The sequence below is a fragment of the Luteimonas wenzhouensis genome (assembly GCF_007859305.1).
GTDB classification, from domain to species: domain Bacteria; phylum Pseudomonadota; class Gammaproteobacteria; order Xanthomonadales; family Xanthomonadaceae; genus Luteimonas; species Luteimonas wenzhouensis.
In genome coordinates, this window is record NZ_VOHE01000002.1 from 57672 (window position 1) to 113546 (window position 55875).

52 protein-coding genes and 1 tRNA gene (2 of these 53 running past the window's edge) are annotated in these 55875 nt (G+C 72.3%); 23 read left to right on the top strand and 30 right to left on the bottom strand.

The window, feature by feature from the left end; genetic code table 11:
• The 6 genes from FQY79_RS03680 to trpB form a co-directional block, all read right to left on the bottom strand.
• Positions 1-393, bottom strand: the beginning of a protein-coding gene (locus FQY79_RS03680) for a glucuronyl esterase domain-containing protein (RefSeq protein ID WP_186759747.1). The gene continues 825 nt to the left of window position 1, outside the view; 393 of the gene's 1218 nt are visible here — the first part of the coding sequence; the start codon lies at positions 391-393; the stop codon falls past the left edge of the window.
• 72 nt (positions 394-465) lie between these two features.
• Entirely contained in the window at positions 466-1404 is a 939-nt protein-coding gene (locus tag FQY79_RS03685) for an isopenicillin N synthase family dioxygenase (protein WP_146310944.1), read from the bottom strand.
• 77 nt (positions 1405-1481) lie between these two features.
• Complete coding sequence (gene glmM / locus FQY79_RS03690) at positions 1482-2843, bottom strand: phosphoglucosamine mutase (RefSeq protein WP_146310946.1); 1362 nt, start codon at positions 2841-2843, stop codon at positions 1482-1484.
• The gene (gene accD / locus FQY79_RS03695) at positions 2840-3721 is read right to left on the bottom strand and encodes an acetyl-CoA carboxylase, carboxyltransferase subunit beta (protein WP_146310948.1); all 882 of its coding nucleotides are present in this window, start codon (positions 3719-3721) and stop codon (positions 2840-2842) included. The genes glmM and accD overlap by 4 nt, the downstream gene beginning before the upstream one ends.
• Positions 3722-3807: 86 nt before the next feature.
• Positions 3808-4578 carry a tryptophan synthase subunit alpha gene (trpA, locus tag FQY79_RS03700; RefSeq protein WP_246123023.1) on the bottom strand — a complete coding sequence of 257 codons (771 nt, stop codon included), beginning with the start codon at positions 4576-4578 and terminating at the stop codon, positions 3808-3810.
• 71 nt (positions 4579-4649) lie between these two features.
• Entirely contained in the window at positions 4650-5867 is a 1218-nt protein-coding gene (gene trpB / locus FQY79_RS03705) for a tryptophan synthase subunit beta (RefSeq protein ID WP_146310950.1), read from the bottom strand.
• A gap of 95 nt (positions 5868-5962) precedes the next feature.
• On the opposite strand from trpB, the gene FQY79_RS03710 reads away from it, so the two are divergent.
• Positions 5963-6856, top strand: coding sequence for a LysR family transcriptional regulator (locus FQY79_RS03710; RefSeq protein ID WP_146310952.1), 894 nt, complete (start codon positions 5963-5965; stop codon positions 6854-6856).
• A gap of 8 nt (positions 6857-6864) precedes the next feature.
• Here FQY79_RS03710 and FQY79_RS03715 read toward each other — a convergent pair whose 3' ends face one another.
• The 7 genes from FQY79_RS03715 to prmB form a co-directional block, all read right to left on the bottom strand.
• The gene (locus FQY79_RS03715) at positions 6865-7521 is read right to left on the bottom strand and encodes a phosphoribosylanthranilate isomerase (RefSeq protein ID WP_146310954.1); all 657 of its coding nucleotides are present in this window, start codon (positions 7519-7521) and stop codon (positions 6865-6867) included.
• 65 nt (positions 7522-7586) lie between these two features.
• Positions 7587-8399: a tRNA pseudouridine(38-40) synthase TruA gene (gene truA / locus FQY79_RS03720; protein ID WP_146310956.1), complete on the bottom strand. Its 813-nt coding sequence runs from the start codon at positions 8397-8399 to the stop codon at positions 7587-7589.
• A 5-nt stretch (positions 8400-8404) separates the two neighbouring features.
• Positions 8405-10273 carry a type IV pilus assembly protein FimV gene (locus FQY79_RS03725; protein WP_146310958.1) on the bottom strand — a complete coding sequence of 623 codons (1869 nt, stop codon included), beginning with the start codon at positions 10271-10273 and terminating at the stop codon, positions 8405-8407.
• A gap of 139 nt (positions 10274-10412) precedes the next feature.
• Complete coding sequence (locus tag FQY79_RS03730) at positions 10413-11441, bottom strand: aspartate-semialdehyde dehydrogenase (protein WP_146310960.1); 1029 nt, start codon at positions 11439-11441, stop codon at positions 10413-10415.
• A 126-nt stretch (positions 11442-11567) separates the two neighbouring features.
• A complete protein-coding gene (locus tag FQY79_RS03735; protein ID WP_146310962.1) occupies positions 11568-12572 on the bottom strand; it encodes a 2-hydroxyacid dehydrogenase in 1005 nt (334 codons plus the stop codon).
• The gene (gene aroC, locus FQY79_RS03740; RefSeq protein WP_146310964.1) at positions 12565-13659 is read right to left on the bottom strand and encodes a chorismate synthase; all 1095 of its coding nucleotides are present in this window, start codon (positions 13657-13659) and stop codon (positions 12565-12567) included. The genes FQY79_RS03735 and aroC overlap by 8 nt, the downstream gene beginning before the upstream one ends.
• A gap of 16 nt (positions 13660-13675) precedes the next feature.
• Positions 13676-14662: a 50S ribosomal protein L3 N(5)-glutamine methyltransferase gene (gene prmB / locus FQY79_RS03745; protein WP_425463176.1), complete on the bottom strand. Its 987-nt coding sequence runs from the start codon at positions 14660-14662 to the stop codon at positions 13676-13678.
• A 169-nt stretch (positions 14663-14831) separates the two neighbouring features.
• On the opposite strand from prmB, the gene FQY79_RS03750 reads away from it, so the two are divergent.
• The 3 genes from FQY79_RS03750 to FQY79_RS03760 all read left to right on the top strand — a co-directional run bounded on the left by FQY79_RS03750 (position 14832) and on the right by FQY79_RS03760 (position 16875).
• Positions 14832-15482: an SCO family protein gene (locus tag FQY79_RS03750; protein ID WP_146310968.1), complete on the top strand. Its 651-nt coding sequence runs from the start codon at positions 14832-14834 to the stop codon at positions 15480-15482.
• A complete protein-coding gene (gene asd, locus FQY79_RS03755; protein ID WP_146310970.1) occupies positions 15479-16324 on the top strand; it encodes an archaetidylserine decarboxylase in 846 nt (281 codons plus the stop codon). Before FQY79_RS03750 ends, asd begins: the two co-directional genes overlap by 4 nt.
• A 71-nt stretch (positions 16325-16395) precedes the next feature.
• Entirely contained in the window at positions 16396-16875 is a 480-nt protein-coding gene (locus tag FQY79_RS03760; protein WP_146310972.1) for a DUF6491 family protein, read from the top strand.
• Between the two features lie 24 nt (positions 16876-16899).
• Here the strand turns inward: FQY79_RS03760 and FQY79_RS03765 are convergent, their stop codons facing one another.
• Positions 16900-18432, bottom strand: a complete 1533-nt coding sequence (locus FQY79_RS03765; protein WP_146310974.1) for a lytic transglycosylase domain-containing protein — start codon at positions 18430-18432, stop codon at positions 16900-16902.
• Positions 18433-18565: 133 nt separating this feature from the next.
• Here FQY79_RS03765 and FQY79_RS03770 point away from each other — a divergent pair, with 133 nt between their 5' ends.
• On the top strand, positions 18566-20059 hold the full coding sequence (locus FQY79_RS03770; RefSeq protein ID WP_146310976.1) for a helicase HerA-like domain-containing protein: 1494 nt from the start codon (positions 18566-18568) through the stop codon (positions 20057-20059).
• Between the two features lie 65 nt (positions 20060-20124).
• Positions 20125-20628 carry a transcription elongation factor GreB gene (greB, locus tag FQY79_RS03775; RefSeq protein WP_146310978.1) on the top strand — a complete coding sequence of 168 codons (504 nt, stop codon included), beginning with the start codon at positions 20125-20127 and terminating at the stop codon, positions 20626-20628.
• 18 nt (positions 20629-20646) lie between these two features.
• Here greB and rimO read toward each other — a convergent pair whose 3' ends face one another.
• Positions 20647-22017 carry a 30S ribosomal protein S12 methylthiotransferase RimO gene (gene rimO, locus FQY79_RS03780; RefSeq protein WP_146310980.1) on the bottom strand — a complete coding sequence of 457 codons (1371 nt, stop codon included), beginning with the start codon at positions 22015-22017 and terminating at the stop codon, positions 20647-20649.
• 198 nt (positions 22018-22215) lie between these two features.
• Here rimO and FQY79_RS03785 point away from each other — a divergent pair, with 198 nt between their 5' ends.
• Genes FQY79_RS03785 through pcp form a run of 8 tightly spaced genes read left to right on the top strand, consistent with a single transcriptional unit; the run spans position 22216 to position 28058 of the window.
• Positions 22216-22890 carry a dienelactone hydrolase family protein gene (locus tag FQY79_RS03785; RefSeq protein WP_146310982.1) on the top strand — a complete coding sequence of 225 codons (675 nt, stop codon included), beginning with the start codon at positions 22216-22218 and terminating at the stop codon, positions 22888-22890.
• Between the two features lie 12 nt (positions 22891-22902).
• Entirely contained in the window at positions 22903-23340 is a 438-nt protein-coding gene (locus tag FQY79_RS03790) for an HIT domain-containing protein (protein ID WP_146310983.1), read from the top strand.
• Positions 23337-24047, top strand: coding sequence for a 5-oxoprolinase subunit PxpB (gene pxpB / locus FQY79_RS03795; RefSeq protein WP_222434241.1), 711 nt, complete (start codon positions 23337-23339; stop codon positions 24045-24047). The genes FQY79_RS03790 and pxpB overlap by 4 nt, the downstream gene beginning before the upstream one ends.
• Positions 24044-25015, top strand: a complete 972-nt coding sequence (locus FQY79_RS03800; RefSeq protein ID WP_146310985.1) for a 5-oxoprolinase subunit C family protein — start codon at positions 24044-24046, stop codon at positions 25013-25015. The genes pxpB and FQY79_RS03800 overlap by 4 nt, the downstream gene beginning before the upstream one ends.
• Complete coding sequence (locus tag FQY79_RS03805; RefSeq protein WP_246122993.1) at positions 25008-25763, top strand: 5-oxoprolinase subunit PxpA; 756 nt, start codon at positions 25008-25010, stop codon at positions 25761-25763. The genes FQY79_RS03800 and FQY79_RS03805 overlap by 8 nt, the downstream gene beginning before the upstream one ends.
• The gene (locus FQY79_RS15485; protein WP_146310989.1) at positions 25760-26467 is read left to right on the top strand and encodes a DUF969 domain-containing protein; all 708 of its coding nucleotides are present in this window, start codon (positions 25760-25762) and stop codon (positions 26465-26467) included. Before FQY79_RS03805 ends, FQY79_RS15485 begins: the two co-directional genes overlap by 4 nt.
• The gene (locus tag FQY79_RS03815) at positions 26464-27417 is read left to right on the top strand and encodes a DUF979 domain-containing protein (protein WP_027072368.1); all 954 of its coding nucleotides are present in this window, start codon (positions 26464-26466) and stop codon (positions 27415-27417) included. Before FQY79_RS15485 ends, FQY79_RS03815 begins: the two co-directional genes overlap by 4 nt.
• A complete protein-coding gene (gene pcp, locus FQY79_RS03820) occupies positions 27414-28058 on the top strand; it encodes a pyroglutamyl-peptidase I (protein ID WP_146310991.1) in 645 nt (214 codons plus the stop codon). Before FQY79_RS03815 ends, pcp begins: the two co-directional genes overlap by 4 nt.
• Positions 28059-28071: 13 nt before the next feature.
• Here the strand turns inward: pcp and dcd are convergent, their stop codons facing one another.
• Together dcd and apbC are read right to left on the bottom strand one after the other, a co-directional pair.
• A complete protein-coding gene (dcd, locus tag FQY79_RS03825) occupies positions 28072-28644 on the bottom strand; it encodes a dCTP deaminase (protein ID WP_027072366.1) in 573 nt (190 codons plus the stop codon).
• A gap of 97 nt (positions 28645-28741) precedes the next feature.
• Positions 28742-29590, bottom strand: coding sequence for an iron-sulfur cluster carrier protein ApbC (apbC, locus tag FQY79_RS03830; RefSeq protein ID WP_146310993.1), 849 nt, complete (start codon positions 29588-29590; stop codon positions 28742-28744).
• A 239-nt stretch (positions 29591-29829) separates the two neighbouring features.
• Here apbC and FQY79_RS03835 point away from each other — a divergent pair, with 239 nt between their 5' ends.
• The 6 genes from FQY79_RS03835 to rnfB all read left to right on the top strand — a co-directional run bounded on the left by FQY79_RS03835 (position 29830) and on the right by rnfB (position 39327).
• On the top strand, positions 29830-31851 hold the full coding sequence (locus tag FQY79_RS03835) for an alpha/beta hydrolase family protein (protein ID WP_146310995.1): 2022 nt from the start codon (positions 29830-29832) through the stop codon (positions 31849-31851).
• A gap of 369 nt (positions 31852-32220) precedes the next feature.
• The gene (locus FQY79_RS03840; protein WP_146310997.1) at positions 32221-35145 is read left to right on the top strand and encodes a TonB-dependent receptor plug domain-containing protein; all 2925 of its coding nucleotides are present in this window, start codon (positions 32221-32223) and stop codon (positions 35143-35145) included.
• Between the two features lie 153 nt (positions 35146-35298).
• The gene (locus tag FQY79_RS03845) at positions 35299-36066 is read left to right on the top strand and encodes an SEL1-like repeat protein (protein ID WP_146310999.1); all 768 of its coding nucleotides are present in this window, start codon (positions 35299-35301) and stop codon (positions 36064-36066) included.
• Positions 36067-36223: 157 nt separating this feature from the next.
• Positions 36224-36661 (top strand): DUF2147 domain-containing protein, encoded by a 438-nt coding sequence (locus FQY79_RS03850; RefSeq protein WP_051322900.1) that lies wholly within the window; start codon positions 36224-36226, stop codon positions 36659-36661.
• Between the two features lie 109 nt (positions 36662-36770).
• The gene (metG, locus tag FQY79_RS03855; protein ID WP_146311001.1) at positions 36771-38846 is read left to right on the top strand and encodes a methionine--tRNA ligase; all 2076 of its coding nucleotides are present in this window, start codon (positions 36771-36773) and stop codon (positions 38844-38846) included.
• Between the two features lie 40 nt (positions 38847-38886).
• Positions 38887-39327, top strand: a complete 441-nt coding sequence (gene rnfB / locus FQY79_RS03860; protein WP_146311003.1) for an Rnf electron transport complex subunit RnfB — start codon at positions 38887-38889, stop codon at positions 39325-39327.
• A gap of 46 nt (positions 39328-39373) precedes the next feature.
• Here the strand turns inward: rnfB and FQY79_RS03865 are convergent, their stop codons facing one another.
• From FQY79_RS03865 to FQY79_RS03890, 6 genes are all read right to left on the bottom strand, one after another.
• The gene (locus tag FQY79_RS03865) at positions 39374-40327 is read right to left on the bottom strand and encodes a TraB/GumN family protein (RefSeq protein WP_146311005.1); all 954 of its coding nucleotides are present in this window, start codon (positions 40325-40327) and stop codon (positions 39374-39376) included.
• Between the two features lie 89 nt (positions 40328-40416).
• Positions 40417-41364, bottom strand: a complete 948-nt coding sequence (locus tag FQY79_RS03870) for a DUF1684 domain-containing protein (RefSeq protein WP_186759751.1) — start codon at positions 41362-41364, stop codon at positions 40417-40419.
• Positions 41365-41366: 2 nt separating this feature from the next.
• Entirely contained in the window at positions 41367-43193 is a 1827-nt protein-coding gene (gene mutL / locus FQY79_RS03875) for a DNA mismatch repair endonuclease MutL (RefSeq protein ID WP_146311009.1), read from the bottom strand.
• Positions 43194-43440: 247 nt separating this feature from the next.
• Entirely contained in the window at positions 43441-45006 is a 1566-nt protein-coding gene (locus FQY79_RS03880) for an N-acetylmuramoyl-L-alanine amidase (protein ID WP_146311011.1), read from the bottom strand.
• 75 nt (positions 45007-45081) lie between these two features.
• Positions 45082-45570: a tRNA (adenosine(37)-N6)-threonylcarbamoyltransferase complex ATPase subunit type 1 TsaE gene (tsaE, locus tag FQY79_RS03885; protein WP_146311013.1), complete on the bottom strand. Its 489-nt coding sequence runs from the start codon at positions 45568-45570 to the stop codon at positions 45082-45084.
• Positions 45567-47063 carry an NAD(P)H-hydrate dehydratase gene (locus tag FQY79_RS03890; protein WP_186759753.1) on the bottom strand — a complete coding sequence of 499 codons (1497 nt, stop codon included), beginning with the start codon at positions 47061-47063 and terminating at the stop codon, positions 45567-45569. Before FQY79_RS03890 ends, tsaE begins: the two co-directional genes overlap by 4 nt.
• A gap of 30 nt (positions 47064-47093) precedes the next feature.
• Between FQY79_RS03890 and queG the strand changes: the two genes are divergently transcribed.
• Entirely contained in the window at positions 47094-48197 is a 1104-nt protein-coding gene (gene queG / locus FQY79_RS03895; RefSeq protein ID WP_146311826.1) for a tRNA epoxyqueuosine(34) reductase QueG, read from the top strand.
• A gap of 24 nt (positions 48198-48221) precedes the next feature.
• Here the strand turns inward: queG and pgi are convergent, their stop codons facing one another.
• From pgi to pcnB, 5 genes are all read right to left on the bottom strand, one after another.
• The gene (pgi, locus tag FQY79_RS03900; RefSeq protein ID WP_146311015.1) at positions 48222-49724 is read right to left on the bottom strand and encodes a glucose-6-phosphate isomerase; all 1503 of its coding nucleotides are present in this window, start codon (positions 49722-49724) and stop codon (positions 48222-48224) included.
• Positions 49725-49857: 133 nt separating this feature from the next.
• Positions 49858-50712 carry a pantoate--beta-alanine ligase gene (gene panC, locus FQY79_RS03905; protein ID WP_146311017.1) on the bottom strand — a complete coding sequence of 285 codons (855 nt, stop codon included), beginning with the start codon at positions 50710-50712 and terminating at the stop codon, positions 49858-49860.
• 12 nt (positions 50713-50724) lie between these two features.
• The gene (panB, locus tag FQY79_RS03910) at positions 50725-51546 is read right to left on the bottom strand and encodes a 3-methyl-2-oxobutanoate hydroxymethyltransferase (protein WP_146311019.1); all 822 of its coding nucleotides are present in this window, start codon (positions 51544-51546) and stop codon (positions 50725-50727) included.
• A gap of 4 nt (positions 51547-51550) precedes the next feature.
• On the bottom strand, positions 51551-52042 hold the full coding sequence (gene folK / locus FQY79_RS03915) for a 2-amino-4-hydroxy-6-hydroxymethyldihydropteridine diphosphokinase (RefSeq protein WP_146311021.1): 492 nt from the start codon (positions 52040-52042) through the stop codon (positions 51551-51553).
• Positions 52039-53364: a polynucleotide adenylyltransferase PcnB gene (gene pcnB, locus FQY79_RS03920; RefSeq protein ID WP_146311023.1), complete on the bottom strand. Its 1326-nt coding sequence runs from the start codon at positions 53362-53364 to the stop codon at positions 52039-52041. The genes folK and pcnB overlap by 4 nt, the downstream gene beginning before the upstream one ends.
• Before the next feature lie 143 nt (positions 53365-53507).
• On the opposite strand from pcnB, the gene FQY79_RS03925 reads away from it, so the two are divergent.
• Positions 53508-53583 (top strand) — tRNA-Glu (locus FQY79_RS03925).
• 134 nt (positions 53584-53717) lie between these two features.
• The gene (fdxA, locus tag FQY79_RS03930; protein ID WP_146311025.1) at positions 53718-54041 is read left to right on the top strand and encodes a ferredoxin FdxA; all 324 of its coding nucleotides are present in this window, start codon (positions 53718-53720) and stop codon (positions 54039-54041) included.
• Between the two features lie 488 nt (positions 54042-54529).
• On the opposite strand, the gene FQY79_RS03935 is transcribed toward fdxA, so the two are convergent.
• A complete protein-coding gene (locus FQY79_RS03935; protein WP_146311027.1) occupies positions 54530-55039 on the bottom strand; it encodes a hypothetical protein in 510 nt (169 codons plus the stop codon).
• 24 nt (positions 55040-55063) lie between these two features.
• Positions 55064-55875 carry the 3' portion of a 4-hydroxy-tetrahydrodipicolinate synthase gene (gene dapA / locus FQY79_RS03940; RefSeq protein WP_146311029.1) on the bottom strand. 94 nt of this gene lie beyond the right edge of the window, so the window shows 812 of its 906 coding nt (coding positions 95-906); the start codon falls outside the window, past its right edge; its stop codon occupies positions 55064-55066.

Below are 55875 nucleotides of genomic sequence, written 5' to 3' on the forward strand. Positions count from 1 at the left end.
CGGGCCCGGGCCCGGTGGCAGGCGCAGCCGGGCCCCGAACTCGGCTTCGCGCCCGCCCTGCACCACCCGGACCGTGATCCGGCCGCCCTCGATCCGGCCCTCGACCCGCTCCGGTCCGGGCCCGCGCGTGCCGTACACCTGGGCCTGCGCGGTGGCCTGGAGCGTGCGCCGCTGGCACGGCCACTGCGCGCGCGACGCCACCCGGCTGCCGTCGGGCCGCAGGAACGGGTCGGGGAGCCCGGCCTGGTCCACGGGCGCCAGCACCGCGCCGCAGCCGGGGTCATCCATGGCGTCGGCGCCCGTGGCCATGCCCGCTCCGGAGCCGCCCGCGACGGCCGGCGGCACCAGGGCCAGCAGGACCACCAGCGCCGGAAGGGTTCGGAACCTGGCCATCGCGTCGTCTCCCTCGGGCATGCAGGCCGGCATCATGCCAGCCCGCACGCCATGCGACGCAACGCTCCGTGCCTATTTCAGCTTGATCTCGCGCAGCCGCTGCTCGAGGAACGCGTGCGCGGTGATCGGCTCGGGATACCGGCTCGGGTTGTCCGGTGTGATGCACGAGGGCAGCACGTCGATCAGGAAGTCCGGGTTCGGGTGCAGGAAGAACGGCACCGAGTAGCGCGGCTTGCGCGCTTCCTCGCCCGGCGGATTCACCACCCGGTGGATCGTCGACGGATACACGTGGTTGGTCAGGCGCTCGAGCATGTCGCCGATGTTGACCACGATGGTGTCGCCCTCTGAGGTGAACGGCACCCACTCGCCCTTGTGCGACTGCACCTCCAGGCCCGCGGTGGAGGCGCCCACCAGCAGGGTGATGAAGTTGATGTCGCCGTGCGCGCCGGCGCGCACGTTGGGGATGTCGTCGGCGGTGATCGGCGGATAGTGGATCGGGCGCAGGATCGAGTTGCCGAAGTCGGTCTTGTCGGCGAAGTAGTCCGCCGGCAGGCCGATGTGCAGCGCCAGCGCCGACAGCACCCGCGAGCCGAGCGCGTCGAGCGCGTTGTACAGCGCCAGGCCGTGCTCGCGGAACTCCGGCACCTCGGCCGGCCACACGTTCGGCGGCATCACGTCGCGGTACTTCGAGTCGCGCGGCAGCTCGCGGCCGATGTGGTAGAACTCCTTGAGGTCGTAGTGCTTCGAGCCCTTCGCCGTCTCCACGCCGAACGGCGTGTAGCCGCGGGCGCCGCCCTGGCCGGGGATGTGGTAGCGGTGCTTGACCTCCTCGGGCAGCGCGAAGAAGCGCCGGAACGCCTCGTAGGCGTCGTCGATCAGCGACTGGGGGATGCCGTGGTGGCTGATGCCCGCGAAACCCCACTCGCGGTAGGCGGCGCCCAGCTCGGCCACGAAGGCGTCGCGGTCGCTGTCGTAGCGGCGGATGTCGAGGGTCGGGATCCTGGAACTCATGGTGGTGTCCTGCAACTGCCGGCGCGCATGCCAATTGGGCCACGGCGCCGCGCCGGACGCCGTGAAAACGTGCCCGCTCAGGCTTCGGCGGCGGCCCTCACCGCGGCGGCCAGCTGGTCGAGGGTCGACTGCATCAGCGCCTCGTCGTCGGCTTCCACCGTCACCCGCACCACCGGCTCGGTGCCCGACGGGCGCAGGAAGGCGCGCCCGTGCCCGTCCACCGCCGCCTCGGCCCGCGCCAGCGCTTCCAGCACGGCCGCCGACTCGGCCGGCCGCGCGCCGTTGGCATAGCGCACGTTCACCGTCCTCTGCGGCAGCTTGCGCACGCCGGCCAGCGCCTGCTGCAGCGTGGTGCGGCGCCGGCGCAGCACTTCGAGCACCTGCAGCGCGCTGATGATGCCGTCGCCGGTGGTGGCCCGGTCCAGGCACAGCAGGTGGCCGGACGCCTCGCCGCCGAGGATGCCGCCATGCTCGAGCAGGGCCTGGTGCACGTAGCGGTCGCCGACCCGGGTGCGCAGGAACCCGATCCCGGCCTGGCCGAGCGCCAGTTCCAGGCCGTAGTTGCTCATCAGCGTGCCCACCACCGGCCCGCGCAGGCGGCCGGTCTCCTTCCAGTCGGTGGCCAGCACGTAGAGCAGGTCGTCGCCATCGCGGACCACGCCGTCGCTGTCGACGAACAGCAGCCGGTCGCCGTCGCCGTCGAAGGCGATGCCGCAGTCGGCGCCGGTGGCGCGGACGTGTTCGCACAGGCCTTCCGGGTGCATCGAACCGACGCCGGCGTTGATGTTGGTGCCGTTGGGCTCCACCCCGATGGTGTCGACCTGGGCGTCGAGTTCGCGCAGCACCAGCGGGGCGATCTGGTAGGTGGCGCCATGGGCGCAGTCGACCACGATCCGCATGCCGGTGAGGTTGAAGCTGCGCGGCACCGAGTTCTTGCATGCCTCGACGTAGCGCCCGACCGCGTCGCGGGTGCGCACCGCCTTGCCCAGGCGTTCGGACGCCACGGTGGTGAACGGCCGGTCCAGCGCCGCCTCGATCGCGAGCTCGGTGGCGTCGTCGAGCTTCTCGCCCTCGGCGGAGAAGAACTTGATGCCGTTGTCGTAGTGCGGGTTGTGCGAGGCCGAGATCACGATGCCGCCGTCGGCGCGCATCGAGCGGGTCATGTGCGCCACCGCCGGGGTCGGCATCGGGCCCATCAGCTGCACGTGCACGCCGGCCGCGACCAGTCCCGCCTCGAGCGCGGCTTCGAACATGTAGTTGGAGATGCGCGTGTCCTTGCCGATCACCACCAGCGGCTTGCGGCGGTCGCCGCGCGCCTCGGCGGCCTCGCGTAGGGTGTGGCCGTAGGCATTGCCCAGGCGCAGCACGAAGTCGGCCGAGATCGGGCCCTCGCCCACCCGGCCGCGGATGCCGTCGGTTCCGAACCAGCGCCTGCTCATGCGGCCTCGTCCCTGGGCATCGGCTGGCGCAGCATCATCGCCATCAGGGTGGCGATGCGGTCGCGCAGCTGGCGGCGGTCGCAGATCTGGTCGATCGCCCCGTGCTCGAGCAGGAACTCCGAGCGCTGGAAGCCCTCGGGCAGGGTCTCGCGCACGGTCTGTTCGATCACGCGCGGGCCGGCGAAGCCGATCAGGGCATCAGGCTCGGCGATGTTGACGTCGCCCAGCATCGCGAACGAGGCCGAGACGCCGCCGGTGGTGGGATGGGTCATCACCGAGATGTAGGGCAGCCCGGCCGCGCGCAGCTTGCCCAGCGCGGCCGAAGTCTTGGCCATCTGCAGCAGCGAGAACAGGCTCTCCTGCATCCGCGCGCCGCCGCTGGCCGAGAAGCACACGTAGCCGGCACCCAGCTCCAGCGCGCGTTCGGCGCCGCGGGCGAAGCGCTCGCCGACCACCGAGCCCATCGACCCGCCCATGAAGGCGAAGTCGAACGCGGCCGCCACCATCGGCATCCGCTTCAGGCTGCCTTCCATCACCACCAGCGCGTCGCGTTCGCCGGTGGCCTTCTGCGCGGCGCGGATGCGGTCGGAGTACTTCTTCTGGTCGCGGAACCGGAGCACGTCGGTCGGGGCCAGCTCGCCGCCGATCTCGCGCAGCCCGTCCGGATCCAGGAAGGCCGCGAGCCTGGCCCGCGCCCGGATCGGGCGGTGGAACGCGCACTTCGGGCAGACCTCGAGGTTCTCTTCCAGTTCCGGTCCGTACAGGACCGCGCCGCAGCGCTCGCACTTCTCCCACAGCCCCTCGGGCACGCTGCGCTTGCGGGTCGCGGCGCTGTCGGTGCGGATGCGCGGTGGCACCAGTTTCTTCAGCCAGCTCATGCCAGGTCGGCTCCCATCGCGGCAAGGGCCGCCAAAGCGGCGCAGTTTAGCGCACGGGACGCCGGGCGCTGCGCGCGGCTGCGGGCTCAGTCCAGCGCGGCACGCAGCGGCGCCAGGAATGCCGCCGCACGGCGCGCCGCCTCGGCGGCATCGGGCGCCTGGGCCATCGCCGCCACCAGGGCGCTGCCGACCACCACGCCGTCGGCGTCGCGGGCCATGGCCGCGGCGCTGGCGGCGTCGCGGATGCCGAACCCGGCGACCACCGGAACCGGGCTGTCGGCCCGGATCCGGCGCATGTGCGTGGCGGCGGCGGCCGGGTCGAGCCGCTCCGACGCACCGGTCACCCCGGCGAAGCTGACGTAGTAGAGGTAGCCGCGGGCGTTGGCCAGGAGCAGCGCCAGGCGCGCGTCGGGGGTGGTCGGCGAGGCCAGCAGGACCAGGGCCACGCCGTGCGCGGCGAAGGCCTCGCGGAACTCCGGCGCCTCCTCCGGCGGCAGGTCGACCAGCAGCATGCCGTCCACCCCGGCGTCCGCCGCCTGGCGGGCGAAGCCCGCCGCGCCGCGGATCTCGACCGGGTTGAGATAGCCCATCAGCACCACCGGCGTGTCGCCGTCGCGGTCGCGGAACCTGCGCACCGCCTCCAGCACCCAGGCCATCCCGGCCCCGCGCGCCAGGGCGCGCTCGGAGCTGCGCTGGATGGTGGGGCCGTCGGCCATCGGGTCGGAGAACGGCACCCCCAGCTCGATGACGTCGGCGCCGGCCCCGACCAGCGCATGCATCACCGGCACCGTGGCCTCGAGCGACGGGTCGCCGGCGGTAATGAACGGGATCAGCGCCTTGCGCCCGGCGGACGCCAGCGCGGCGAAAGTGCGCTCGAGCCGGCCCGTCGCCGGGCCCGCGCTGGTGGCAGGGGGGATGGCGCCGGCGGTCACAGCACGATCCCCTCGCGCGCCGCGATGGTGTGCACGTCCTTGTCACCGCGCCCGGACAGGTTGCACAGCACCAGGGCGTCGCTGGGCAGTTCGCGCGCGAGCTTGATAGCCTGTGCCACCGCGTGGCTGGATTCGAGCGCGGGCAGGATGCCCTCCGTGCGGGTCAGGCGGTGGAATGCATCCAGCGCCTCGTGGTCGCTCACGCCCACGTATTCGGCGCGGCCGGTGTCCTTGAGGAAGGCGTGCTCCGGGCCCACGCCAGGGTAGTCGAGGCCCGCGGAAATCGAATGGGTCTCGATGATCTGGCCGTCGTCGTCGCAGATCACGTAGGTGCGGTTGCCGTGCAGCACCCCCACCCGCCCGGCCGACAGCGAGGCGGCATGGCGGCCGCTGTCGATGCCGTCGCCGGCGGCTTCCGCGCCGACGATGCGCACCGAGGCGTCGTTGAGGAAGGCATGGAACAGGCCGATGGCATTGCTGCCGCCGCCCACGCAGGCGGTGATCGCGTCCGGCAGCCGGCCATACTCGGCCAGCATCTGCGCCCGGGCCTCGCGCCCGACCACGGCGTTGAAGTCGCGCACCATGCGCGGGTACGGGTCGGGGCCGGCCACGGTGCCGATGATGTAGAAGGTGTCGTGGACGTTGGTCACCCAGTCGCGCATCGCCTCGTTGAGCGCGTCCTTGAGCGTGGCCGAACCGCTGGTGACCGGGACCACCTTCGCCCCGAGCAGGGTCATGCGGTAGACGTTGATCTTCTGCCGCTCGATGTCGGTGGCGCCCATGTAGACCACGCATTCCAGGCCCAGGCGCGTGGCCACCGTGGCGCTGGCCACGCCGTGCTGGCCGGCGCCGGTCTCGGCGATGATCCGCTTCTTGCCCATGCGCGCTGCCAGCAGCGCCTGGCCGATGGTGTTGTTGATCTTGTGCGCGCCGGTGTGGTTGAGGTCCTCGCGCTTGAGCAGGATCTGCGCGCCGCCCACTTCCCGGCTCAGCCGCTGCGCGTGGTAGATCGGGCTGGGCCGGCCGACGTAGCGCTTGAGGTCCTTCTCGAACGCGGCGATGAACTCCCGATCGGCGCGCGCGGCGTCGTAGGCGGCGGCCAGTTCCTCCAGCGGCCCCATCAGGGTCTCGGCCACGAAGCGGCCGCCGTGGCGGCCGAAATGGCCGGCGGCATCGGGCCAGGCGTGGAAGTCCTGCGGGGCGGGGGTGCTCATGGAACGTCCGGGGCTGCGGTTATTGCCAGCTTATCGCACATCGACCCCCCTTAAAATCGATATTATCTGACATCAATTGTGATCTGGAATCACATATGGCCGACCCCGGACTGCCGTCGCTCAACGCCCTGCGCGCCTTCGAGGCGGCGGCCCGCCGGGGCAACCTGTCGCGGGCGGCCGACGAGCTCCACGTCACCCATGGCGCGGTCAGCCGCCAGGTGCGGCTGCTGGAAGAAGAGCTGGGCGTGGCGCTGTTCCACCGCGACGGGCGGCGCCTGCGCCTGACCGCCGCCGGGCGGCGCCTGGCCGAGGCGGCCGGCAGTGCGTTCGCCGGGATCCAGGCCACGGTGCGCGCGCTGCGACGCGCCGGCGAGTCCGGTACCCGCGTCATCGGCTGCCCGGGAAGCCTGCTCGCGCGCTGGATGATCCCGCGGCTGGAGCGGCTGCGCGCCGAGCTGCCCGGCCTGCAGCTGCACCTGTCGCCGCACGAAGGGGACTTCGCCCCCGCCCTGCCCGGGCTCGACGCGGCGCTGCTGATCGGCGCGCCGCCGTGGCCGCCGCAGTGGCGGGTGCACGTGCTGGCCCCGGAACGCGTCGGCCCGGTCGTCGATCCCCGCCACCCCGCCGCCGCGCGCCTGGCCGGACGGCCGCCCTCCGCGCTGCTGCAGGAGGACCTGCTGCATACCGCCTCGCGGCCCCAGGCCTGGCCCGGGTGGGCCCGGCGCCAGGGCCTGGATCCGGTCGCGCTGCGCCTGGGCACCGGGTTCGAGCACCTGTACTACCTGCTCGAAGCCGCGCTCGCCGGACTGGGCGTGGCGATCGCGCCACAGCCGCTGGTGGCGGCCGAGGTGGCGGCGGGCCGGCTGCTGGCGCCCTGGGGCTTCGTCGACACCGGCGCGCAGTGGTGCCTGTGCACGCGCGCCGGCGACGACCCCGAACTCGAGCGCCTGGCCGACTGGCTGCGCGCGCAGCTGGCCGCGACGGACTGACCGCGCCCTCAGCCGCAGTCGGCGCGACGCACCTCTTCCACGAACCGGCGCATGCGCGTGCCGTCCTTGATCCCCGGGGAGCCGCCCTCGAGCTCCACCCCGCTGGCCACGTCCACACCCCACGGGCGCGTGGCCACGACCGCGTCGTGGACGTTCTCCGGCGTCAGTCCACCGGCCACCAGGATCGGTTTGGTCAGGCCGCGGGGGACCTTCGACCAGTCGAAGGCGCGGCCACCGCCGCCGGGCTCGCCCGGCGCGTGCGCATCCAGCAGGAAGCCCGCCGCGCTGGGGAAGCGCGCGTGCAGGGCCAGCGGATCGGGCGGCTCGTCCGCGCCCATCGGCACCGCCTTGAGGTAGGGCAGGCCGAAGCTGCGGCAGAAACCCTCGTCCTCGTCCCCGTGGAACTGGAGCAGCGACGGGCGCACGGCCGCGACCACCTGGCGCACCTCGTCGGCCGGGTTGTCCATGAACAGCGCCACGGCATCGACCATCGGCGCCAGCGCCTCGCGCATCGCGACCGCCTGCCCGGGCTCGACCCGCCGCCGGCTGCGCACCGCGAACACGAAGCCCACCGCATCCACCCCCAGCTCCCCCGCCAGGCGCACGTCGCCCGGCCGGGTCATGCCGCAGAACTTGATGCGGGTGCGGAACGGTTGGAATGCCATGGGAACGCCGGGACAGGGGTGGTGCTAGAGCCTAACGCGTCGCCGGCGTCCTTGCAGTGGACGGGCTACGCGCCGGGCCGGGCGTCCGCGTCGTCCACCAGCACCTCTTCGGGCAGCGGCCAGCGGCGCGGGTAGCACGGTCCCAGGAACACCAGACCGCCCGCCGGCGCGGTCGGCCCGGCCCGGGTCCGGTCGCGGCCGGCCAGGACCTCGGCGATCCAGCTGTCCGGGCGCGTGCCCCGCCCCACCTCAAGCAGCGAGCCGACGATGTTGCGCACCATGTGGTGCAGGAATGCGTTGGCCTGCACGTCGATGGTGACCAGGTCGCCCTCGCGCACCACCGAAATGCGCTGCAGCTCCCGCCTCGCATGCGTGGCCTCGCACTCGGCGGAGCGGAAGGCGCCGAAGTCGTGCTCGCCCACCAGCGCCTGGGCCGCGCGGTGCATGGCGGCGGCATCCAGCGGCGACCACACCCACGCCAGCCATTGCCGCTCCAGCGCCGGGCGCACCTGGCGATTGAGGATCCGGTAGCGGTAGCGCCGGGCCACTGCCGAGAAGCGCGCGCTGAAGTCCTGGTCCACCGGCCGGCACCAGAGCACGCTCACCGAAGGCGGCAGGCGGGTGGTCGTGCCCAGGGTCCAGGCGCGCGGGTCGCGCACCGCGTCGCTGTCGAAATGCACCACCTGGCACCGGGCGTGGACGCCGGCATCCGTGCGTCCCGCGCAGACCGTGGACACCGGCGCGTCGGCCACCGAGGACAGCGCCGCCTCGAGCGCGCCCTGCACCGTGTCCGAATCGGGCTGGCCGGGCCTGCTCAGCCGCTGCCAGCCGCGGAACCCGCTGCCGTCGTACTCGACGCCTATCGCGTAGCGTTGCACACCGCTCAGGCCAGTTCGCGCAGCAGCTGCAGCGCCTCGTCGCGCGGGCCCGGGTCGCCGAAGTCGGCCACTTCCTGCAACAGGCTGCGCGCGGTGTCGGTGTCGCCGAGGTCGAGATAGGCGCGCGCCAGCTCGATCCTGTCCCGCCCGGCCGGCCCGGCGTCGAGCGGCGGCAGCTCGGCCCCCGAACGCGGCTCCACCCGCACGTCCCCGCCCGCGTGCCAGGTGGGCGAGGCCCCGGTCGCGGCCGGCGGCGCCGCGGTCCAGGTGGCCGCGCTGCGCAGGGGCGCCGGCGCATCCGCCAGCCCGGGCTCCGCCGGCACGGGCTCCGCCGGGACGGGCGCGGCGTCGGGCACCGGCACCGGGGCAGGCGTGCGCTGTGCGGCGGGCGCGCCCGGACGGCCTCTCCCGGCCGCCGAGGCGAAGCCCGGCACGGACCCGCGGCCGCTGGGCCTGGACGGACGCCGCGCCAGCAGCCAGGCCGCCAGCAGGGCCGCGGCCACCAGCGCCAGGCCGATCCACAGCCACGGCAGCCCGCCGCCATCGGCGCCGGCGGCATTGTGCTCGGCCAGGCGCTGCTGCGCGGCGGCCAGCTCGCTGTCCTTCATCTCGATCAGCTGGGCCTGCTGCTGCTGCAACTGCTCCAGTTCGGCCAGCCGCGACTTGAGTTCCTCCAGTTCGGCCTCGCGCGCGGCCAGCGTTTCGCGGGTCTGGACCAGTTCCTGTTGCTGCAGCATGTCGCCCTCGCCGCCGGCGGCGGTGCCGGTCTGTGTGCCTGTGCCGCTGGCGCCGTCGGCCATCGCGGGCACGATCTCCAGCCTGGCGTCGGCCGCGCCCGGTGCCGCGGGTGAAGCACCGCCCGACCGCGTCGGCGCTGCGTCCGCGCCGGCGGTACCGGCCGGATCGCCTGCGACCGCCTCGGGCTGCGGCACCGGGCGGCGCATCTCGCGCCAGCGCGCCACGTGCTCGCGCACGATCGCGTTGGCCTCGGCCACACTGGTCTCCGACCAGGCCTCGCCCGGCGGGATGCGCAACACCGCGCCCTGCCGGAGCAGGTTGATGTTGCCGCCGATGAAGGCCTCGGGATTGGAACGCAGCAAGGCCAGCATCACCTGGTTGAGACTGTGGCCACTGCCGGCCGCCAGCGAGGCGGCGATCTCGCTCAGGGTCTGGCCGCGCTGGACCGGTCCGTATTCGCCGCCCGGGGCGGCAACCGGGCGGGCGGCGGGCGCCCGCGGCGCCGCAGGCGCGGGCTGGACCGGCGCGGGCTCCGGCGCCGCTACGGGTTCTTCCGCCGCGACCCCGGCGGCTTCCTGCGCCGCGTCGTCGGTCCCGGCCGCGTCGGCCGCCGGCGCGGGACCGGCCGCCACCGCAGGGCGTTCAATCAGGTTCGACGGTGCCGGTTGCGGCGCCTGGATCGGCGGCTGGGCCGGCGCGGCCACCGTGTCGGGGGCATCGACGAGCGCCGAATACTCGCGCACCAGCCGGCCCTGGCCCCACTCCACCTCGACCAGGAAGTTGAGCACCGGCTGCTGCACCGGCTGCTCGGTGGTGATGCGCACCACCGGGCGACCGCGCGCATCGAGCGCGATGGTGAAGCGCAGGTCCGACACCAGGCCCGAGGGCGGATCAAGGCCGATGCGGCGGAAGGTATCCGGCGAAGCCAGCCGCGCCTGCAGGTGCTCGAGCTCGGACGGGTCGCTGGAGATGATCGGGATCTCCGCCAGCAACGGCTCGCCGGCACGCGAACGCACCTCGACCTGGCCCAGGCCCAGGGCGAACGCCGGCCAGGCGAGCACGGACAGCAGCAAGCCGGCGAACAGCGCCGCCAGGTGGCGGCGCGGGGCATTGGACGTGTGCTGCGACGCAGGCATGGCCGCGACTCTAGCCGCCCCGGCGCCGCCTCCGCAATCTTTCGCGCGCCCGCGGCGGCGCGGACGTGGCCCGCGCGTTGCGTCGGGCCACGATACCCTTCGCATGCGCACCCGCCCGCGCATGCAGGCACGGCATGTCTCAGCCTTCGGCGGCGACGAGCTCGGCCAGCTGCACCGCATTGAGCGCGGCGCCCTTGCGGATGTTGTCCGAGACGATCCACAGGTTCAGGCCGCGCGGGTGCGAGATGTCCTCGCGGATGCGGCCCACGTACACCGCGTCCTTGCCCGAGGCATGGGTGACCGGGGTCGGATAGCCGCCGGGCTTGCGGTCGTCCACCACCTCCACGCCGGGCGAGGCCGCCAGCAGTTCGCGCGCCGCCTGCGCGGTGACCTTCTCGCGGGTCTCGATCGCCACCGCCTCGGAGTGGCCGTAGAAGACCGGCACGCGCACCGCGGTCGGGTTCACCTGGATCGAGTCGTCGCCGAGGATCTTGCGGGTCTCCCAGACCAGCTTCATCTCCTCCTTGGTAAAGCCGTTGTCCAGGAAACTGTCGATGTGCGGGATCAGGTTGAATGCGATCTGCACCGGGAACTTCTCCGGGTTGATCGCGTTGAAGCCCAGCAGCTGCGCGGTCTGCTTGCCCAGCTCCTCCATCGCGCTGCGGCCGGCCCCGGACACCGACTGGTAGGTGGCCACGTTCACCCGCTCGATGCCGTACCTGCGGTGCAGCGGCGCCAGCGCCACCAGCAGCTGCATGGTCGAGCAGTTGGGGTTGGCGACGATGCCTCGCGGACGGTTCCTGACCTGCTCGGGATTGACCTCGCTCACCACCAGCGGGACGTCGTCGTCGTAGCGGAAGGCCGAGGAGTTGTCGATCACCACCGCGCCGGCGGCGGCGAACTTCGGCGCGTACTGTTTCGAGGTCTCGCCACCGGCCGAGAACAGGGCGATGTCGATGCCGCTCGGATCGAAGCTGGCGAGGTCCTGGACCACGAGCTCCTGGTCGCGGAACTCGACGGTATTGCCCGCCGAACGCTCGGAGGCCAGGGGCACCAGCGTGCCCACGGGGAAGTTGCGCTCGGCCAGGATCGACAGCATCACCTCGCCGACGGCACCGGTGGCGCCGACGACAGCAACGTTGAAACGACGGGTCTGTGGGGTGTTCATGGAAGGTCCGCGTGAAAGGTCGAAGGATGGGGCATGGGCATGGGAGCGCGGCGCGCACCTCGGGCGCGCGCCATCGCGGCAGGGTTCGGGGGAGCCCGCGCGGACACGGCCGGGCCTGGGGCTCCCCTATCGTTTGGCGGTCGCTTTGGCGGCGATCGGGGTCGGCGGATCACCGGCACGCGGGCCGTGGCCGAGGGCGGCGACGAGGTTGTCCACGGCCAGCGCCGCCATCGCCCGGCGGGTGGCGTGGCTGGCGCTGCCCACGTGCGGGCTCAGCACGATGTTGCGCAGCGCCAGCAGCCGCGGGTTGACCCGGGGCTCGCCCTCGAACACGTCCAGCGCCGCCGCGGCCAGGCGGCCTCCGGCAAGCGCGTCGGCCAGCGCGTCCTCGTCGACCAGGCCGCCGCGCGCGACGTTGGTCAGCGTCGCGGTCGGCTTCATCTTCGCGAGGGCAGCGGCGTCGATCACGTGGCGGGTCTGCGGCGAATACGGCAGGACCAGCACGAGGTGGTCCGATTCGCGCAGCAGTGTATCGAAGTCGACGTAGGCCGCACGACAGTTGCTTTCGATACCAGCCGGCAGGCGGCTGCGGTTGTGGTAGAGCACGCGCATGCCGAAGCCATGCGCGCCGCGCCGGGCGATGGCCTGGCCGATCCTGCCCATGCCGAGGATGCCGAGCGTGGCGCCGTGCACGTCGTGGCCCAGCAGGGTGTCGAACGACCACTGCCGCCACCGGCCCTCGCGCAGCCAGCGCTCGCCCTCGGTGATCCGCCGTGCCGCCGCCAGCAGCAGGGCGAAGCCGAGGTCGGCCGTGGTCTCGGTCAGCACGTCGGGGGTGTTGGTGGCGACGATGCCGCGCGCGTGCAGCGCCTCCACGTCGAGGTTGTCGTAGCCCACGCCGACGTTGGCCACCGCGCGCAGTCCGTGCGCCTGCGCGATCTCGGCCGGGCCGATGCGCTCGTTGAGGGTCACCACCGCGCCCGCGACGCCGCGCAGCTTCTCCGCGACCTGCACCGGCGTCCACGCAGTGACCTCCGCGGTCGCATCCACGTCGAAGTACTCCCCCAGCCGCCCGACGATGTCGTCGAACAGCGGCTGCGATACCCAGACCCTGGGCCGCGGCTCAGCCATCCCTGGCCGCGGGGATGCGGGGCGCCACCTCGCCCACGTCGCCACACTGGGCGCGGTGGCGAAGCGCCTGGTCCATGAGCACCAGCGCCAGCATCGCCTCGCAGATCGGCGTGGCGCGGATGCCGACGCAGGGATCGTGGCGGCCGGTGGTGATGATGTCGACCACGTGGCCGTCCACGTCCACGCCCTCCACCGGCAGGCGCAGGCTGGAGGTCGGTTTGAACGCGACCGAGACCACCACCTGCTGCCCGGTCGAGATGCCGCCCAGCACGCCGCCGGCGTGGTTGGACGCGAATCCGTCCGGGGTCATCACGTCGCGGTGCTCGGTGCCCTTCTGGGCCACGCTGGCGAAGCCGTCGCCGATCTCCACGCCCTTGACCGCGTTGATCGACATCATCGCCGCGGCCAGTTCACCGTCGAGCTTGCCGTACACCGGTTCGCCCCAGCCCGGCGGCACGCCGTCGGCCACGGCCACCACCTTCGCGCCCACCGAGTCGCCGGACTTGCGCAGCGCGTCCATGTAGGCCTCGAGCTCGGGCACCTGTTCGGCGCAGGGCCAGAAGAACGGGTTGCCTTCGACCGCGTTCCAGTCGTGCGAACGCGGCACCACGTCGCCGATCTGGACCAGGCAACCGCGCACGGTCACGCCGCGCCGGGCCAACCACTTCTTCGCGACCACCGCCGCGGCCACCCGCATCGTGGTCTCGCGCGCCGAGCTGCGGCCGCCGCCGCGCGGGTCGCGGATGCCGTACTTCTGCCAGTAGGCGTAGTCGGCATGGCCCGGGCGGAACTGGCGGGCGATGGCGTTGTAGTCCTTGCTACGCTGGTCGGTGTTGCGCACCAGCAGCGCGATCGGGGTACCGGTGGTGACGCCCTCGTACACGCCGCTGAGGATCTCGACCTGGTCGGCCTCGCGCCGCGCCGAGGTGTGGCGGGTCTTGCCGGTGGCGCGCCGCGCCAGGTCGTGGACGAAGTCCTCGGGGGCGAGCGCGATCCCCGGCGGGCAGCCGTCGATCACGCAGCCGATCGCCGGCCCGTGCGACTCGCCGAAGGTGGTCACGCGGAACAGATGGCCAAAGGTGTTCAACTCGTCCCCTTCCGGTTCAGAACAGGCCGCCGGTCGCCGGCGGCGTCGCGGCGGCCGATGATGCCCCAGTCCCGCGCGCGTCCGCCAGTTCGCGGATCCGCGCGTGGTGCGCGACCAGGTCGTGGCGCTCGACCACGAACACGCCCATCTGCCCGACCTTGAACTCCACCCAGGCCAGCGGCAGTTCGGGCAGCAGCGCGGTCAGCGCGCGTTCGGCCTCGCCCACCTCGCACACCAGCAGGCCGTCATCGGTAAGGTGCAGCGGCGCGTCGCGCAGCATGCGCAGGACCAGGTCGAGCCCGTCGTCGCCGGCGCGCAGGCCGAGCTCGGGCTCGTACGAATACTCCTGCGGCAGCGCGTCGGTCTCGTCGTTGGTGACGTAGGGCGGGTTGCTGACGATCAGGTCGTAGTGCTCGCCCTGCAGGTCCGAGAACAGGTCGGAGCGGAGGAAGCGGGTGTTGCGCACCAGCAGCCGGGCCTCGTTCTCGCGCGCCAGCGACAGCGCCTCCTCACTGATGTCGGCGCCGTCCACGTGCCAGTCGGGGTTGTAGTGGGCCATCGCGATCGCGATGCAGCCCGAGCCGGTACACAGGTCCAGCGCGCGGCGCACGTCGCGCCCGCCCAGCCAGGGTTCGAAGCCGGACAGGATCAGCTCGGCGATCGGCGAACGCGGGACCAGGGCGCGGCGGTCGGCCTTGAAGCTCAGGCCGGCGAACCAGGCCTCGCCGGTCAGGTACGCGGCCGGCACGCGCTCTTCGATGCGACGCAGGAACAGCGCCAGCACGTCCTCCTTCTCGGCCAGCGTCACCCGCGCCTGGCCGTACACCGGCGACAGGTCGTGCGGCAGATGCAGCGCGTGCAGGGTGAGCTGGGTGGCCTCGTCCAGGGCGTTGTCGTAGCCATGGCCGAAGGTGAGGCCGGCGGCCTGGAAGCGGCTGGCGCCGTAGCGGATCAGGTCGATGATCGTGTGCAGCTCATCGGTCATGGCGCGGGTCCGGAACATGGGCGGCGGGGCGGTGGGTCGGCAATCCGCCCTCGTGCGCCCGCAGGCGGCGGCACGCTCGGACGGCGGCTGCCCGCCGGACGGTCGCATCGCCGTGCGCGGGCCCTGGCGGACCGGAAAGTATAGCGGCGCCGAGGGTATGATGGCCGGCCCCGACACGGATCCACGCATGTTCAACCGCCCCGTCGTCATCGTGCTGCTGGTGGCCCTGGCCGCGGGCCTCGGGCTGCTGGCCTCGCGCCAGTTCTTCGCGCCCGCGCCGGCGCAGCAACCGGCCCTGCGTGCGGTGAAACTGTTTCCCCAGCCGCGCGAGCTGCCGCCGTTCGAGCTGCGGCAGTCCGACGGCACCCAGCTGCTGCCGGGCGAGCTGCACGGCCACTGGACCCTGGTGTTCATCGGCTTCACCTTCTGCCCGGACGTGTGCCCGATGACCCTGGCCCGGCTGGCGCAGGCGCAGCGCCAGTGGGAGGCCCTGCCCGACTCGATCCGGCCGCGGGTGCTGTTCGTCTCGGTCGATCCCGAGCGCGACTCGCCCGACCGCATCGGCGAGTACGCCCACGCCTTCCATCGCGACACCCTGGCCGCCACCGCCGACATCCCTGCCCTGGAGGCGTTCACGCGTTCGCTGTCGATGGTGTTCGCCAAGGTGCCGCCGCCCGAGGGCGCGCCCGAGGACCAGTACTCGATCGACCACAGCGCCTCGATGGCGTTGCTCGATCCGCAGGGGCGGATGGCCGGGGTGGTCACCGGCAGCGCGGTGGACGATCCGGACGCCATCGCCGCCGACCTGCTCGCGCTGACCGGGGCAGGCGCCCGGTGAGCCCGGTCACCGCGCTGACCTGGGTGCTGCCGCACCGGCTGCTGTCGTCGCTGGCGCGTTCCCTGGCCTACTCGGACTCGCCGCGGATCCGGCGCTGGCTGATCGACACCGTGGTCCGGCGCTTCGACGTGGATCTCGACGAAGCCGCCGAATCCGACCCGGCGGCCTACCCCACCTTCAACGCCTTCTTCACCCGCGCGCTCAAGCCCGGCGCGCGCGTGCCCGACCCGGACCCGCGCGCGCTGCTGATGCCGGCTGACGGGCGCATCAGCCAGTGCGGCGCGATCGAACGCGGCCGCATCTTCCAGGCCAAGGGACGCTCGTTCACCGCCGCCGAACTGCTCGCCAGCCAGGCCGCCGCCACGCCCTATGCCGACGGCCTGTTCGCCACAGTCTACCTGTCGCCGCGCGACTACCACCGCGTGCACATGCCCTGGACCGGACGCTTGCTCGAGACCGTGCACGTGCCCGGGCGGCTGTTCTCGGTCGGGCCCGACGCGGTCGCGTCCGTGCCGCGGCTGTTCGCTCGCAACGAACGCCTGGTGTGCCACTTCGAGACCAGCTTCGGACCGATGGCGGTGGTGATGGTGGGCGCGCTGCTGGTCTCGGGCGTGGAAACAGTATGGAGCGGCGAGGAAATCCCCGCCTACGGCAACCGCGTCACCACCAGGACCTGGACCAGCGAGGACATCGTGCTGGAGCGGTTCGAGGAAATGGCCCGCTTCAACTACGGCTCCACCGTGATCGTGCTGCTGCCGCCGGGCGTGGCCACGCTGGAAGCGGGACTGCAGGCTGAACGGCCGGTCCGCCTTGGGCAGGCGCTGGCCCGCCTGCGGGGGTAGATTCATCGCAAGGCGCCGGCGGCGTCCAATCGTCCACCGGCGCGGTGCCTTCCCCCGCACAGGAGCCGGACATGAAACCCATGCTTGCTACCACGGCCGCCCTGGCCCTCGCCGTTTCCGGCTGCGCCAGCAGCCCGCGCATGGACGCGGCCGAGCGGCTGTCGCTGTACCGCGCCCATGCCGGCCACCCGGTCAATTCGATCCTGCACCCCGGCCGCTTCACCGGCTGGAGTCCCCTGGGCGCCGATGCGCTGGTGCTGCGCACCCGCCCCAACCAGGCCTACCTGCTCGAGCTCTCCGGGCCCTGCTCGGACCTGCCTTTCGCCCACGCGATCCGCATCTCCAGCCGGGGCGGCACGATCGCCTCGCGCTTCGACTCGGTCACCCCCGCAGGGCCGGGGATCTCCTCGATCCAGGTCCGCTGCCATATCCAGAGCATCCGGCCGCTGGACCTGGCCGCGCTGCGCCAGGCCGAACGCGACGCGGAACAAGCGCTGCGCGAAGCCACCGCGGTCGAGCGCGAGGACGACGGCGCACCGCCACGGGAATGAAGCGCCGCCGGCGCGGGCGCACCGCTAGCGGCAGACCGCCAGGTCCAGCGTCTGTCCCGCGCGCAGCAGGTACTTGGGCGGCTTGATGCCGTTGGCCGCGGCCAGCTGGCGGGTATCGCAGCCGTGGCGCCGTGCGATCGCCGCCAGGTTCTCGCCCCGGGCCACCCGATGGGTGCGCGGCGCGGGCGCGGGCGCGGGCGCGGGGGCCGCGGGACGCTGGCGCACCGTCCCGTCCGGCAGGGTCACCGTCTCCACGTCCCCCACCCGTACGATCGCCGAACTGGCGTCGCTCTCCACCAGGGTCCGCGCCAGCTCGGCGCGCGCCCCGCGCGTGCACCACCGCTCGTACAGCCCTGCCATGCGCACCGTGGCGTTGAGCCGGGTGCCGGCCGGAATCAGCGCGTCGGCCTCGTACTGCGGGTTGAGGTTGCGCAGCACGCGCATGTAGCCGTCGCGGGTGCCGCCATTGCCCAGACAGATGGTCAGTTCATAGATCGAGGCCGGGCGCTGGAGCTGGATGAAGGCCGGACGCGCGTCCACGCGCGGGAAGGTCAGCCCGTACTCCTTCGGGTGCAGGAACAGCCAGGCCGCCGCGATCACCATCGGCACGTAGTCCTTGGTTTCGGGCGGGAACTGGTTGTAGACGTCGGCGTCCCAGAAGCTGCGCCCCCCGTACTCGCGGTGCACGCGCCGGGCCCGGCCCTCGCCGCCGTTGTAGGCGGCCAGCCACAGTTCGATCTGGTTGCCGAGCTCGGCGTAGCGCTCGGCCAGGTACATCGCGGCGGCGTCGGCCGACGCCCGCGGGTCGTAGCGGGTGTCGAAGCCGCTGCCGTCGGGACCCAGGCCGAAGCGGCGGCCGGTGGCCGGCATGAACTGCAGCGGCCCCACCGCGCCGGCGCGCGAGCGGGCGTGCACCCGGCCGTTGGACTCCTTGGCCAGGATCCCGAACAGCAGCGCCTCCGGGAGGCCACGGCGCTTGAACGCCGGGGACATCAGGTGCTGCATGTACTGGTAGTTCTCGTGGCTGGTGATCAGCGACACGCGCATGTCGGTCAGCCAGCGGCGGATCGCGGCCTGCACCGCCGGATTCATCTTCACCAGTTCGAGGAAGCGGCGGTCCTCGGCGGCCAGCAGTGCGGCGGCGCTGGCGCTGTCGGGGACCCCGGCGCCGGCCACGCCGGGGTCGTCGATGAGGGTGGCGTCCTCGTCCTCGCCCTCCCCGGGCACGGCCGCGGCGGCGTCGGCCTGGGCCTTGAGCAGGCGCTTGAAGCTGGCCAGCAGGCCGGCGTTGTTGCAGCCCTTGATCCGGCCGCACTCGACCAGCACGTCCTCCATGTCCTCGAGCGCGGCGTTGCTCTCGTCCACGCCGGCCGGATCGTCGTTGCCGATCTTCACCAGCGCCTCCCGGTAGCGGGTTTCGGCCGCGAGCATGCGCTCGTTCAGGGCGTCGATCGCGGCCTGAGCGCGGCGCGACTGCGCGTGCGCCGGCAGCGAAAGCGCGGCGGACAGGAGGACGGCCGGCAGCAGCCAGCAGATGGAACGCACGAGGATGGACATCAACCACCGGGTGGGACCGAAGCGGCCCGCAGGGTATCCGCTGCACCTCGGGGGAACAAGGAAACCGGGGCGGCATCTGGGAGGCCCGGCCGCCTGCGCCTAGAATCTGCGACGTCCCACACGGATCGAACGCATGGAACCCATCCTGGTCGGCAAGGCGGTCACCACGCCCGACGGCGGTCCCGTCCACCTGCTGCCGAAGTACGGCAACCGCCACGGCCTGGTGGCCGGCGCCACCGGTACCGGCAAGACGGTCACCCTGATGACCCTGGCCGAGGGCTTCTCCCGGATCGGCGTGCCGGTGTTCCTGGCCGACGTGAAGGGGGACGTCGCCGGGCTCGCGGTGCCCGGCAGCAGCAACGAGAAACTGCAGGCGCGGATCGGGCAGATCGGGATCCCCGACTGGGCCCCGGCCGCCAGCCCGGTGGTGTTCTGGGACCTGTTCGGCAAGCTCGGCCACCCGGTGCGGACCACGGTCAGCGAGATGGGGCCGACCCTGCTCTCGCGCATCCTCGAGCTCAACGACACCCAGGCCGGCGTAGTCGACATCGCGTTCAAGCTCGCCGACGACCGCGGCCTGCTGCTGCTCGACCTGGACGACCTGCGCGCGCTGCTCAACCTGCTGGCCGAGGAGCGCAAGACGGTGTCGGCCGAGTACGGCCTGGTCAGCGCGCAGTCGATCGGCGCGATCCAGCGCGCCCTGCTGCGCCTGGAGCAGGAAGGCGGCAACCAGGTGTTCGGCGAGCCGGCGCTGGAACTGTCCGACCTGATGCGCACCACCCCCGACGGCCGTGGCGTGATCGGGATCCTCGCCGCCGACCAGCTGGTGCTGCGCCCGCGCCTGTACTCGAGCTTCCTGCTGTGGCTGCTCTCGGAACTGTTCGAGAGCCTGCCCGAGGTCGGCGACCTGGACAAGCCGCGCCTGGTGTTCGTGTTCGACGAGGCCCACCTGCTGTTCGACGACGCGCCACCGGCGCTGCAGCGGCGGATCGAACAGGTGGTGCGGATCATCCGCTCCAAGGGCGTGGGCGTGTACTTCTGCTCCCAGTTCCCCGACGACGTGCCGCCCGACATCCTCGGCCAGCTCGGCAACCGGGTGCAGCACGCGCTGCGCGCGTTCACCCCGCGCGACCAGAAGGCGGTGCGCACCGCGGCCGAGACCTTCGTCGCCAATCCCAACCTCGACGTGACGCGCGCGCTCGGTTCGCTCGGCGCCGGCGAGGCGCTGGTGTCGACCCTGCAGGAGAAGGGCATCCCGATGCCGGTGGAGCACACTCTGGTGGCGCCGCCGCGCTGCCGGATGGGCGCGATCACCGAGGCCGAGCGTGCGCAGGTGCGCGCCGCAAGCCCCGTGGGCGCCAAGTACGACAAGGCGGTGAACCGCGAGTCGGCGGCCGAGATCCTCGCCCGCCGCGCCGAGGCCGCGACGACCCACGCCGGCGCGCCGCCGGCCAAGGGCGGCAAGGACGCGGCGCCGGAGGAAGAAGGCGGCATGGGCCGCGCGGTCAACGAGTTCCTGTTCGGCACCAAGCGCCGCCAGGGCGTGGTGCAGGCGGCCGGCAAGCAGGCTGCGCGCACGATCACCAACCGGATCGTGCGCGGACTGCTGGGCAGCATCCTGAAGTAGCGGGCCGTCGCATGCAGTGCCGTTCCACCCTGCCCCATGCCTCCGCCAACGGACAACGCTGAGCCATGGGTCGCTGGCGTCCACCCCCCGAGAAGAGCACCGCGCTGATCACCCGCGAGGGCCACGCGCGGCTCAAGGCCGAGCTCGACGACCTGTGGCGCGTGCAGCGCCCCGAGGTGGTCAAGGCGCTGGCGGCCGCGGCGGCCGAGGGCGACCGTTCGGAGAACGCCGAGTACACCTATCGCAAGAAGCAGCTCGGCGGCATCGACCGCCGGGTGCGCTACCTGAGCAAGCGCCTGGAGGCGCTGCGCGTGGTGGACACGGTGCCGTCCGACCCGGAAGCGGTGTTCTTCGGCGCGTGGGTGGAGGTCGAGCACGCGACCACCGGCGAGACCGCGCGCTACCGCATCGTCGGTCCCGACGAGACCGACCCGGCGCGCGGCTGGATCAGCATCGATTCGCCGCTGGCGCGTGCGATGCTGAAGAAGCGCGTGGACGACGAGTTCGAGGCCCGGTTGCCGGCCGGGCCGGAACGCTTCTTCATCATCGACGTGCGCTACGACGGCTGAACCGCGTCGCGGGCGCAATCAGTCCAGCACCCTGAGCGCAGGCACGGCTTCGCCGTACAGGTCGTGCTCGTCGCTGCCCATGATCTCGACATCGACGAAATCGCCGGGCTGCAGGCCGGCCTCGAAGCCATTCTGGATCTGCACCACGCCGTCGATCTCGGGTGCGTCGGCCATCGAGCGCGCGATCGCCAGCTCACCGTCGACGAGGTCCACCAGGCAGCGCTGCACGGTGCCGACCTTGGCCTCGAGCTTCTGCGCCGAGATCTCCGCCTGCACCTCCATGAACCGGGCCAGGCGCTCCTGCTTCACCTCCTCGGGCACCGGGTCGGGAAGCGCGTTGGCGCTGGCGCCCTCGACCGGCGAATAGGCGAACGCGCCGACGCGGTCGAGCCGCACCTCGCGCAGGAAATCCAGCAGTTCCTCGAACTCGGCCTCGGTCTCGCCGGGGAAGCCGACGATGAAGGTGCTGCGGATCGTGAGTTCCGGGCAGATGTCGCGCCAGCGGGCGATCCGCTCACGCACCCTGTCGACCGCGCCGGGCCGCTTCATCAGCTTCAGGATCCGCGGGCTGGCGTGCTGGAACGGGATGTCCAGGTACGGCAGCAGCCGGCCTTGCGCCATCAGCGGGACCACCTCGTCCACGTGCGGGTAGGGATAGACGTAGTGCAGGCGCGTCCACACGCCCAGTTCCGCCAGCCCCTCGCACAGCGCCTTCATTCGCGTCTGGTACGCCTTGCCGCGCCATTCGCGTTCGGCGTAGCGCAGGTCGACGCCGTAGGCCGAGGTGTCCTGCGAGATCACCAGCAGTTCCTTCACCCCGCCTCGCACCACCAGGCGCTCGGCCTCGCGCAGCACCTCGTCGACCGGACGCGAGACCAGGTCGCCGCGCATCGACGGGATGATGCAGAAGCTGCAGCGGTGGTTGCAGCCTTCGGAGATCTTGAGGTAGGCGTAGTGCCTGGGCGTGAGCTTGATCCCCACCTCGCCCTCGGCCGCGCGCCGCGGCAGCAGGTCGGTGAACGGATCGTGCCTGGGCGGCAGCGCCTGGTGCACCGCGCCCATCACGCTGGCGTAGTCCTGCGGGCCGCTGATCGACAGCACGTCGGGGAACTGTTCGCGGATCAGTTCCGAGCGCTTGCCCAGGCAGCCGGTCACGATCACCTTGCCGTTCTCGGCCATGGCCTCGCCGATCGCGTCGAGCGACTCGGCCACGGCCGAATCGATAAAGCCGCAGGTGTTGACCACCACCACGTCGGCGTCCTCGTAGGTCGGCACCAGCTCGTAACCTTCCACCCGCAGCTGGGTGAGGATGCGCTCGCTGTCCACAAGCGCCTTGGGGCAGCCAAGTGACACCAGGCCCACTCGCGGCGCACGTTCGGCGGATTTCATCGGGTCTGCAGTCATGTCCGGGCGGGGGCGGCGGGCCGGTCCACGCGCCCAGCCGGGCTGGGGGCATGGAGCGGCCGGGAGATCGGCGGGGCGTCCGGGCGCGGACGCCCGGGGGAGGCAGGGGACGCCGCGCGGCGTCACGGGGCGCAAAGTATAGCGTCGGCTAGAATCGGGCTCCCCTGCGATGGAGCCGACGCGATGGGCCGCGACACCGTCATCCACGGGCCGGAAGGCGCCATCACCGCCTGGCGGGCCGACCCGCCCGACCGGGCCGCCGCGCTGGGCGCGGTGCTGGTGGTCCAGGAGATCTTCGGGGTCAACGAGCACATCCGCAGCGTCGCCGAGGGCTATGCCGCGGCCGGTTACGTGGCGCTGGCCCCGGCCCTGTTCGACCCGGTGGCCCGCAACATCGAGCTGGGCTACGACGAGGCCGGGTTCGCCCGCGGCCGCGAGCTCGTGGGCCGGCTGGGCACCGAGCGCGCGGTCGCGGTGCTGCGGGCCGCGGCCACGCAGCTCCAGGGCGAGGGCCTGAAGGTGGCGGCGGTCGGCTTCTGCTGGGGCGGGAGCATGGCGCTGCTGGCCAACACCCGGCTGGGGCTGCCGGCGGTCGCGTACTACGGCGCGCGCTCGCAGGACTTCCTCGGCGAGCCGCTGCGCGCGCCGATGCTGTTCCACTTCGGCGGCCGCGACGCCAGCACTCCGCCCGAGTACATCCAGGCCCACCGCGACGCCTGGCCCGAGGCCACCATCCACGTCTATCCCGAGGCCGACCACGCCTTCAACCGCGATGTCGATCCGCGCCATTTCCACCCCGCCAGCGCCGCGCTCGCGCGCAAGCGCACGCTGGCGTTCCTCGGATCGGCACTGCGCTGAGGAGGAGCCCGCATGACCCGGCACGCGCATGACCCGGGCCCCTGGTCGCTGCATCCGCAGCTGGCCACGGACAGCCATCCGCTGGCCACGCTGGAACTGAGCGAACTGCGGCTCATGGACGACGCCAACTATCCCTGGCTGGTGCTCGTGCCCCGCGTGGCCGGCGCGCGCGAGCTCATCGACCTGGAACCGGCGCAGCGGCGCCAGCTCACCGACGAGATCGACCTGGCCTGCCGCGCGCTGCGCGACGCGGTCCGTCCGTTCAAGCTCAACGTCGCCGCGCTCGGCAACCTGGTGCCGCAGCTGCACGTGCACGTGATCGCCCGCTTCGAGGACGACCCGGCCTGGCCGGCGCCGGTCTGGGGCCGGGTGACCGCCCGCCCCTACACGCCCGAGGCGCTCGTGGACCGCGTCCGGGCGCTGGACGCGGCACTGCGCGGGCAGGCGTGAGCCGGATCGGGATCGAGCCGCTCGGCGAGGACGCGCTGCTGCTGCGCCTGGGCCGTCGCATCGACCCGGCGGTGAACGCCCGCGTGCACGCGCTGGCGCGGCGCATCGAGCGCGAGGCCCCGCCGTGGCTGCGCGAGGTCGTGCCCGCCTACGCCAGCCTGGCCGTGTTCGTCGACGGGGCGCACGCCGGGAGCGACGACGGAATCGACGCGGTCGCGCAGTGGCTGCGCGCGCTCGCCGACACGGACGCCGACTCGGAAGACGACGCCGTCGGCGTCCTCCCTGCCGTCGAGATCCCCGTCTGCTACGACCGCGCGTTCGCGCCCGACCTCGACGAGGTCGCCGCGCAGGCCGGGCTCGCCCGCGACGAGGTCGTCGCCCTGCACGCCGGTGGCGACTACCGCGTGGCCATGATCGGATTCGCACCCGGCTTCCCCTACCTGCTGGGACTCGACCCGCGCCTGGCGGTACCGCGCCTGGCCCGGCCGCGCACGCGGGTGCCGGCGGGCAGCGTTGCCATCGGCGGCGGCCAGACCGGGATCTATCCGCGCGAAAGCCCCGGCGGCTGGCGCGTCATCGGGCGCACGCCCCTGCGCCTGTTCGACGCCGCGCGCACGCCACCGACGCTGCTGCAGGCCGGACAGCGCGTGCGTTTCGTCGCGATCGACGCGGCGCGCTTCCACGCCCTCGCGGGGGCAGGCGCATGAGCACGCGCGGCATCGAGGTGCTGGCCCCGGGTGTCTGCACCCTGCCCCAGGACACGGGCCGGCCGGGCCTTCGCCACCTCGGCATCGCGATGTCGGGGGCGCTCGATCCCTGGGCGCTGGCCCTGGCCAACCTGCTCGTCGGCAATCCGGGCGATGCGCCGGCGCTCGAGATCACCCTGTCCGGTCCGCGATTGCGCTTCCACGTTCCGGCGCGCATCGCCCTGTGCGGCGCGACCATCGAGGCCAGCGCGGATGGCCAGGCGATCCCGATGGCGCGGCCGGTGGATGTTCCTGCGGGCTGCGAACTCCGGCTCGGCCGCTGCCTGGACGGCGCGCGCAGCTATCTCGCGGTCCTGGGCGGCCTGCGCCTGCCGAGCGTACTCGGCAGCGCGAGCACCGACCTGCGCGCCGGCTTCGAGGGGCTTGCCGGCCGACCGCTGCGCGCCGGCGACCAGCTGCCCCTGGCGGGTCAGGTCGACGCGCCGTGCCTGCACGTGCCGACCTGGTGGATCGACACCGCGTTCGACGATCGCCCCCGGCCCTCGCCCGACCGCGTGGTGCGCGTGATTCCCGGGCCCGACGCCACCACCGGCGAACGTTCGCTGCACGGCCAGGCGTGGAAGATCGCGCCCGACAGCAACCGGCAGGGCCTGCGCCTGCAGGGCCCCGCGCTGGCGCTGGCCGATCCGGGCGAACGCGTCTCCGAGCCGGTCGCGCCCGGCTGCGTGCAGCTGCCGCCCGGCGGCCAGCCGATCGTGCTGCTGGCCGATGCGCAGACCCATGGCGGCTATCCGCGCATCGGCCAGGCCATCCGCGCCGACTGGCCGCTGCTGGCGCAGCTCAGGCCCGGCGATGGCGTGCGCTTCGCTCCCTGCACCGCCGCCGAGGCGCGCGCCGCGCTTGCCCGGCAGCGCCAGCGCCTGCATAGAATCGCGCTGGCCTTGGAGGCAAGACGCGCACGTGCCTGACCGCATCGACTTCAACTGCGACCTGGGCGAGGGCTGCGGCGACGACGCCGCCATCGTGCCCTGGATCTCCTCGGCCAGCATCGCCTGCGGCGGCCATGCCGGGGACGAGGCGAGCATGCGCGAGACCGTCGCGCTGTGCCTGCGCCACGGCGTCGCGATCGGTGCGCATCCCTCGTTCGAGGACCGGGCGCATTTCGGCCGCCGCGAGCTTGCGCTCGCCCCCGGCGAGGTCCACGCGCTGGTGCTGGCCCAGGTGCGACGGCTCGCGGCCGCCTGCGAAGCCGCGGGCGCCCGGCTGCGCCACGTCAAGCCGCATGGTGCGCTGTACAACTTGGCCGCGCGGGAGCTCGACACCGCGCGCGCCATCGCCGACGCGGTGCGCGAGGTCGATCGCGGACTTCGCCTGTACGCGCTCGCGGGCTCCGACCTCGCGTCGGCAGGACGCAGCGCCGGCCTGCAGGTCGCCGAGGAAGCGTTCGCCGAGCGCGGCTATGCCGCCGACGGCCGGCTGGCGCCCCGCGGCCAGCCCGGGGCGGTGATCGAGACGCTCGAGGGCGCGCTGGCCCAGGTGCGCGGCCTGGTGCGCGAGCACGCGGTGCACGCGCTCGACGGCAGCCGCATCGCGCTGCGCGCCGACACGCTCTGCCTGCACGGCGACCGCCACGACGCCGCCGCCTTCGCCCGCGCCCTGCGCGAGGCGCTGGAAGCCGAGGGCATCGTGGTCCGCGCCCCGGGGGACGCGCCGTGAACTACTGGCCGCTGCTCGGCATCCTGGTCGTCGTCGCCGGCTTCGCGCTGCGCCTCAATCCGGCGCTGGTGGTGGTGGTCGCCGGCATCGCCACCGGCCTGCTCGCGGGGCTCGCGCCTGGCGACGTGCTGGCGCTGATCGGCGAAGCCTTCACCCGCCAACGCTACCTGGCGCTGTTCCTGCTCACCCTGCCCGCGATCGGACTGCTGGAGCGGCACGGCCTGAAGGAACGCGCGCAGCAATGGATCGCGCGCCTGCGCGGCGCGACCGCGGGACGCGCGCTCGCCGCCTACCTCGCCGGGCGCCAGCTGCTCTCGGCCCTGGGCCTGGTCGACCTCGGCGGCCACGCCCAGACCGTGCGCCCGCTGATGGCGCCCATGGCCGTCGGCGCGGCCGAGCACCTGCACGGCCCACTGCCCGAGGAGATGCGCGAGCGGATCAAGGCGATGACCGCCGCCAGCGAGAACGTCGGCCGATTCTTCGGCGAGGACGTGTTCATCGCCTTCGGCGCGGTGCTGCTGATGCAGGGCTTCTTCGCCGGACACGGCATCGACCTCGAACCGCTGCACATCGCCCTGTGGGGCATCCCGACCGCGATCTGCGCGTTCCTGATCCACGCCGGCCGCCTGCTGCGCATGGATGCACGCCTGGCCCGCGAGGCCGCTGCGCTGCGCGCCCCGCGCGACGGCGGGGACGGTGCATGATCACGCTCGACCTCGTCTACTGGCTCGCCGGCGCCTACCTGCTCGCGGTCGCGGCGCTCGGCCTGCGCGACCGCCACAATCCGCGGCGGCACACCACCGCGCTGTTCTGGGGCCTGCTGGGCGCGATGTTCCTGGCCGCCGACCGCCTGCCGCCGGCGCTGGTCGGCGCGGTCGTGGTGCTGCTCGCCTGCCTGGCCGGCTTCGGCGGCCTGGCGCGCGGGCGCTACGAGGAAACCTCGACGGCCGACCGCGAGGCGGAGGCGCGACGGCTTGGCAACCGCCTGTTCTGGCCCGCCCTGCTCATCCCCGCGGTCTGCGTGCTGTTCGCGGTGGTGCTCAAGGACCTGCGCATCGGCGAACGCTTCCTGCTCGGGCGCGAGCACACCACCCTGGTCGCGCTCGGCATCGCCTGCGTGGTGGCGGCGATCGCCGCCTGCCGGCTCACGCGCCAGTCGCCGTGGAGCGCGGTCGAGCAGTCGCGCCGCCTGATCGATGCGGTCGGCTGGGCCGCCCTGCTCCCTTTGCTGCTGGCCACGCTGGGCAGCGTGTTCGCCGCGGCGGGCGTGGGCGACGCCGTCGCCGGACTCGTGCGCATGGCGATCCCGGTCGACAACCGCTTCGTGGTGGTCGCCGCCTACGCGATCGGCATGGCCCTGTTCACCATCATCATGGGCAACGCCTTCGCCGCCTTCCCGGTGCTGACCGCGGGCATCGGCCTGCCGCTGCTGGTCCAGCGGCATGGTGCCGACCCCGCCTCGCTGGCGGCGATCGGCATGCTCAGCGGCTACTGCGGGACCCTGCTCACGCCGATGGCCGCCAATTTCAACCTCGTGCCCGCCGCGCTGCTGGAGCTGAAGGATCCCAACGCGGTGATCCGCCAGCAGGTCGCCACCGCGCTGCCGCTGCTGGCTTGCAACATCGCGCTGATGTACTTCATCGTGTTCCGGTGAACGCGAAGCGCCATTCCAAGCGCAAGGTCCTGCTGACGGGTTTCGGCCCGTTCGGCGACGCCCCGCGCAATCCCAGCCTGGAGGCGGTGCGCGCGCTCGACGGCCGGGAGGTCGCCGGCCACGTCCTCGTCGCGCGCGAGCTGCCGGTGGAGTTCGGCGTGGCGCGCGATGCGCTCAGGCGCGCGATGCGCGAAGTGCGACCACGCCTGGTGCTCTGCACCGGGCTTGCGGCCACCCGGACGGCCGTGTCGCTGGAGCGCGTCGCGATCAACGTCGACGACGCGCGCATTCCCGACAACGCCGGCCGCCAGCCCGTCGACGTGCCGGTGGTCCGCGGCGGCCCGGCCGCGTACTTCTCGACCCTGCCGCTGAAGTCCATGCTGCGCGCGCTGCAGGCCGAGGGCATCCCGGCCGAGGTCTCGCAGACCGCGGGCACCTTCGTCTGCAACCACGTCTTCTACGGCCTGATGCACCAGCTCCGCAACCGCGGCGGCATCCGCGGCGGCTTCGTGCACGTGCCGCCGGTGGACGGCGATGGCCCGTTCACGCCGGCCCTGCTTGAACGGGCGCTCGGGCTGTGCATCAAGGTGGCGCTGCGCACGCCGGTGGACGTGCCGCTCGCGGCCGGCGCGGTCGACTGAAGCCGCCGCCGGCTCAGGTGCGCGGCAGCGTGACCCCGGTCTGGCCCTGGTACTTGCCCCCGCGGTCCTTGTACGAGACCTCGCACACGTCGTCCGGATCGGACTGGAAGAACAGCATCTGGGCCACGCCCTCGTTGGCGTAGATGCGCGCCGGCAGCGGCGTGGTGTTGCTGAACTCCAGGGTCACGTGGCCTTCCCACTCCGGCTCGAGCGGGGTCACGTTGACGATGATCCCGCAGCGCGCGTAGGTGCTCTTGCCCAGGCACACCACCAGGGTGTCGCGGGGGATGCGGAAATACTCGACCGTCCGCGCCAGCGCGAACGAGTTCGGCGGGATGATGCACACGTCCGCCTCGATATCGACGAAGCTCTTCGGGTCGAAGTGCTTCGGGTCGACGATCGTCGAGTTGATGTTGGTGAACACCTTGAACTCGCGCGAGCAGCGCACGTCGTAGCCGTAGCTGGAGGTGCCGTAGCTGACGATGCGGCCGCCCTCGGCCTCCTTCACCTGCCCGGGCTCGTACGGTTCGATCATGCCGTGCTGCTCGGCCATGCGCCGGATCCAGCGGTCGCTCTTGATGCTCATGCGGTGTTCCCTGCGGCCCACGCGGCCAGTCGCGGCATTGTAGGGGGCGCCACCGCCGGCCGGAACCGCAGGGCCGCGGTGGCGCCGGGCGCCAGGCTCAGACCAGCGAGGCGGAGATGCCGCGCGGCGCGCGCGGACGCTTTTCAAGTTCCTCGAGCAGCCTGCGCGCGGTGTCGCGGTAGGCCCGGGCCGCCGCGGACTGCGGCGCCGCGGCGACGATCGGCACCCCGGCATCGCCCTGCTCGCGGATCCCGATCTCCAGCGGCAGCGAGCCCAACAGGGGCACCCCGTACTGCGCCGCCATCCGTTCCCCGCCGCCCTGCCCGAACAGGTGCTCGACGTGCCCGCAGTTGGAACACACGTGCTGGGCCATGTTCTCCACCAGTCCCAGCACCGCCACGCCCACCTTCTCGAACATCCGCAGCGCCTTGCGCGCGTCCAGGGTGGCCACGTCCTGGGGCGTGGTCACCACCACGGCGCCCGCGACCGGGATCTTCTGCGCCAGGGTCAGCTGGATGTCGCCGGTGCCGGGCGGCAGGTCCACCACCAGGTAATCCAGGCCGTCCTCGCCGCCCCAGCGGGTGTCGCCCAGCAGCTGGGTCAGGGCCGAGGTCGCCATCGGCCCGCGCCAGATCATCGGCGTGTCCTGGTCCACCAGCAGCCCGATCGACATCGCCTCGATCCCGTGCGCGCGCATCGGCTCGATCGTCTTGCCGTCGGGACTGTCGGGGCGCCCGGACAGCCCGAGCATGGTCGGGATGCTCGGCCCGTACACGTCGGCGTCGAGCACGCCCACCCGCGCACCGTCCGCGGCAAGCGCCAGGGCGAGGTTCACGGCGGTGGTCGACTTGCCGACGCCGCCCTTGCCCGAGCCGACGGCGATGATGTTGCGGATGTCCGGCAGCGGCTTGAGTCCGCCTTGCACCGCGTGCGCGTGGATGGCCATGCGGGGATTGGAACCGGTTGCGGGGGCGCTCCAGTCTAGCGCGCCCGCTTCTCCGCGATCCTGCCCGCGCCTGTGGCGACGCGTCTTCACGCGCCCGGACCGGCGTCGATTGCCGCCTGGAGGGTCGCAAACGCTATGATCTGCACCGGCGCGTCCGCCAGCCAGCGGGGGCGTCGCCGTCGCCCGGCCACGGAGCCGGCGCGTTTCCTACGATCCTGATCCACGTTTCCGGGGGCATGATGAGACTTTCCAGATTCCTGCAGGCGGCAGCCCTGTCGCTTGGCCTGCTGTCGACGGCCGCGCCGGCCGTGGAACCGATCCCGATCGACGCGCTGGCGCGACTGCCGAACATCGACTACGCGTCGATGAGCTCGGACGGCAAGACCCTCGTCGCCATCGTCGCGATGCCCGGTTCCGACAACAAGGACACCGGCGTCGCGACCTGGGACCTGGACAACCTCGATCGCGGCCCGATCATCACCCCGTCCGGCGACCGCATGAAGTTCATCGCCGCCTCGGCGATGAAGGCCGACCGCATGCTGGTGATCGGACGCCAGGAGTGGACCGGGCAGCTCGCCGACTGCGGCGAAGGCCGCAGCACCGGCGCCACCAAGACCTTCGTGACCAAGGTCTACCTGGCCGATACGGGGCACCAGAAGTTCAGCGAAGCCTTTGCCGAGAATACCCGGCGGCTGGGCGTGTCCGAAGACATGCAGCGCTGCCTCGAGATCCAGGGCACCGCCGCACTGGTGAACACGCTGCCGCTGGACCCGGAGAACGTCATCATCCAGCAGCTCAACTCGGCCACCCTGGCGGCGAACTACTACCTGTACAACCTGCGGACCGGCAACACCTCGCTGCTCTACCGCGGCGGCGGCCGTTCCAGTCCGGGCCTGTTCAACCCGCGCGACGGCTCGCTCCTCACCCGCACCGAGATCGAACCGGTGGGAGCGGATTACGAGCAGCGCGTGCTGATCAAGAACCCCGCCAATGGCGAGTTCGAGGTGCACGGGAACCTCACCCGCAAGGTCAGCGAGCGCCACACGGTCAACATCGTCGGCCTCGACGAGGAGACCGGGAAATTCTACGTGCTGACGGACCTGTTCTCCGACCTGGTCCAGGCCTGGATGTACGACCCGGCCGCGCGCAAGTTCGACGACGAGCCGCTGCTGGCCCACCCGGAGTTCTCGATCGCCAGCCTGATCCTCGGTACCCAGCCCAGCAACTTCAACAAGGTGCTCGGCTTCGTGGTCGACGGCCCCGTGCGCGAGGCCACCTACATCGAGCCGACGATGGCGGCGATCCACGCCGCCCTGAAGCAGGCCTATCCCGGCCAGAACGTCGGCATCACCGGCTACAACGACGACCTCTCGCGGGTCCTGTTCACCGCCAGCGGCCCGCAGAACCCGCCGACCTACGGCGTGCTGCTCGACCGCAAGCAGGTGGTCGAGCTGGGCAACCAGCGTCCCTGGATCAAGCCCTCGTCGATCGGCGAGCAGCGTTGGGTGACCTACGAGGCACGCGATGGCCTGAAGATCCCCGCCATCCTCGACCTGCCCGCCGGCTGGAAGCCGGCTGACGGCCCGCTCCCGGCCATCATCCACCCCCACGGCGGCCCGTGGGCGCGCGACTACGGCGGCTGGGACGCGTCGGGCTGGGTGCCGTTCCTGACCTCGCGCGGCTACGCCGTGTTGCGTCCGCAGTACCGCGGTTCCGCCGGCCTGGGCCGCAAGCTGTGGCTCGCCGGCGACGCCGAGTGGGGCCAGAAGATGCAGGACGACAAGGATGACGGCGCCGCCTGGCTGGTCAAGGAAGGCATCGCCGATTCCGACCGCATCGCGATCTTCGGCTACTCGTATGGCGGCTTCGCCGCCGCCGCGGCTGCGGTCCGGCCCGACAGCCCGTACCAGTGCGCGATCTCGGGCGCTCCGGTCACCGACCTGACCAAGATCGGCCGGGCATGGAGCGACAACCGGGTGCAGCGCATCCTCCAGGGCCAGACGGTCAGGGGCATGGACCCGATCCGCAACACGGACAAGGCGAACATCCCGGTCCTCCTGTACGTCGGCGACCGTGACGTGCGCACGCCGTCGCAGCACGCGAGCAGCTTCTACGCTGCCATCAAGGACAAGGTGTCGGCCCGCTTCGAACTCATCCCGGACATGCCCCACAGCATGCCCTGGTACTATCGCCACCAGGAGACCACGCTGGGGCTGATCGAGCAGTTCCTGCGCAAGGACTGCGGCCCGGGCGGACTCTAGATCCCGCGCCTCCTGCGAAGACCGAAGGGCCCCGGGACGACCGGGGCCCTTTCTTGTTTGTGCCGCCGACGGCGATCCGACGACGCCTGACCGGACACGACGGGTGCGGCGGCGTGGACGCGAAGCGGGCACGCTGATCGCCCCGGCACGCCGTCCCGCTGCGCCCAGGCGCGCATGGACCACTGTCCGGGGCGGACCGCAATTGCCTGTCCACGGCCCTTCGGTCTGGCCCTTCGTGTGCTGGTTGTTTGCCTGAATGGTTCGCAAGGTAAGTAAATATTGCGTGAACCTGACGTCAAGCCATATACTCGGTTAACGGGGACGTAACGTTGCGTTCGTCCGTTGATCAACTCCATGGGGCTCCTCCACATGCGTGATACCAACAAGCGCAGTAATTTCAAGAAGTTGCCGCTGTTCGTGGCAGTCGCAGCCTGCCTTTACGGTCCGGCAGCCATCGCCCAGGAAGCGGACGAATCCGAGTCCGCCGAAGCCACCACCCAGACCCGCCCCGCGACCGAACTCGACCGCATCACGGTGACGGGCTCGCTGCTGCGCCGGGTCGAGTTCGACTCGGTGTCGCCGGTCCAGGTGATCACCGCGGACACGAGCGTGGCCGTCGGCCAGGTCGACACCGCGGAGTTCCTGCAGAAGTCGAGCGTCGCGGCCGGCTCCACCCAGATCAGCCACCAGTTCGGCGGCTTCGTCGTCGAAGGTGGCACCGGCGTGCAGACCGTCTCGCTGCGCGGCCTGGGCGAGAACCGCACCCTGGTCCTGCTCAACGGCAAGCGTCCCGGCCCGGCCGGCACGCGCGGCCAGGTCGGCGCGTTCGACCTCAACGTGATCCCGTCGACCGTCGTCCAGCGCGCCGAGATCCTGAAGGACGGCTCCTCCTCGATCTACGGCTCCGACGCCGTGGCCGGCGTGGTCAACCTGATCACCCGCAAGAACATCGACCGCCCGGAAATCTCCGTCAGCACCCGCACCCCGTTCGCGGGCGGCGGCGAGAGCTTCACCGTTTCCGGCGCCACCGGCTGGAACTTCGACAACGGCAACGTGGTGCTGGCGGGCGAATACTTCGTCCACAAGCCGCTCACGATCGGTGACCGCCGGTTCTTCCGCTGCCCGGACGACCTGGCGTGGGACCAGAACGGCAACCGCATCGACCGCCAGGACCGTTCCATCATCGGTGACACCAGGCTGGGCGGCTGCAGCGCAGGCAATCTGTACGCCAACACCATCATCGACGCGGCTTTCGGCACGCGCTACATCCCGTCGCCGGATGGCGTGACCATCGGTCCGTTCCCCGGCTACCGTCCCCGTACCAACGGCACCTATGCCAATGGTGGCCAGGCCTACTACGAGGACGTGCTGAACTTCGACTTCATCAACGACTCGCACGTCATCAACCGCCAGGAGCGCAAGAACATCTACGCGTCCGCGGACTTCTCGTTCGGCAACGTGAACTGGAACACCGAGTTCCTGTACAACCGGCGCGAAACCGACGTCCGCGGCGTTCGCCAGTTCTTCCCGCTGCTGGGCGGCGCCACCGCGGTCATCCCGGGCTACGAGTACGCGAACAGCCCCGACTTCGTGACGCCGACCGACTCGGGCCTGGCCCAGGTCGTCATGCCGTTCACGATGGACCAGAACGTCAACGTCGATTACTACTACCTGAGCACCGGCCTCGACGGCCTGTTTACCTCGACCGACACCTGGGCGTGGCAGGCGAACGCGTCGTACTCACGCTCCAGCGGCGACTACGGCATCCTGACCATCGTGGGTTCGCGCTCCGGCGACGTCAGCTGGGACGACGACGCCCCCACCCTGAACTACTTCGATCCATGCTTCTTGAGCGGCGAGTGCATGGACCAGCTGATCAACGAAATCGCCGAGTGGGACTGGGGCAACACCGTCTACGACCAGTTCGTGTTCAACGCGGTGGTCACCGGCGAGATGTTCAACCTTCCGGCCGGCCCCGTTGGCGCCGCGCTCGGCGTCGAGTATCGCAAGTTCAGCATCGACGACCAGCCCGGCGCACTGGAACTCGCCGACGACCGCTGGGGCCTGACCTCGGCCCAGCCCACCAAGGGCGACGACACGGTCAAGGAGATCTTCGGCGAGATCGAGGTGCCGATCCTGAAGGGCGTGCCCGGCTTTGAGGCGCTGGTCGCGAACGTGTCGGCCCGCGTCTTCGACTACGACTCCGTCGACGACCGCGACAGCGTCTGGAAGGCCGGCCTGAGCTGGCAGATCGTGCCCGCCCTGCGCGTGCGCGCGACCAAGGGCAGCTCGTACCGCGCCCCGGGCCTGTACGAGCTGTACCTGGGCAACCTGTCGAGCTTCACCTCGCAGCTGGGCCTCGACCCCTGCATCGACTGGGGCAACAGCACCAACGACAACATCCGCAGGAACTGCGGCGCGGCCGGCATCCCCGCCGACTTCACCGGCGGTCCGTCCTCGGCGCAGGTGTTCCGCGGTGGCGGCGCCGGCTTCCTGAAGCCGGAAACGTCCGATGCCTTCACCACCGGCATCGTGTGGACCCCGACGTTCGCGCCGCTGAGCATTGCCCTGGACTACTTCGAGATCCAGGTTAACGACCAGATTGCCACTCTCGGTGCGAACGCCATCCTCGGCAGCTGCTACGCAGCAGACGTCTATCCGAACGCGTTCTGTGACATGTTCGAGCGCAATGCGCCCGACGCGGGCGTGGCGCCCAACGCGATCACCGAGGTCTACGCGACCTACGTCAACATCAACAAGCAGAAGGTTCGCGGCTACGACCTGCTGGCGCGCTACGAGAACGACTTCGCGTTCGGCAGCCTGGAGGTCGAAGGCAACTTCACCTACACGCTGGAAGACGTCACCCAGCTGTTCGACGATCCGCGCGCGGGCGGCAGCTCGATCAGCGACTTCGTCGGCCACTTCGGCCGTCCGGAGCTGGTCGGCAACCTGCGTACGTCGCTCAAGCGCGGCGACTGGACGTACACCTGGTTCATGGATTACGTCTCGTCGACGAAGCACCTGACCGACTCTCCGACCTTCACCTACTTCGGGTGGGAGAATGCGGTCCGCGACATCGTGGCCGAGTCCCGCCTGTACCACACCGCCTCGCTGCGCTACGAGCAGCCGAAGTGGTCGCTGCTGGTCGGCGTGCGCAACGTGTTCAACGACGAGCCGCCGACCATCTCGGGTGGCCTGACCAACACCTCGCGCTACGGTAACGTCCCCGCGTTCGCCACCCAGTACGACTGGTACGGACGCACCCTGTTCGCCCGCCTGAACTACAAGTTCTGAGCGCAAGCAACTGCAGGCAACAACGGAAACGGCGCGCAAGCGCCGTTTCTGTTCTCTGCGCGTCCCTGCCGCGGGTCTCCCATGACCTCCGGCCCGTCACGGCGACGGTCCTTGTCGTCGAACATGGTCCCTTGGTCCTAGCCGACATCAACGATGCGAGACGCCAAGACGCTCCTCCTGTCCATCCTGCTGCTCGCGATCGCCGTAGGCCCGCCTGCCATCGCCCGCAACCGGACCGACCCGACGATCGACCCGTTCCTGGTCGCGGCCGGGTTCCTCGACGGCCATCCCGACCTGCTGCACCGCACCCGCGGCCTCGACGCGTACGGCGAGAAGGACCACCCGCGCGCGTTCGCGGAGTTCAAGCGTGCCGCCTGGTACGGCGACAAGCCATCGCAGGCGATCGTCGGCGAAATGCTCTGGATCGGCCTGGGCACGGAACTCGACCGGGCCGCGGCCTACGTGTGGATGGAGCTCGCCGCCGACCGCGGCTACACCAGCTTCGTCCGCAAGCGCGACATGTACTGGTCGCAGCTGCAGGAGCACGAGCGCGACCGCGCCCGCGCCCTGGGGCCGTCGATCCGCGCCGAGTACGGCGACGACGTCACCGGGCCGCGCCTGGCGCAGGTGTTCAAGCGCGAGCTCAGGAAGATGACCGGCAGCCGCCTCGGCTCCCAGACCAGCCAGGTCCAGGTCCACGTCCCCGGCGTGGGCACGATGGACGCATCGCAGTACTACCGGCCCGAATACTGGGACCCGGTGCAGTACCGCCAGTGGCAGGACCGGATCTGGACCAACGTGCGCATCGGCCAAGTGAGCGTGGGCGCCGTGGAGCAGGTACGCGAGGCGACCGACGCGGGACCGGCGGCCGAACCGGCGCCGACCGGGGAACCCGCGGATCGGCCCGGATCCCCGCCCTGACGCGATTCCCGCGGGACGCGCGATCATCCATGTCGCCGCCCTGAACGCGGCGACGCCCGCCCGGCCGGCGCGACCCGCGATGCGTTACAAGTGGTATGCCGGCCCGGCCGGCCACCCGTCTTCTTCGTTCGGTTCCTTTTCGGGAGTACAGATCCAGATGCACAAGATCCTCTGCCGCGTCGCCGCGGGCGCCCTGCTGGCCGTCGCGCTGCCGGCCCTGTCCGCCGATCCGGCCACCGGCCGCTGGAAGACCATCGACGACCAGACCGGCCAGGCCAAGTCGATCGTGGAGATCACCCAGGCCGCCGACGGCACCCTCACCGGCCGGATCGTCGAACTGCTCAACCCGAGCCGGCCGAATCCGACCTGCGACAAGTGCAAGGACGATCGCCGCAACCAGCCGATCACGGGCATGGAGATCATCCGCGGCATGAAGCCCGAAGGCGGCGGCGAGTACGCCGGCGGCACCATCCTCAAGCCCGACGAGGGCAAGGTGTACAAGTCCAAGATGGAGCTGATCGACGGCGGCAGCCGGCTCCAGGTGTCGGGCTGCGTGGCCTTCATCTGCAAGTCGCAGGTGTGGATCCGGCAGTAGCCGCGCGTCCCGTCGTTCCGGGGCCGCGAGGCCCGCGCACGGCCGGCGCCGCGCCGGTCGTGCCGCATGCGGCATGCGATAATCCGGGCTCCCCGCCGATCCCGTCGACATGCACCGCCCCGCCATCGTCACCAGCGCCCTGCCCTACGGCAACGGCCACCTGCACATCGGCCACCTGGTCGGCTACATCCACGCCGACATCTGGGTGCGCGCGCGCCGCCTGGCGGGCGGCACCGTCCACTTCGTCTGCGCCAACGATACCCACGGCACGCCGATCATGCTCGCCGCGGAGAAGGCCGGCGTGGCGCCCGAGGAATTCATCAAGGGTACCCAGGCCAGCCAGGAGCGCGACTTCGCCGACTTCCGCGTCGACTTCGACTGGTACCACTCCACCCACTCGCCCGAGAACCGGGAACTGACCGAGCGCTTCTACCGCGCGCTCGAGGCAGGCGGCCACATCGAACGCCGCTCGATCGAGCAGCTCTACGACCCGGTCAAGGCGATGTTCCTACCCGACCGCTACGTCAAGGGCACCTGCCCCCGTTGCGGCACGCCCGACCAGTACGGCGACAACTGCGAGGCGTGCGGCGCCACCTACTCGCCCACCGAACTCAAGGACCCGCGCTCGGTGGTGTCCGGCGCGACGCCCGAGCTGCGCGCATCGGAGCACTTCTTCTTCAAGGTCGGCGACTTCACGACGGTGCTGCGCGACTGGCTGGAGGGCGAGGTCGCCGTCCCGGGCGTGAAGGCCAAGCTGCGCGAGTGGATCGACGCCGAGGGCGGCCTGCGCGACTGGGACATTTCCCGCGACGCGCCCTACTTCGGGTTCGAGATCCCCGGCCACCCTGGCAAGTACTTCTACGTCTGGCTCGACGCGCCGATCGGCTACTTCTCCAGCCTGCTCGCGCTGGCCCGCAGCGGCCGCAAGGCCGGCTTCGACGAAGCCGCGTTCGAGGAGCTGCTGCGGCCCGGCGCGCACGCCGAACTGCACCACTTCATCGGCAAGGACATCGTCAACTTCCACGGCCTGTTCTGGCCGGCGGTGCTGCACGGCAACGGCCTGCGCCTGCCCGACCGGCTGCACGTCAACGGCTACCTGACGGTGGACGGGGCCAAGATGAGCAAGTCGCGCGGCACCTTCGTGATGGCGCGCACCTACCTCGACAGCGGCCTGGACCCGGAGGCGCTGCGCTACTACTTCGCCACCAAGTCCTCCGGGGGCGTCGACGACCTCGACCTGAACCTGTCGGACTTCGTCGCCCGCGTGAACAGCGACCTGGTCGGCAAGTTCGTCAACATCGCCAGCCGCTGCGCGAAGCTGCTCGAGACCGGATTCGGCAACGTGCTGCCGCCCGGCACGCCCGCCGGCACCAGCGTCGGCTGGGACGCGCAGGCGCGCGCGATGCGCGAAGGCGTGCGCAGCGCGTGCGCGTGCGCGCCCGGCGATTACGACCGCGGCAACTTCGCCGCGGTCGCCCGCAACGCCATGGCCGCCGCCGACAGCGTCAACGAATACATCGCCCAGACCGCGCCGTGGTCGCTGGCGAAGGATCCCGCGCGCCGCGCCGACCTGCACCTGGTGCTGGCCACCGCGCTGCAGGCCTTCGCCGACATCGCCGGCATGCTCAAGCCCATCCTGCCCGGCATCGCCGCGCGTGTGGAGCAGTACCTGGGCGGCGTGGAGCTTGCGCCGGGCCGCTTCGTCGAACTCGACGGCCGCACCCTCGCCGCCTACACCCCCCTGTTCACCCGCATCGACCCCAAGCGCATCGACGCCATGACCGAAGCCTCCCGCGACACCCTGTCCACGAAGCCCGAGGCCGCCGCGGCCGCCAAGCCCGCGGAGGCGCCGCAGTACGTCGGCATCGATGATTTCGCCAGGCTCGACCTGCGCGTGGGCAAGGTGCTCGAGTGCGGCTTCGTCGAAGGATCGGACAAGCTGCTGCGCTTCGTGCTCGACGCCGGGGAGCTCGGCCAGCGCCAGATCTTCTCGGGCATCCGCGCCAGCTACGGCGAGCCGGAGAAGCTCATCGGCCGCCACGTGGTGTTCATCGCCAACCTGGCCCCGCGCAAGATGCGCTTCGGCCTGAGCGAGGGGATGATCCTGTCCGCCGGCTTCGACGGCGGCGCGCTCGCCCTGCTGGACGTGGACGACGGCGCGCAGCCCGGGATGCCGGTGCGCTGAGCCGGCCGATGCCGCTGGCGCCGTTCGACGTCGGCCTGTCGTGAGCGCGCCGCGACCGGACCTGGTCGAACGCCTGGACCGGCTGCTGCCGCAGACCCAGTGCGGCCAGTGCGGCTTCGACGGCTGCCGCCCCTACGCCGAGGCCATGGCCCGCAGCGAAGCGGACATCGACCGCTGCCCGCCCGGGGGCGATGCCGGCGCGCGCGCCCTGGCACACGTGCTCGGCGTGGCACCACGGCCCTACGACCGCGGCCGCGGCGAGCACAAGCCACCTCTGGTCGCGCGCATCGTGGAGGCCGACTGCATCGGCTGCACCCGCTGCATCCAGGCCTGCCCGGTCGACGCCATCGTCGGCGGCAGCAAGCTCATGCACACCGTCCTCGCGCCGCTGTGCACCGGCTGCGAGCTGTGCCTGCCCGCCTGCCCGGTGGACTGCATCGAGATGCTCCCGGCCGAGGGCCAGGACGCGCCGGCGGGCTGAAGCGCATGCCGGCGGCGCGCCGCCGGCATGCGCCGGGCGCGTCCGGCTACCTGCGGCAGGCCGAGCAGATGCGCTCGACCTCGTAGCCCCTCGCGCGCAGCTTCTCTACCACGCCATCCTCGCCCAGCAGGTGCAGCGCGCCCACCACCACGAGGGTATCGTCGGTGCCGGGCCGCTGCAGCTTGCCTTCGAGCCGCTCCACCCAGGCGTCGTTGCGGGCCACGTTGATCCGGTAGTACAGCTTCGGGAACTGTTCGCGCATGGCCACCGCCATGGTCGCCCACAGGGTGTCGGCATCGCCGCGGCGCCAGGCCGCGTGCAGCTTCTCGATTTCCCCGGTGCCACGCTCGGCGCCGGCGAGTGCCTCCTGCAGGAACTGCACCTGCTCGTCGGCGTCCATGCCATCGAGGAACGCGATCTGCTCGGCGCCGCTCTCGAGGCCGCCGGTGGCCTTGCCCGCCTGGACCGCGCGCTGCGCCAGGTGCGCGTCGAGTCCGAGCGAGGGATCCAGCCCGGCCTTGCCCATCTCCACGATCGCGACCATCATCCCGGCGAACCACGGCTCGAACATCTGCATGGCCTGGGGCGTGAGCTGCAGCGCCCGCAGCCGGTCGGCGTTCGCCTCCATCCAGGTCGCCAGCGCCTGGCGGGTTTCCCCGGGAAGCTGGCTGTCGAGCACGGTGCCGTCGGATCGCAAGGCGGCCTGCGCCATCTGCAGGCCGAGCGCCGGCGACCCCAGCTCCTCGGGCGGGATCTCGAACACCACCTTGTCGGCATCGGCCAGGGCCATGTCGACGTCGCGCGCCAGGGGATAGTCGCCGGGCTTGAGCAGGTGGAACGAGCCCAGCAGGTACACCGCATTGTCGCTGTCGGAGACCTTCCACAGCAGCGGGACCGGCGCCTCGCGCGCGGCCTCGGCATGGACCACGCCGGCGAACGCGACCAGGACGGCCGCCAGCATCCAGCGGACCAGGCGCGATGGTGTGCGGATCGGATGCATCGATGCTCCTCGGGGATCGGGACGGTTCGCAACCCGGACGCACGCCGGGCACCGATGTGACGCGAGCGGCCGCTGGATGCGGACGCGACTCATGGCCGGGCGTACCGCTTCTCGCCCGCGGTCACCGCCAGGTCGAGGCGGTTCTCCGCCGGCGGCAACGGACAGGTGGCGAAGTCGCTGAACACGCATGGCGGGTTGTAGGCGCGGTTGAAGTCCACCACCACGCTGCCCTCGGCCGCCGGCGCCGCGGTCGACAGGTAGCGTCCGGCGGCGTAGCTCTCGTGCCCGCTGGTGCGGTCGGCGAAGACCAGGAACAGCCCGCCGTCCTCGCCCTCGAGCGCCTCGAGCCGGTAGGGCACGCCGTCGCGCTCGAACTCCACCACGCCGGGGTTGGGCTGGGCTTCCTGCTGGCCGAGGATGTCCACGATCTGGATCGTGCGCCCCGGCGGATGCGGCACGAACCGCGCCTGGATCCGCCAAGACGGATCGGCTGGCCAGTAATCCAGCTCCCCCATCCGGACCAGCGTCTCCGCCTCGGCATGCTTGACCCGCAGGGCCTTGCGCCCGCCCCGTTCGATCAGGGTCACCAGGCCCCTGCCGTCGTCGAAACCGATCACCGTCGGCGTCGGCGACGATTCCGGGAACAGTTCGAACCGGCCCTGTGCGGGCTCGCCGTCGACGGTCAGCCGCGCGTCCGCCTCCGGGGTGAAGAACACCTGCCCGCGCTGCTGCTGCAGCAGGCCCATGCGCTCGGGGCCCTTCGCCAGCCGGATGCCGGCGGTCGGCCCGCTGCCCACGTAATGCGCCGGCAGTTCGATCCAGTGCAGGCCGACGAGGCTGGCCCAGCCGTCGGGGCGGCGCAGGTCGGCCCGCCGCTCGGCGCGCCAGGCCTCCTGCGCGGCCACGAACGCGGGATCGGCCGCCACCGCGGCAGCGGCAACGTCGCCGCCGCCGGCCTCCCCTCCCGACGGCGCCGCGCCACAGCCGGCCAGGGCCAGTCCAACCAGTACCCACGCACACAGTCGCGCCATTTCCATGTTCAACGCCCCCTCATGAACCAACGGTCGATCTCCGCCAACGGGAAGTGGGCCCAGGTCGGGCGCCCGTGGTTGCACTGCCCCGAACGCTCGGTCTCCTCCATCTGTCGCAGCAGTGCGTTCATCTCCGGAATCGTGAGCCGGCGGTTGGCGCGCACCGCGCCGTGGCAGGCCATGGTCGAGAGCAGCGCGTCGCGCGCACCGCGCACGCGCAGGCTTTCGCCGTGTTCGCGCAGGTCGGCGAGCACGTCGCGCAACAGCGCTTCGGTATCGCCATGAGCGAGCAGCGCCGGCACGCTGCGCAGCAGCAGCGATCCCGGACCGCTGCGGTCGACCTCGAAGCCCAGCTCGGCCAGGGTCGCGGCCTCCTGCTCGGCCACGTCGGCCTCGCGCTCGGACACCGCCACCGTCTGCGGCACCAGCAGCGGCTGCGCGCGCAGCCCCTCGCTGTCATGCGCGGCCTTGAGCCGCTCGTAGCCGATGCGCTCGTGCGCGGCGTGCATGTCGACCACGACCAGGCCATCGGCGGTCTCGGCCAGGATGTAGATGCCGTGCAGCTGGGCGATGGCATAGCCCAGCGGCGGCACGCCGGCGGCCGCGTCGGCGGGCGGCAGCGGCACCGGCCCGGGGCGCGGCGGCGGCGGCGAGACGCCGCCGTACAGCCCGGCATAGGCCGCGCGCGCCTCGTCGACCTGCAGCGGCATGCTCGCCTGCGGCGCCATCGCGTTCCAGGCCGCCGTCGCCCCGGCCGACGGCGCGGGCCTCGCATGGGCGGGCGCGGCGGTGGCCTGCGCGGTCGCCGCCGCAGGCTCGGCCGAGCCCGCGCGGGTATGCGCGAGCGCGTCGTTGACGGTGCGGTAGACGAAGTCGTGCACCAGGCGCTGGTCGCGGAAGCGGACCTCGTGCTTGGCCGGATGCACGTTGACGTCGACCCGGGTCGGGTCGAGTTCCAGGAACAGCACCCACGCCGGCTGGCGCCCGTGGTAGAGGACGTCGGAATAGGCCTGCTTCATCGCGTGGGCCACGCTGCGGTCGCGCACGCAACGGCCATTGACGAACAGGTACTGCTGGTCGGCGCTGGCGCGCGAATACGCCGGCTGCGCGATCCAGCCGTGCAGCCGGAGGCCGGCGGCGGCATGTTCCACGCGCAGCGCGTGGCGGGCGAACTCCTCGCCCAGGGTCACGGCCAGGCGCTCGTCGGCGAACAGGCCCTCGCCGGCGCCGGCCAGCGCGCGATAGCGCCGCGACGGCTTGCCGTTGTGGGACACCCGCAGCTCCACGTCGGGCCGAGCCAGCGCCAGCGATCGCAGCCACTCCTCGACATGGCCGAGTTCGGTGCGCTCGGCGCGCAGGAACTTGCGCCGCGCCGGCACGTTGTAGAACAGGTCGCGCACCTCGACCACGGTGCCCAACGGCAGCTGCTTCGGCACCACCTGGCCGACCCGGCCGCCGTCGACCTCGAGCGCGACGCCGTGCGCATCCCCGGCGCGCCGGGTGCCGATCAGGAAGCGGCTGACCGAGGCGATCGAAGGCAACGCTTCGCCGCGGAAGCCGAGGGTGGAGACCGCCTCGAGGTCGTTGAGGCTGGCGATCTTGCTGGTGGCGTGGCGCGAGACCGCGAGCGGCAGGTCGTCCGCGGCCATGCCGCCGCCGTCGTCGCGCACCCGGACCAGCCGCACCCCGCCTTCCTCCAGGTCGATCTCGATCCTCCGCGCGCCCGCGTCCAGCGCATTTTCCACCAGCTCCTTGACCACCGAGGCGGGACGTTCCACCACCTCGCCGGCGGCGATCTGGTTGACGAGGGTGTCGGGCAACTGCTGGATCGGCATGCCTGCATGATACCGGGCAGGCGGCGCCGGACCCGGACTCCGTGGACGCCGGTCGGCCAGGCCGCGGTGTCCGGCGTGAACGCCACGGACGCTCCTGCGAACGCGGCCGGCGCGGGCATCCTGGCCCACCTGGAACCCGGGCGGCGCGCGGTCGAACGCAAACGCTGGCACGACGGGCCGATGCCGCCGCCAGGAGCCGGTCGCGACGGACGCCGCGCCCGGTCCCGGGAACGTCGGGACGTTGGACTCAGGGACTGCCGCCGGCCGTGGCCACGCGGTTGGCGGCGGCGCGGGCGGCATACAGCGTGCCGGGCGGCGGCTGGCTGGAGAAGTAGGTATCGACCCCGTCCAGGATCGCGCGCGCCACGGTGCGCTGGAACGCCGGGTCGACCAGGCGCTTCTCCTCTTCCGGATTGGACAGGAACGCGGTCTCCACCAGCATCGCCGGCATGTCGGACGTGCGCAGCACCGCGAAGTTGGCGCGCTCGATGTGGGGCTTGTGGTTGTTGCCGATGCGCTTGAGGCCCGCGAGCACGTGGTTGCCCGCGTCCTCGGAGGCCTTCATCTGCCCGCTCTGGGTCAGGTCGAGCAGCACGCTGGTGAGCACGCTGTCGTTGGACGGCGCGCGCACCCCGCCGATCAGGTCGGCCGCGTTCTCCTTCTCGGCCAGCCAGCGGGCGCGCTGCGAGGATGCGCCACGCAGCGAGAGCACGTACACCGACGAGCCCTTGGCGTTGCGGTTTTCGGCCGCGTCGGCGTGGATCGAGATGAACATGTCCGCGCCCGCCTGGCGCGCGATGCGGGCGCGGTTGTTGAGCGGGATGAACACGTCGCGGTCGCGCACCAGGTGCGCGCGCAGGCCGGGCGTGGCGTTGACCTGGCGGGCGAGTTCGCGCGCGATCGCCAGGGTGACGTCCTTCTCGCGAATGCCGGTGGGGCCGATCGCGCCCGGGTCCTGGCCACCGTGGCCGGCGTCGATCGCGATCACCAGCGGCCTGCCACCGCTGACGGCACGCGGCGCCTGCGCAGGCGGCGGCGCCTCGGCGCTGGCGGTCGCGGCCGGCCGGGCGGACTCGGGCGCCGGCGCGGCGGGGGTTGCCACCGCCTCCCCTTCCGGCCGCTGCATGGCCGCACCACCGGGCGCGGACTGTGCAGCCGCTGCCGCGGCCCGGAGCTGGCCGGACTCGCGAAGCTCCGCCAGCAGACGGGCGGTGGCGGCGGCCGAAGCCTCGGCCTGGTCGACGCCTGTCCCGGCGGTGGCGCTGGCGCCCCGGGCCTCGGCGGAGGCGGAGGCCGGGGCGGCCGGCGTGGGCGCGGCGGCCGATGCGGTCGCGGACTGCGCACCCGCCCCGGCGGTCGCCGGCGATGGCGAGCTACTGGCCGCGAGCTGGGCGATCGGATCCGGATGGCCGTCGCCCGGCCATTCGATCACCAGGCGCAGGCCGCCGGGACCGGTCTCGAAGCGGGGCTTGAGGGCCCGTACCGGGGCGGCCAGGTCGAACACGATGCGGGTGGTGCCCGCCACCGGCTGGCCGGTGCGGACCCCCTTCACCACGCCCACCGCCGGCGGCAGCGCGAGCGCGGCCGCGGTACGGCTCCCCGGCAGATCGACAACCAGGCGGGCAGGGTCCTGCAGGTGGATCAGGCGGTACTCGGCTTCGCCGTCCACCTGGACCTCGGCGCGGGTCCCGGTCGGACCGCTGCCGAGCTGGACGGCGAGGATTTCGGCGCCATGCGCGAGGTTCCAGGCCAGGGCCGCCAGCAGGGCCAGGCCGAGCAACAGCTGTTGAAGGTGGGCTCCCCGCGCGCGCATGGGCCGTAGTCAATCACTGATGGACCTCATTTGCAACGCACTTTCCCTTTCAAATCGGCAACCTGCCGACCTTTCCTATGGCTGCGGTTCAGCTGTCGGCCGCAAGTCGGGTCCATCTCCCAGCCGGTCCAGCCACCGGGCGCCATCTCCGGTGCCCGGCGCCAGCCTGGCGCGCCGGCCGGCCCCGTCCAGTTCGAGGTGCACGTGCAGGTCCGCGGCGGGAAGCGCGTCGCCCCCGCGTTCGGGCCATTCCACCAGCCACAGCGCGGCCCCGGACTCGTCCAGGCCGAGGTACTCCAGTTCCCCGGGGGCGCCGATGCGGTACAGGTCCAGGTGCAGCGCCTCGGCATCCTGTCCCAGCGGGTAGCGCTCCACCAGGGTGTAGGTCGGACTGCGGATCGTGCCGTCCACTCCGAGCGCGCGCAGCCAGGCACGGGCCAGGGTGGACTTCCCGGCCCCCAGTTCGCCATGCAGGTAGACCACCGCCCCGTGCGGCGCGGTCCGCGCCAGCCGCTGCCCGAGGGCGGCGGTTGCCGCCTCGTCCGCCAGCGCCAGCACGCTCATGCGCGCGGCCCGTCGTTCGCCAGCGTGCGCAGCCAGGGCAGCAGGTCGGTGGGCAACAGCCCGGCCTCGCCGTCGCGCGCGGCGTGGTCGCCGGCCACCGCGTGCAGCAGCGCCCCGAGGCAGGCGGATTCGAACGCCGGCATGCCGCGGGCGCGCAATGCGGCGATGCAGCCGGTCAGCAGGTCGCCCATCCCGCCCACGGCCATGCCCGGGTTGCCCGCGGCGACCACCCGCGGCGCCTGGCCCGGCGCCGCCACCACGGTGCCTGCGCCCTTGAGCACCACCACGCAGCCGAACCGTTCCACCAGCCGGGCCGCGGCGGCGTAGCGGTCGCCCTGGACCTGCGCCGTGTCCACCGCGAGCAGGCGCGCGGCTTCCCCCGGATGCGGGGTGAGGATGGCGTCGGCGGGCAGTTCGCGCGGATCGCCGGCGAGCAGGTTCAGGGCATCGGCATCGAGGACCAGCGGCCGCTCCGAGGCCAGCGCCTGGGCATACAGCGCGCGGCCCCAGGGCCCCTGGCCCAGCCCGGGTCCGACCGCAACCACGTCCGCCCGCGCCAGCAGCGGCGCCAGCGCCGCTGCGCCGTCGACGCCCCGGGTCATCGCTTCGGGCCGGCGCGCGAGCAGCGCCGGGACATGGGTCGAACGGGTCGCTACGCTGACCAGGCCGGCCCCGCAACGCAACGCCGCCTCGGCGGCCAGCAGCACCGCTCCACCCTGCCCCAGGTCGCCCCCCACGCACAGCACGTGGCCGCTGTCGCCCTTGTGCGCGATGCGGGAGCGGCGCGGGATCCAGCCGCGCAGGTCGCCGGCGGCCAGGCGCCAGGCCGCCACCGGCACCTGCGCCAGCGCGGCATCGGCGCCGAGCGTGGCGAGCGCCAGGGTTCCCGTGCACGCCAGTGCCTGCCCGGTATGGAGGCCAGGATGTGGACCGAGCAGCTGCAGGGTATGGCTGGCGCGCACCACCGCGCCCGGTGCGCTGCCGCGGTCGGCATCGAGCCCGCTGGGCACGTCGAGCGAGAACACCGGCAGGCCCGAAGCGTTGATCGCCTCGATCACCGCCGCCGACGCTTCGTCCGGCGCGCGCGACAGGCCGATGCCGAACAGCGCATCGACCACCACCTGCGCGCCGCCGAAGCCTCTGGCCAGGCCTGCGACCCGCCCCCCGGCCTCGCGGTACGCCTCGAAGGCCCGCCGGGCGAGTTCGCTGCGCGGGGCATGCGCATCGATCCGCAGCACGCGGGCGTCGCGCCCCGACTCATGCGCGTGCCGGCACAGCTCGTAGCCATCGCCGCCGTTGTTGCCGGGGCCGCACACCACCACGATGCGCTGCACGCCCTGCCAGCGCGCCAGCAGTTCGCGCCAGGCGGCCTGGCCGGCCCGCGCCATCAGCTCGAAACCGTCCCCCGTGCGCCCGGCCATCCGGGCTTCCAGCGCGCGCAGCGCTGCCACGTCGTACAGCGGCGTCCCGCGTTGGCCGGAAGGGGTGTCCATTGCGCTGGATTCTATACTTCGCGCGTGCCGATTCCCGCTGCCAGTGCCGACATCCGCGACCTGCGCGCCACCGCGCGCTGGGTCCGGGAACTCGCTCGGGACGCCGGCTTCCAGCGCTGCGGCATTTCCGGGGTCGACCTGGAGGGGGACGAACGCCACCTGCGCGACTGGCTGGCCCAGGGCCTGCACGGCGGCATGGGCTGGATGGCCCGGCATGGCGACCTTCGTGCGCGCCCCGCCGAGCTGGTGCCCGGCACGGTGCGGGTGATCTCGGTCGGGCTGGACTACGGCCAGGACCCGGACCAGGCCTGGGCCACCCTGGCCGACGGGGAGCGCGCCTACGTCGCCCGCTACGCGCTCGGCCGCGACTACCACAAGCTCATGCGCCGACGGCTGCAGCGCCTGGCCGACCGGATCGCCGAACGCATCGGCCCGTTCGGCCACCGGGTGTTCGTGGATTCGGCGCCGGTGCTCGAACGCGCGCTGGCGCGCGACGCCGGCCTGGGCTGGATCGGCAAGCACACCTGCCTGATCGACCGCGATGGCGGCTCGTGGTTCTTCCTCGGCGAGATCTACGTCGACCTGCCGCTGCCGGTGGACGAGCCGGCCAGCGCCCACTGCGGCACCTGCGTGCGCTGCATCGAGGTCTGCCCGACGCGCGCCATCGTCGCCCCGCACCGGCTCGATGCGCGGCGCTGCATCTCCTACCTCACCATCGAGCACGAAGGTCCGATCGACGAGGAACTGCGCCCGCTGATCGGCAACCGCATCTTCGGCTGCGACGACTGCCAGTTGGCATGCCCCTGGAACAAGTTCGCGCGTCGCACCGACGAACCGGATTTCCGTGCCCGCAACCGCCTCGACGAGGCCACGCTCGACGAGCTTTTCGCCTGGAGCGAGGAGGAATTCCTGTGCCGCACCGAAGGCTCGGCAATCCGCCGCAGCGGCTACCGGCGCTGGCTGCGCAACATCGCCGTGGCGCTGGGCAACGCGCCGACCACGCCGCGGGTGGTGGCGGCGCTGCAATCACGTCGCGACCACGAGGATGCGGTCGTGCGCGAGCACGTGGACTGGGCGCTGCGCAGGCACGAGGCGCGCGGGGTCGCGCCCGGAACGGTGCCAGCGACCCGCTGAGCCGCCGGGCCAGGCACGGAGGCGTCAGCCGCGCGCGCGGATTTCATCCAGCAGCGCGCGGGTGACCGGGTCCTGCGCGCCCTCGCCGCCTTCGAGCGCGGGCAGCAGGCGGTTGGCGACCTGCTTGCCGAGCTCCACGCCGAACTGGTCGAAGGCGTTGATGCCCCAGGCCACCGACTGCAGGTACACGCTGTGCTCGTACAGCGCGATCAGCATGCCCAGCGAATGCGGGGTGAGCGCGTCGAGCAGCAGCAGCGTGCTCGGACGGTTGCCGGGGTAGGCGCGGTGCGGATCGTCGCTGGCCTGTCCGTTGGCCAGCGCTTCGGTCTGCGCCAGCAGGTTGGCCAGCAGCGCGCGGTGGTTGTCGTCGTAGCCGTCCTCGCTGCGCACCACGCCGATGAAGTCGGCCGGCACCACCTGCGTGCCCTGGTGCAGCGCCTGGAAGAAACTGTGCTGGGTGTCGGTGCCCGGACCGCCCCACCACACCGGCACCGTCTCCTCGCCTACCGGCGCGCCGTCCAGCCGCACCGACTTGCCGAGGCTCTCCATCACCAGCTGCTGCAGGTAGTTGGGCAGCAGCTTCAGCCGCTCGTCGTAGGGCAGCACCGCCTGGGTGGCCAGGCCGAGTGCGTTGCGGTTCCACAGCGCGGTGAGCGCGTGCATGACCGCGAGGTTCTCCCGCGGCGCGGCGCTGCCGGCATGCGCGTCGAGTTCGGCGGCGCCGGCCAGCAGCTCGCCAAAGCGCTCCATGCCGATCGCCAGCGCGATCGGGAAGCCCACCGCCGACCACAGCGAATAACGCCCGCCGACCCAGTCCCACATCGGCAGGATCCGCTCCGGCGCGATGCCGAACGCGGCCGCGCGCTCGACGTTGGCGCTCACGCCGTACACCCGGCCGTCGTCGCCCAGCCACTCGCGCACGATGCGGCCGTTGAGCAGGGTCTCCTGGGTGCCGAAGGTCTTGGAGATGAGGATCGCCGCGGTCTTCGCCGGATCCAGCCCGGCCAGCACGCGGCGCGCGGCGTTGCCGTCGACGTTGGACAGGAAATGCACCCGCGGCGTCGCGCCCGGTTCGGCCAGCGCATCGACCACCAGGCGCGGGCCGAGGTCGGAACCGCCGATGCCGACGCTGACCACATCGGTCACGCCGCTGTCGACGACCTGCCGCACCAGCTCGCCCATCCGCTCGCGCGCCTGGCGCGCCTGGGCGCTGCACTCGCGCGCATACGGCGCCTGCGAACCGTCGCCGCGCAACGCGCTGTGCAGCGCCGCGCGCCCTTCGGTGGGGTTGACCTGCTCGCCGTCGAGCAGGCGGCGCATGGCGCCCGCGAAATCACGCGCCTGGGCCAGCGCATGCAGCGCGTCGAGCGCGGGCGCGTCGTAGCGCTGGCGGGCGAAGCTGGCGTACAGCGGACCCACCCGCAGCGCCAGCAATCGCGCACGATCCGGATCCTCCTCCAGCAGGCGCGCGATCGGGGTGGATTCGAGTCGCCGGGCGTGGGAACGGAGGGTCGCGAAGTCCGACATGGTCGTGTGCCTGCAGTCTGGGTGGGGGAAGTCGCGGCACGGCGAAACCGTTGCCGCCGAAACGGGCGCCAACGACCGCGCCCGCGAACAGCGGGCAAGTATAGGAGCGAACGCGGCCGCCCGCAGCGGCCGCTCAGCCCAGCTCGAACTCGAGGTTGTCGATCAGCCGCGTCCGGCCCAGCCGCGCCGCGACCAGGGCCACGTAGGTGCCGGGTCCGACCGTGGCGCCGACCTCGGTGAGGTCGGGCCGGCGCACCACCGCGTAGTCGACGTCGAATCCATCCTCGCCCAACGCGGCCCGCGCCCGCGCTTCGACGTCGGCCGGCGCCGTGCCCGCGCGCATCGCCTCGCGCATCGACTTCAGGACCTGGTGCAGGCGTGGCGCAAGCGCGCGTTCGCCTTCGTCGAGGTACTGGTTGCGCGAGCTCATCGCCAGGCCGTCGGCCTCGCGCACCGTCTCGCCCGCCAGCAGTTCGACCGGGAACGCGAGGTCGCGCACCAGGTAGCGGATCACCGCCAGCTGCTGGTAGTCCTTGCGCCCGAACGCGGCCACGTCCGGCTGCACCTGGTTGAACAGGCGTGCGACCACGGTGGCGACGCCGTCGAAGTGCCCCGGGCGGTGCGCGCCTTCGAGCACGTCGGTGACGCCGGGCACCCGGATGCGCACTTCCTGGCCGGCGCCATAGGGGTACATGGTCTCGACCGACGGCATCCACAGCAGGTCGCATCCGGCGGCATCGAGCCCTTCGGCATCGCGCTCCGGGGTGCGCGGATAGCGCTCGAGGTCTTCGTTCGGGCCGAACTGGGTCGGGTTGACGAACACGCTGGCGACGACGCGGTCGGCATGCGCGCGCGCCAGCCGGACCAGAGAGAAATGCCCCGCGTGCAGGTTGCCCATGGTGGGCACGAAGCCCACGCGCAGCCCCTCGCGCTTCCATTCCCGGACGCGCGCGCGCAGGCGGTCGATCTCGCCGGTGGTTTCGATCATGCGAAGGCGCCGTCAGTCGTAGGCGTGTTCGGGACCAGGAAAGCTGCCATCGCGCACGGCCGCCACGTAGGCGCGCGCCGCGCCCGCAACCGAGCCGCCCCCGGCGAGGAAGTCCTTCACGAACTTCGGCCGCCGGTGGCCGCTGTCGAGGCCGAGCATGTCGTGCAGCACCAGCACCTGGCCGTCGCAGTGCGGGCCGGCGCCGATGCCGATGGTCGGGATGGGCGAGGCGCGGGTGATCTCCGCGGCCAGCGCCGAGGGCACGCATTCGAGCACCAGCATCGCCGCGCCGGCCTCCGCCACCGCGAGCGCGTCGGCACGCAGCTGCTCCGCCGCCGCCGCCTCGCGCCCCTGCACCTTGTAGCCGCCGAAGCGCAGCACCGACTGCGGGGTCAGGCCCAGGTGCGCGCAGACCGGGATCTCGCGCGCGCACAGGAACCGGATCGCGGCCAGCTTGTGCGCACCGGCGCCTTCGAGCTTGACCATGCCCGCGCCGGCCTGCAGCAGGCGCGTGGACGCGTCCAGCGCGCGCTCCGGGGTCGCATCGGCCTGGAACGGCAGGTCGGCCAGCAGCAGCGCGCGGCGCAGGCCCCGCGACACCGCGGCGACGTGGTAGGCCATGTCGTCCACGCTCACCGGCAGGGTCGAGTCGTGGCCCTGCACCACCATGCCCAGCGAATCGCCCACCAGCACGATGTCGACGCCGGCGGCGTCGAACACGCGCGCGAAGCCGGCGTCATACGCGGTCAGCATCGCCAGCTTGCGGCCGGCCTCCTTGGCCTCGGCCAGTTGCGGGACGGTGACGGGCTTCTCTGGGGGGGCGGGCTGTGTCATGGCGCTAGGGTATCGCTTCGATGCCGGTGGCATCCAACTTCGACAGGGCGGCGGCCACGGTGCCGTGGCCGGGGATGCGCGCCCCGGGCGCGACCTCCGCCAGCGGCACCAGGGCGAAGGCGCGTTCGTGCAGGTGGGGGTGCGGCACCTGCAGCCCGGGGGCGTCGATCACCGACTCCCCGTACAGCAACAGGTCCAGGTCCAGGGTGCGCGGGCCCCAGCGCGGGCCGTCGCCGCGCGCGCGGCCGAAACGCCGCTCGATCGCAAGCAGCGCATCGAGCAGGGCGCGCGCCGGCAGCGAGGTCTCGACCACGGCCGCGGCATTGAGGAAGTCCGGCTGCGCGGCGTGGCCCCAGGCGGGCGTGCGGTACAGCCGCGAGGCGCGCAGCAGCCGGGTGTCGGCCAGCCCGTCCAGCGCCTCGAGGGCAGCGGCCAGCGTGCGCGCCACCTCGCCGAGGTTGCCGCCAAGGCCGACGCAGGCCTGCGTCCGGTTCATTCCCCGGCGGCGTGGCTGCGGCGGCGGCGGCGACGGCGCTTGCGCGGCGCGCCCCCCTCCTCCACCGAACCGTCGTCCGGCCGCGTGGCGATCGCCGCGTCCGGATCGCGCTGCGCCTCCTGCCAGAACGCGATGTCCTCCTCGTGCGCGGGCGAGGCGGCCCGGCGCAGGACCAGGAAGTCGAAGGCCGCGCGGAAGCGCGGATGCGCGAGCGTGCGCAACACCCGCTTGCGCTGGCGCTGGGAGAAGCGCGCCTGCATCAGCCAGATCTCCTGCATCGGCAGCGAGAACCGCCGCGGCAGCGCCACCCGTTCAAGCTGGTGCAGGGTGACCCGGTCGGCGGCGCGGCGCTCGGCCTCGGCCGCGTGCAGGCCCTGCGCCTGCAGGGCCATCAGGGTGCGGCAATAGGCCGGCCACAGGAGCACCGCGAACAGGAACGCCGGCGACACCGGCTCCTCGCGCGCCACCCGCTGGTCGGTGCTGCGCAGGCCCTCGAGCAGCATCCGCCGCAGCGCCCCGCTGCGGTTGGCCGCCAACGCCGCGGCGGTCTCGGGGAACAGGACCGGCAGCAGGCCATGGCGGTCGAGCCCCTCGAAGCTCTGCTCCGCGTGGCCGGCGAGGAACATCTTCAGGCACTCCTCGAACAGCCGCGCCGGCGCCGCCTCGGCCAACAGCGGGGCCAGCCGCGGCAGCGGCTGCGCGGTGCCCGGGTCGATCCTGAAACCGAGCTTGGCCGACAGCCGGACCGCGCGCAGCATCCGCACCGGATCCTCGCGATAGCGCGCCTCGGGGTCGCCGATCAACCGCAGCACGCGATTGTTGACGTCTTCGAAGCCGCCGACGTAGTCGCGTACCGAGAAGTCGGCGATGTCGTAATACAGCGCGTTGGCGGTGAAGTCGCGGCGGACCGCGTCGTCCTCGATGGTGCCGTAGACGTTGTCGCGCAGCAGGCGGCCGCCGTCGACCACCTGGCGGTCGCCGCTGCCGTCGTCGACATTGGCGCGGAAGGTCGCGACCTCGATGATCTCGCGGCCGAACACCACGTGCGCCAGGCGGAAGCGGCGGCCGATCAGGCGGCAGTTGCGGAACAGCTGCTTGACCTGCTCGGGAGTGGCGTCGGTGGCCACGTCGAAGTCCTTGGGCGACAGTCCAACCAGCAGGTCGCGCACCGCGCCGCCGACCAGGCAGGCACGATGACCCGCCTCGTGCAGCCGGTAGAGGACGCGCAGGGCGTTGGGACTGATCGCCCGGCGCGAAATCGGGTGCTGGTCGCGCGGGATGATCCGCAGCGCGCTCGTGTCGGGCGGGTTGTGGGTCGGCATCAGGCCAGGGAAATTCCGTTCGGCACCGCTATCCGGCGGCCGCAAGGCTGCTATACTAGCAAGCCGCGCAGGGCCACCGGCCATCCGCCGGGCGCCCGGCACCGGTCGCCCATGCGGTCCGCCCGCCCGCGCGCGGCCACCACGCTCCCTTCGTCTAGCGGTCTAGGACGTAGCCCTCTCAAGGCTAAAACACGGGTTCGAGTCCCGTAGGGAGCGCCATCTTCCAGCAGGCCCGCGCAAGCGGGCCTTCCTTTTGGCCGCGCGGCGCGCGCGGATGCGAATGCTTCGCAGCGCCCGGCGCGCGGCTGTTCTAGAATCCCGAGGCTCCCCCGGCTCCACGGAACCTTCGCGAAATGCCCTTCGTCGTCACCGAAAACTGCATCAAGTGCAAGTACACCGACTGCGTCGAGGTGTGCCCGGTCGACTGTTTCCACGAGGGCCCGAACTTCCTGGTGATCGATCCGGACGAGTGCATCGATTGCACCCTGTGCGAACCCGAGTGCCCGATCAACGCGATCTACCCCGAGGACGACGTGCCCGCCGGGCAGGAGCACTTCGTGGCGCTCAACGCCGAGCTGTCGAAGGAATGGCCGGTGATCACCGCGCGCAAGGACCCACCGCCCGACGCCAAGGAGTGGGAAGGCAAGCCGGACAAGCTCAAGCTGCTCGAGCGCTGACCCCGAAGGGTCCGCCCAGCGTCGCCGGCCCAGCATCCGGGCCAGGGTGGCGTCGCGATCGACGAGGGGGGCTTGGACGTCCCCGGCCAGGCGCAGCGGCAGCACCGCCACCAGCCCGTGGCCGATCCATTCGTCGGCGGTCTCACCCAGCGCTGCGAGGGTCGCGTCCCGGCGCGGTCCAAGCGCGATGACGAGAACGGCCGCCGGACGGGACGACCGTCGGGAACCGGTGGCGGCGGCCGGGGGACGCCAGGCGTCGATGCGGCGCGGCGCGCACCCGCCTTCGGGTTGCGCGCGGCAGCGCTTGCTGATCGGCACGGCGTGCCCGCCGCGCAGCACCACCGTGCCGTTGCCGGCCGCGGCCGGATGAACCCCAGCCAGACGCGCCACTCACGCCGCGGCCGGGCCGCGGACCAGGCCAGGCCCAGACGCGGGGCGCCCTGGCGACGGGAGGATCCCGCGGCGCGGGGCCTGGTCCGGCCCCCGGATCAGGGCGCCAGCGCGGCGCGCAGGGCCTCGATCAGCCGCTGCGGCGGCTCGCCGGCCGCCGGCAGTCCGCGCGGATCGACCGCCGCCACGTAGGCGCCGTTGTCGGTACGGGTGACCCGCACCAGGAACTTGGCGTCCTGGTAGTCGACGTCGTAGGTGCCCAGCAGCTGGGCGCGGTTGACGATCGTCAGGCCCGGCGTGGCCGCCAGCACCTCGCCCACGCGGGTGAACACCGAGTCCAGGTCGCCGGCCACGGCGAAGCCGTTGGGTTGCGGGGTGGCCGGGGCGGCCATCGACGAACGGGTCACGCTGCCGGTTTCCGGCACGAGCATGGCGCCGGAAGTGTCGGGGCGGTCCAGGTCGGGCGGGACTTCCAGCGGCCGGGTCTCCGGCGGCCCCGCGTACAGGTCGCTGCCCTTGCGGAACCACTTGCAGCCGCTGGCGCCCAGCACGGCGGCGGCGACCAGCGCCACCGCGAGCAGGCGGATCAGGGAACGGGAATGACGCATCGGGTGTCTCCTGCGGGAAAAAGGTCAGGCCGCGAGCGGATCGCGGAGGCTGCGTTCGATCGCTTCGGCCGCGGCGGCCATCCGCGCGGCGGCGGCGTGGTGGGCGTCGGACAGGGGCGTGAGCGGCAGGCGCAGGCCGGTGCCGAAGCCCAGCCGCTGCAGCAGCGCCTTGACCGGGATCGGGTTGGGCTCGACCGACGCGAACGCATACAGCGGTTGCAGGCGCGCGTCCCAGGCCAGCGCTTCTTCGCGGCGGCCGGCCAGGGCCAGCTCGCACAGGCGGCGCATCGCGCCGGGCACCACGTTCGAGACCACCGACACCACGCCGTCGGCGCCCCCGAGCATGGCCGCGGCGGCACTGGCATCGTCGCCGCAAAGCACCGCGAAGCCGTCGCTGCGCAGCGCCAGCCACTCCTGCAGCCTGCGCGGGTCGGACACCGCCTCCTTTACACCTGCGATGCGCGGATGGCCAGCCAGGCCGGCGACCGTGGACGGCTGCAGGTCGCAGCCGGTGCGCGGCGGCACGTTGTACATGACCACCGGCAGCCCGCCCTCGTCGGCGACGGCGCGGAAGTGCGCCAGCAGCCCGGACTGGGTGGGACGCGCGTACGGCGGCGTGACCACCAGGGCGGCGTCCGCGCCCAGCGCGGCGGCGCGGCGCGTGGCCTCGATCGTGCGCGCGGTCGCGGTGTGGCCGGTGCCGGCCAGCACCGGAACGCGCCCGCCGGCCACCTCCACCGCGGTGCGCAGCAGCGCTTCGTACTCGGCATCGCGCAGCGAAGCCGCCTCGCCCGTGGAGCCGGCCACCACCAGCGCCCCCGTGCCGCCGGACAACT

What these genes read in the sequence shown, in the direction of transcription:
- FQY79_RS03685 (WP_146310944.1), bottom strand. Translation starts at nt 1,404, where the DNA reads ATGAGTTCCAGGATCCCGACCCTCGACATCCGCCGCTACGACAGCGAC.
- glmM (WP_146310946.1), bottom strand. Translation starts at nt 2,843, where the DNA reads ATGAGCAGGCGCTGGTTCGGAACCGACGGCATCCGCGGCCGGGTGGGC.
- accD (WP_146310948.1), bottom strand. Translation starts at nt 3,721, where the DNA reads ATGAGCTGGCTGAAGAAACTGGTGCCACCGCGCATCCGCACCGACAGC.
- trpB (WP_146310950.1), bottom strand. Translation starts at nt 5,867, where the DNA reads ATGAGCACCCCCGCCCCGCAGGACTTCCACGCCTGGCCCGATGCCGCC.
- FQY79_RS03710 (WP_146310952.1), top strand. Translation starts at nt 5,963, where the DNA reads ATGGCCGACCCCGGACTGCCGTCGCTCAACGCCCTGCGCGCCTTCGAG.
- FQY79_RS03715 (WP_146310954.1), bottom strand. Translation starts at nt 7,521, where the DNA reads ATGGCATTCCAACCGTTCCGCACCCGCATCAAGTTCTGCGGCATGACC.
- FQY79_RS03725 (WP_146310958.1), bottom strand. Translation starts at nt 10,273, where the DNA reads ATGCCTGCGTCGCAGCACACGTCCAATGCCCCGCGCCGCCACCTGGCG.
- FQY79_RS03730 (WP_146310960.1), bottom strand. Translation starts at nt 11,441, where the DNA reads ATGAACACCCCACAGACCCGTCGTTTCAACGTTGCTGTCGTCGGCGCC.
- FQY79_RS03735 (WP_146310962.1), bottom strand. Translation starts at nt 12,572, where the DNA reads ATGGCTGAGCCGCGGCCCAGGGTCTGGGTATCGCAGCCGCTGTTCGAC.
- prmB (WP_425463176.1), bottom strand. Translation starts at nt 14,662, where the DNA reads ATGTTCCGGACCCGCGCCATGACCGATGAGCTGCACACGATCATCGAC.
- FQY79_RS03750 (WP_146310968.1), top strand. Translation starts at nt 14,832, where the DNA reads ATGTTCAACCGCCCCGTCGTCATCGTGCTGCTGGTGGCCCTGGCCGCG.
- FQY79_RS03760 (WP_146310972.1), top strand. Translation starts at nt 16,396, where the DNA reads ATGAAACCCATGCTTGCTACCACGGCCGCCCTGGCCCTCGCCGTTTCC.
- FQY79_RS03765 (WP_146310974.1), bottom strand. Translation starts at nt 18,432, where the DNA reads ATGTCCATCCTCGTGCGTTCCATCTGCTGGCTGCTGCCGGCCGTCCTC.
- FQY79_RS03770 (WP_146310976.1), top strand. Translation starts at nt 18,566, where the DNA reads ATGGAACCCATCCTGGTCGGCAAGGCGGTCACCACGCCCGACGGCGGT.
- greB (WP_146310978.1), top strand. Translation starts at nt 20,125, where the DNA reads ATGGGTCGCTGGCGTCCACCCCCCGAGAAGAGCACCGCGCTGATCACC.
- rimO (WP_146310980.1), bottom strand. Translation starts at nt 22,017, where the DNA reads ATGAAATCCGCCGAACGTGCGCCGCGAGTGGGCCTGGTGTCACTTGGC.
- FQY79_RS03785 (WP_146310982.1), top strand. Translation starts at nt 22,216, where the DNA reads ATGGGCCGCGACACCGTCATCCACGGGCCGGAAGGCGCCATCACCGCC.
- FQY79_RS03790 (WP_146310983.1), top strand. Translation starts at nt 22,903, where the DNA reads ATGACCCGGCACGCGCATGACCCGGGCCCCTGGTCGCTGCATCCGCAG.
- FQY79_RS03800 (WP_146310985.1), top strand. Translation starts at nt 24,044, where the DNA reads ATGAGCACGCGCGGCATCGAGGTGCTGGCCCCGGGTGTCTGCACCCTG.
- FQY79_RS03815 (WP_027072368.1), top strand. Translation starts at nt 26,464, where the DNA reads ATGATCACGCTCGACCTCGTCTACTGGCTCGCCGGCGCCTACCTGCTC.
- dcd (WP_027072366.1), bottom strand. Translation starts at nt 28,644, where the DNA reads ATGAGCATCAAGAGCGACCGCTGGATCCGGCGCATGGCCGAGCAGCAC.
- apbC (WP_146310993.1), bottom strand. Translation starts at nt 29,590, where the DNA reads ATGGCCATCCACGCGCACGCGGTGCAAGGCGGACTCAAGCCGCTGCCG.
- FQY79_RS03835 (WP_146310995.1), top strand. Translation starts at nt 29,830, where the DNA reads ATGAGACTTTCCAGATTCCTGCAGGCGGCAGCCCTGTCGCTTGGCCTG.
- FQY79_RS03840 (WP_146310997.1), top strand. Translation starts at nt 32,221, where the DNA reads ATGCGTGATACCAACAAGCGCAGTAATTTCAAGAAGTTGCCGCTGTTC.
- FQY79_RS03845 (WP_146310999.1), top strand. Translation starts at nt 35,299, where the DNA reads ATGCGAGACGCCAAGACGCTCCTCCTGTCCATCCTGCTGCTCGCGATC.
- FQY79_RS03850 (WP_051322900.1), top strand. Translation starts at nt 36,224, where the DNA reads ATGCACAAGATCCTCTGCCGCGTCGCCGCGGGCGCCCTGCTGGCCGTC.
- metG (WP_146311001.1), top strand. Translation starts at nt 36,771, where the DNA reads ATGCACCGCCCCGCCATCGTCACCAGCGCCCTGCCCTACGGCAACGGC.
- FQY79_RS03865 (WP_146311005.1), bottom strand. Translation starts at nt 40,327, where the DNA reads ATGCATCCGATCCGCACACCATCGCGCCTGGTCCGCTGGATGCTGGCG.
- FQY79_RS03870 (WP_186759751.1), bottom strand. Translation starts at nt 41,364, where the DNA reads ATGGAAATGGCGCGACTGTGTGCGTGGGTACTGGTTGGACTGGCCCTG.
- mutL (WP_146311009.1), bottom strand. Translation starts at nt 43,193, where the DNA reads ATGCCGATCCAGCAGTTGCCCGACACCCTCGTCAACCAGATCGCCGCC.
- FQY79_RS03880 (WP_146311011.1), bottom strand. Translation starts at nt 45,006, where the DNA reads ATGCGCGCGCGGGGAGCCCACCTTCAACAGCTGTTGCTCGGCCTGGCC.
- tsaE (WP_146311013.1), bottom strand. Translation starts at nt 45,570, where the DNA reads ATGAGCGTGCTGGCGCTGGCGGACGAGGCGGCAACCGCCGCCCTCGGG.
- FQY79_RS03890 (WP_186759753.1), bottom strand. Translation starts at nt 47,063, where the DNA reads ATGGACACCCCTTCCGGCCAACGCGGGACGCCGCTGTACGACGTGGCA.
- pgi (WP_146311015.1), bottom strand. Translation starts at nt 49,724, where the DNA reads ATGTCGGACTTCGCGACCCTCCGTTCCCACGCCCGGCGACTCGAATCC.
- panC (WP_146311017.1), bottom strand. Translation starts at nt 50,712, where the DNA reads ATGATCGAAACCACCGGCGAGATCGACCGCCTGCGCGCGCGCGTCCGG.
- panB (WP_146311019.1), bottom strand. Translation starts at nt 51,546, where the DNA reads ATGACACAGCCCGCCCCCCCAGAGAAGCCCGTCACCGTCCCGCAACTG.
- folK (WP_146311021.1), bottom strand. Translation starts at nt 52,042, where the DNA reads ATGAACCGGACGCAGGCCTGCGTCGGCCTTGGCGGCAACCTCGGCGAG.
- pcnB (WP_146311023.1), bottom strand. Translation starts at nt 53,364, where the DNA reads ATGCCGACCCACAACCCGCCCGACACGAGCGCGCTGCGGATCATCCCG.
- fdxA (WP_146311025.1), top strand. Translation starts at nt 53,718, where the DNA reads ATGCCCTTCGTCGTCACCGAAAACTGCATCAAGTGCAAGTACACCGAC.
- FQY79_RS03935 (WP_146311027.1), bottom strand. Translation starts at nt 55,039, where the DNA reads ATGCGTCATTCCCGTTCCCTGATCCGCCTGCTCGCGGTGGCGCTGGTC.